The 57,671-nt window shown below is 48.9% G+C and carries 50 protein-coding genes (2 of these 50 cut by a window edge); 30 read left to right on the top strand and 20 right to left on the bottom strand.

Translation table 11 applies throughout. The features are described from left to right. The 10 genes from BLR73_RS12245 to BLR73_RS12200 form a co-directional block, all read left to right on the top strand. Window positions 1-98, top strand: the 3' end of a protein-coding gene (locus tag BLR73_RS12245; RefSeq protein WP_013063194.1) for an START-like domain-containing protein. 307 nt of this gene lie to the left of the window's left edge; 98 of the gene's 405 nt are visible here — the last part of the coding sequence; the start codon falls outside the window, past its left edge; the stop codon is at window positions 96-98. Window positions 99-185: 87 nt separating this feature from the next. Further along, window positions 186-2,174, top strand: coding sequence for an LptF/LptG family permease (locus tag BLR73_RS12240; RefSeq protein ID WP_013065150.1), 1,989 nt, complete (start codon window positions 186-188; stop codon window positions 2,172-2,174). Window positions 2,175-2,204: 30 nt separating this feature from the next. Next, entirely contained in the window at window positions 2,205-3,416 is a 1,212-nt protein-coding gene (locus BLR73_RS12235; RefSeq protein WP_091862382.1) for a bifunctional 3,4-dihydroxy-2-butanone-4-phosphate synthase/GTP cyclohydrolase II, read from the top strand. A 102-nt stretch (window positions 3,417-3,518) separates the two neighbouring features. Then, window positions 3,519-4,712 (top strand): pyridoxal phosphate-dependent aminotransferase, encoded by a 1,194-nt coding sequence (locus tag BLR73_RS12230; protein WP_013063435.1) that lies wholly within the window; start codon window positions 3,519-3,521, stop codon window positions 4,710-4,712. A gap of 117 nt (window positions 4,713-4,829) precedes the next feature. Continuing rightward, entirely contained in the window at window positions 4,830-5,660 is an 831-nt protein-coding gene (locus tag BLR73_RS12225; protein ID WP_033149615.1) for a MotA/TolQ/ExbB proton channel family protein, read from the top strand. A gap of 42 nt (window positions 5,661-5,702) precedes the next feature. Beyond that, complete coding sequence (locus BLR73_RS12220) at window positions 5,703-6,320, top strand: ExbD/TolR family protein (RefSeq protein WP_013065030.1); 618 nt, start codon at window positions 5,703-5,705, stop codon at window positions 6,318-6,320. Between the two features lie 7 nt (window positions 6,321-6,327). Next, window positions 6,328-6,993, top strand: coding sequence for an ExbD/TolR family protein (locus BLR73_RS12215; protein WP_013064302.1), 666 nt, complete (start codon window positions 6,328-6,330; stop codon window positions 6,991-6,993). A 22-nt stretch (window positions 6,994-7,015) separates the two neighbouring features. Then, a complete protein-coding gene (locus BLR73_RS12210) occupies window positions 7,016-7,849 on the top strand; it encodes an energy transducer TonB (protein ID WP_033149614.1) in 834 nt (277 codons plus the stop codon). A 20-nt stretch (window positions 7,850-7,869) separates the two neighbouring features. After that, window positions 7,870-8,829: a PstS family phosphate ABC transporter substrate-binding protein gene (locus tag BLR73_RS12205; protein ID WP_033149613.1), complete on the top strand. Its 960-nt coding sequence runs from the start codon at window positions 7,870-7,872 to the stop codon at window positions 8,827-8,829. A gap of 75 nt (window positions 8,830-8,904) precedes the next feature. Beyond that, on the top strand, window positions 8,905-10,329 hold the full coding sequence (locus tag BLR73_RS12200) for a tetratricopeptide repeat protein (protein WP_143010952.1): 1,425 nt from the start codon (window positions 8,905-8,907) through the stop codon (window positions 10,327-10,329). Between the two features lie 176 nt (window positions 10,330-10,505). Here BLR73_RS12200 and BLR73_RS12195 read toward each other — a convergent pair whose 3' ends face one another. Then, entirely contained in the window at window positions 10,506-10,673 is a 168-nt protein-coding gene (locus BLR73_RS12195; protein ID WP_013065171.1) for a 4Fe-4S binding protein, read from the bottom strand. A 171-nt stretch (window positions 10,674-10,844) separates the two neighbouring features. Here BLR73_RS12195 and BLR73_RS12190 point away from each other — a divergent pair, with 171 nt between their 5' ends. Next, on the top strand, window positions 10,845-11,552 hold the full coding sequence (locus tag BLR73_RS12190) for a type IX secretion/gliding motility protein PorT/SprT (protein ID WP_091862376.1): 708 nt from the start codon (window positions 10,845-10,847) through the stop codon (window positions 11,550-11,552). Between the two features lie 2 nt (window positions 11,553-11,554). On the opposite strand, the gene BLR73_RS12185 is transcribed toward BLR73_RS12190, so the two are convergent. Continuing rightward, a complete protein-coding gene (locus BLR73_RS12185) occupies window positions 11,555-12,397 on the bottom strand; it encodes a bifunctional metallophosphatase/5'-nucleotidase (protein ID WP_033149611.1) in 843 nt (280 codons plus the stop codon). 3 nt (window positions 12,398-12,400) lie between these two features. After that, on the bottom strand, window positions 12,401-13,165 hold the full coding sequence (locus BLR73_RS12180; protein WP_091862373.1) for a 5'-nucleotidase C-terminal domain-containing protein: 765 nt from the start codon (window positions 13,163-13,165) through the stop codon (window positions 12,401-12,403). Window positions 13,166-13,340: 175 nt separating this feature from the next. On the opposite strand from BLR73_RS12180, the gene rplS reads away from it, so the two are divergent. Beyond that, the gene (rplS, locus tag BLR73_RS12175) at window positions 13,341-13,700 is read left to right on the top strand and encodes a 50S ribosomal protein L19 (protein WP_013065233.1); all 360 of its coding nucleotides are present in this window, start codon (window positions 13,341-13,343) and stop codon (window positions 13,698-13,700) included. A gap of 42 nt (window positions 13,701-13,742) precedes the next feature. Here rplS and BLR73_RS14405 read toward each other — a convergent pair whose 3' ends face one another. Next, complete coding sequence (locus BLR73_RS14405; RefSeq protein WP_155267466.1) at window positions 13,743-13,895, bottom strand: hypothetical protein; 153 nt, start codon at window positions 13,893-13,895, stop codon at window positions 13,743-13,745. Window positions 13,896-13,965: 70 nt separating this feature from the next. Here BLR73_RS14405 and BLR73_RS12170 point away from each other — a divergent pair, with 70 nt between their 5' ends. The 3 genes from BLR73_RS12170 to BLR73_RS12160 are packed head-to-tail and all read left to right on the top strand — an operon-like array spanning window position 13,966 to window position 16,686. Beyond that, a complete protein-coding gene (locus tag BLR73_RS12170; RefSeq protein ID WP_255397378.1) occupies window positions 13,966-15,159 on the top strand; it encodes a phosphoribosylaminoimidazolecarboxamide formyltransferase in 1,194 nt (397 codons plus the stop codon). Window positions 15,160-15,201: 42 nt separating this feature from the next. Then, window positions 15,202-15,390 (top strand): hypothetical protein, encoded by a 189-nt coding sequence (locus BLR73_RS12165; protein WP_013064993.1) that lies wholly within the window; start codon window positions 15,202-15,204, stop codon window positions 15,388-15,390. Window positions 15,391-15,411: 21 nt separating this feature from the next. Continuing rightward, the gene (locus BLR73_RS12160; protein ID WP_091862370.1) at window positions 15,412-16,686 is read left to right on the top strand and encodes a glycosyl hydrolase 53 family protein; all 1,275 of its coding nucleotides are present in this window, start codon (window positions 15,412-15,414) and stop codon (window positions 16,684-16,686) included. 25 nt (window positions 16,687-16,711) lie between these two features. Here BLR73_RS12160 and BLR73_RS12155 read toward each other — a convergent pair whose 3' ends face one another. From BLR73_RS12155 to BLR73_RS12115, 9 genes are all read right to left on the bottom strand, one after another. Continuing rightward, window positions 16,712-18,043 (bottom strand): TolC family protein, encoded by a 1,332-nt coding sequence (locus tag BLR73_RS12155; RefSeq protein WP_091862367.1) that lies wholly within the window; start codon window positions 18,041-18,043, stop codon window positions 16,712-16,714. Between the two features lie 6 nt (window positions 18,044-18,049). Further along, window positions 18,050-19,162, bottom strand: a complete 1,113-nt coding sequence (locus tag BLR73_RS12150; protein ID WP_073047393.1) for an efflux RND transporter periplasmic adaptor subunit — start codon at window positions 19,160-19,162, stop codon at window positions 18,050-18,052. Window positions 19,163-19,206: 44 nt separating this feature from the next. After that, window positions 19,207-20,451, bottom strand: a complete 1,245-nt coding sequence (locus tag BLR73_RS12145; RefSeq protein WP_033149605.1) for an ABC transporter permease — start codon at window positions 20,449-20,451, stop codon at window positions 19,207-19,209. Window positions 20,452-20,453: 2 nt separating this feature from the next. Then, a complete protein-coding gene (locus tag BLR73_RS12140) occupies window positions 20,454-21,710 on the bottom strand; it encodes an ABC transporter permease (RefSeq protein ID WP_091862364.1) in 1,257 nt (418 codons plus the stop codon). An 82-nt stretch (window positions 21,711-21,792) separates the two neighbouring features. After that, window positions 21,793-22,512, bottom strand: a complete 720-nt coding sequence (locus tag BLR73_RS12135; RefSeq protein WP_013064621.1) for an ABC transporter ATP-binding protein — start codon at window positions 22,510-22,512, stop codon at window positions 21,793-21,795. A 41-nt stretch (window positions 22,513-22,553) separates the two neighbouring features. Further along, on the bottom strand, window positions 22,554-22,916 hold the full coding sequence (locus tag BLR73_RS12130) for a GntR family transcriptional regulator (RefSeq protein WP_091862361.1): 363 nt from the start codon (window positions 22,914-22,916) through the stop codon (window positions 22,554-22,556). Then, a complete protein-coding gene (locus tag BLR73_RS12125) occupies window positions 22,900-23,742 on the bottom strand; it encodes a hypothetical protein (RefSeq protein WP_143010951.1) in 843 nt (280 codons plus the stop codon). Before BLR73_RS12125 ends, BLR73_RS12130 begins: the two co-directional genes overlap by 17 nt. 5 nt (window positions 23,743-23,747) lie before the next feature. Further along, the gene (locus tag BLR73_RS12120; protein ID WP_143010950.1) at window positions 23,748-24,548 is read right to left on the bottom strand and encodes a hypothetical protein; all 801 of its coding nucleotides are present in this window, start codon (window positions 24,546-24,548) and stop codon (window positions 23,748-23,750) included. 33 nt (window positions 24,549-24,581) lie between these two features. Then, on the bottom strand, window positions 24,582-25,397 hold the full coding sequence (locus BLR73_RS12115) for an ABC transporter ATP-binding protein (RefSeq protein ID WP_073047408.1): 816 nt from the start codon (window positions 25,395-25,397) through the stop codon (window positions 24,582-24,584). 568 nt (window positions 25,398-25,965) lie between these two features. Between BLR73_RS12115 and BLR73_RS12110 the strand changes: the two genes are divergently transcribed. Next, window positions 25,966-27,378 (top strand): YfjI family protein, encoded by a 1,413-nt coding sequence (locus BLR73_RS12110; RefSeq protein WP_091862354.1) that lies wholly within the window; start codon window positions 25,966-25,968, stop codon window positions 27,376-27,378. Window positions 27,379-27,469: 91 nt separating this feature from the next. After that, entirely contained in the window at window positions 27,470-30,079 is a 2,610-nt protein-coding gene (locus BLR73_RS12105; protein WP_091862351.1) for a glycoside hydrolase family 3 C-terminal domain-containing protein, read from the top strand. On the opposite strand, the gene BLR73_RS12100 is transcribed toward BLR73_RS12105, so the two are convergent. After that, on the bottom strand, window positions 30,080-30,964 hold the full coding sequence (locus tag BLR73_RS12100) for an NAD kinase (RefSeq protein WP_091862348.1): 885 nt from the start codon (window positions 30,962-30,964) through the stop codon (window positions 30,080-30,082). A 106-nt stretch (window positions 30,965-31,070) separates the two neighbouring features. Here BLR73_RS12100 and BLR73_RS12095 point away from each other — a divergent pair, with 106 nt between their 5' ends. The 6 genes from BLR73_RS12095 to BLR73_RS12070 all read left to right on the top strand — a co-directional run bounded on the left by BLR73_RS12095 (window position 31,071) and on the right by BLR73_RS12070 (window position 37,802). Then, window positions 31,071-31,643: a DJ-1 family glyoxalase III gene (locus BLR73_RS12095; protein WP_091862345.1), complete on the top strand. Its 573-nt coding sequence runs from the start codon at window positions 31,071-31,073 to the stop codon at window positions 31,641-31,643. Then, window positions 31,643-32,305 (top strand): 2-C-methyl-D-erythritol 4-phosphate cytidylyltransferase, encoded by a 663-nt coding sequence (locus BLR73_RS12090; RefSeq protein ID WP_033149595.1) that lies wholly within the window; start codon window positions 31,643-31,645, stop codon window positions 32,303-32,305. Before BLR73_RS12095 ends, BLR73_RS12090 begins: the two co-directional genes overlap by 1 nt. Next, window positions 32,305-34,398, top strand: a complete 2,094-nt coding sequence (recG, locus tag BLR73_RS12085) for an ATP-dependent DNA helicase RecG (RefSeq protein ID WP_091862343.1) — start codon at window positions 32,305-32,307, stop codon at window positions 34,396-34,398. Before BLR73_RS12090 ends, recG begins: the two co-directional genes overlap by 1 nt. A gap of 89 nt (window positions 34,399-34,487) precedes the next feature. Then, a complete protein-coding gene (locus BLR73_RS12080) occupies window positions 34,488-35,036 on the top strand; it encodes a C40 family peptidase (RefSeq protein WP_013064209.1) in 549 nt (182 codons plus the stop codon). Between the two features lie 160 nt (window positions 35,037-35,196). Continuing rightward, on the top strand, window positions 35,197-36,132 hold the full coding sequence (locus tag BLR73_RS12075; protein ID WP_091862340.1) for a M23 family metallopeptidase: 936 nt from the start codon (window positions 35,197-35,199) through the stop codon (window positions 36,130-36,132). Between the two features lie 95 nt (window positions 36,133-36,227). Then, a complete protein-coding gene (locus BLR73_RS12070; RefSeq protein WP_176763687.1) occupies window positions 36,228-37,802 on the top strand; it encodes a helicase HerA-like domain-containing protein in 1,575 nt (524 codons plus the stop codon). On the opposite strand, the gene BLR73_RS12065 is transcribed toward BLR73_RS12070, so the two are convergent. Genes BLR73_RS12065 through rmuC form a run of 3 tightly spaced genes read right to left on the bottom strand, consistent with a single transcriptional unit; the run spans window position 37,803 to window position 39,859 of the window. After that, window positions 37,803-38,363 (bottom strand): 4'-phosphopantetheinyl transferase family protein, encoded by a 561-nt coding sequence (locus BLR73_RS12065; protein WP_176763686.1) that lies wholly within the window; start codon window positions 38,361-38,363, stop codon window positions 37,803-37,805. It lies immediately after the preceding gene. Between the two features lie 10 nt (window positions 38,364-38,373). Continuing rightward, on the bottom strand, window positions 38,374-38,523 hold the full coding sequence (locus BLR73_RS12060; RefSeq protein WP_080517198.1) for a GxxExxY protein: 150 nt from the start codon (window positions 38,521-38,523) through the stop codon (window positions 38,374-38,376). 34 nt (window positions 38,524-38,557) lie between these two features. Next, a complete protein-coding gene (gene rmuC, locus BLR73_RS12055; protein WP_091862332.1) occupies window positions 38,558-39,859 on the bottom strand; it encodes a DNA recombination protein RmuC in 1,302 nt (433 codons plus the stop codon). Window positions 39,860-40,513: 654 nt separating this feature from the next. Here rmuC and BLR73_RS12045 point away from each other — a divergent pair. From BLR73_RS12045 to BLR73_RS12015, 7 genes are read left to right on the top strand one after another with little or no spacing between them, the layout of a single operon-like run. Then, window positions 40,514-43,705: a SusC/RagA family TonB-linked outer membrane protein gene (locus BLR73_RS12045; protein ID WP_091862327.1), complete on the top strand. Its 3,192-nt coding sequence runs from the start codon at window positions 40,514-40,516 to the stop codon at window positions 43,703-43,705. A 44-nt stretch (window positions 43,706-43,749) separates the two neighbouring features. Next, on the top strand, window positions 43,750-45,282 hold the full coding sequence (locus tag BLR73_RS12040) for a RagB/SusD family nutrient uptake outer membrane protein (RefSeq protein ID WP_013065666.1): 1,533 nt from the start codon (window positions 43,750-43,752) through the stop codon (window positions 45,280-45,282). Window positions 45,283-45,316: 34 nt separating this feature from the next. Then, a complete protein-coding gene (locus BLR73_RS12035) occupies window positions 45,317-47,740 on the top strand; it encodes a hypothetical protein (protein ID WP_091862324.1) in 2,424 nt (807 codons plus the stop codon). Window positions 47,741-47,763: 23 nt separating this feature from the next. Beyond that, the gene (locus tag BLR73_RS12030; RefSeq protein ID WP_091862321.1) at window positions 47,764-48,858 is read left to right on the top strand and encodes a family 16 glycosylhydrolase; all 1,095 of its coding nucleotides are present in this window, start codon (window positions 47,764-47,766) and stop codon (window positions 48,856-48,858) included. After that, complete coding sequence (locus tag BLR73_RS12025) at window positions 48,859-50,235, top strand: CotH kinase family protein (RefSeq protein WP_091862318.1); 1,377 nt, start codon at window positions 48,859-48,861, stop codon at window positions 50,233-50,235. After that, window positions 50,232-51,497, top strand: a complete 1,266-nt coding sequence (locus BLR73_RS12020; RefSeq protein ID WP_091862314.1) for a glycoside hydrolase family 5 protein — start codon at window positions 50,232-50,234, stop codon at window positions 51,495-51,497. The genes BLR73_RS12025 and BLR73_RS12020 overlap by 4 nt, the downstream gene beginning before the upstream one ends. Before the next feature lie 20 nt (window positions 51,498-51,517). Then, window positions 51,518-53,764: a glycoside hydrolase family 3 C-terminal domain-containing protein gene (locus BLR73_RS12015; RefSeq protein ID WP_091862472.1), complete on the top strand. Its 2,247-nt coding sequence runs from the start codon at window positions 51,518-51,520 to the stop codon at window positions 53,762-53,764. A gap of 263 nt (window positions 53,765-54,027) precedes the next feature. Here the strand turns inward: BLR73_RS12015 and BLR73_RS12010 are convergent, their stop codons facing one another. From BLR73_RS12010 to BLR73_RS12000, 3 genes are all read right to left on the bottom strand, one after another. After that, window positions 54,028-56,241: a glutamine synthetase III family protein gene (locus BLR73_RS12010; protein WP_013063918.1), complete on the bottom strand. Its 2,214-nt coding sequence runs from the start codon at window positions 56,239-56,241 to the stop codon at window positions 54,028-54,030. Window positions 56,242-56,437: 196 nt separating this feature from the next. Next, window positions 56,438-57,241 carry a diaminopimelate epimerase gene (gene dapF, locus BLR73_RS12005; protein ID WP_091862311.1) on the bottom strand — a complete coding sequence of 268 codons (804 nt, stop codon included), beginning with the start codon at window positions 57,239-57,241 and terminating at the stop codon, window positions 56,438-56,440. A gap of 24 nt (window positions 57,242-57,265) precedes the next feature. Beyond that, window positions 57,266-57,671 carry the final stretch of a glutamate synthase subunit beta gene (locus tag BLR73_RS12000; RefSeq protein WP_091862308.1) on the bottom strand. 1,001 nt of this gene lie beyond the right edge of the window, so only the last 406 of its 1,407 coding nucleotides appear in the window; its start codon lies off the right edge, out of view; its stop codon occupies window positions 57,266-57,268.

Genomic DNA, 57,671 nt, shown 5'->3' with positions numbered 1-57,671 from the left:
TGGTGATTACAGATTTTGCCGACGATGATGATATCGATGGACTGAAAATTCTGTGGGAGAGCAGCCTCGACCGTCTGCACCGTGCCAGCGGACTGTGAAAAGGTGAAAAAGATAAAAATATTATAAATAAGGTGTGATTCTTAATTTTTATTTGTAATTTTGCAGCCAAAATTGCAAAATAGCAAATGTTTCGAATCAAGAAGCTAGATATATTTATAGCCAAGCAATTCGGCTTACTGTTCGTAGGAACGTTCTTCATCTGCCAGTTTGTGCTGATGATGCAGTTCCTGTGGCGCTACGTCGATGAGCTGATTGGTAAAGGTCTTTCGCTTGAGGTGATGGCCCAGTTCTTCTGGTACATGGGCTTGATGCTGATGCCTCAGGCATTCCCCCTGGCCATACTGTTGTCGTCGCTCATTGCCTTTGGTAACTTAGGTGAGAGCTCGGAGCTTACAGCCATCAAGGCTGCAGGCATATCACTTATGCAGGCATTCCGCTCGCTCATCATCATATCGGTGCTGATGGCAGGCATATCGTTCTACTTCCAGAACGTGGTAGGTCCGCGAGCCAATCAGGACTTCTACCGCTTGTTGCTGGGTATGAAGCAAAAGAGCCCTGAACTTGAAATCCCCGAGGGCGTGTTCTACGACGGTATCCCAGGCTCGAACATCTACGTACAGAAGAAAGACCTGAACACAGGTATGCTGTACGGCATTATGATTTACCGCATGACGGGCAGCTACGAGGATCAGGCCATCATCCTGGCCGACTCGGGTATGATGCAGAGTACAGCCGAAAAGAAGCACCTGCTGCTTACACTGTATAACGGCGTGTGGAACGAGAACATGCGCTCGCAGGACCTGGCAGGTACAGCCGATGTACCCTACCGCCGCGAGACTTTTGTTACCAAGCGCATTGTACTCGACTTTGACAACAACTTCAGCATGGCCGATATCAACGATATTGCCGGCGATGCGCGTGCAAAGAGCTTAGGAAAGATTATGCACGATAAGGATTCGCTGCAGGAGTTTAACGACAGCGTGGGCCGATCGTACTACATAGATGGTAAGCGGTTCTACTTCAGAACCAACGAGGTATCGGCCAGCGACTCTGTCAAGATATCAAAGCTGGTAGCCGAGAACAACGAATCGCTCGACTCGATGTTCACGAAGCTGAACGATGGCAAGAAAAAATCGGTTCTGCAGACAGCTCTCAACAGTGCCCAGTCGTGTGCTACCGATCTGGAGATGAAGGGCGCTTATGCCAACAGTCTGCATCGCTATTTCCGTACGCACCAGATTCAGGCCATCCTTAAGTTCACGCTGGCACTCACCTGTATCATCTTCTTCTTTATCGGAGCTCCATTGGGTGCTATCATCCGCAAAGGTGGATTGGGCGTACCAGTTATTATTTCGGTATTGGTATTCATTGTGTACTACATTCTGGACAGTACCGGACAGAAGATGGCACGCGACGACCAGTGGACCGTGTGGTACGGAATGACGATATCAACCGTGGTACTGGCCCCTATCGCCTGCTTCTTTACCTACAAGGCTAACAACGACTCGGTGGTATTCAACATCGATATGTACAAGCAGGTGTTTATGCGCATTCTGGGATTGCGCACCCATCGCCACATCTATCGCAAGGAGGTGATTATCGAGGATCCTATCTACGCACTCGACTCGTACCACCTGCTGCAGATCAGCGAGCAGATCAAGCAGTACAGCGAGGAGCACAAGCTGCTGCATCTGCCTAACCCCATCCACGTATTCTTCCGTCCTGGCGACGACCAGACCATCGAGAAGATTGTGGGTCAGCTGGAAGATGTTATCGACGACTTGGCCAACACCAAGGACGCACAGATACTGGGCTACCTGAACCACTACCCCGTAGTGGCCACCCATGCCCACACCCGTCCGTTCCGCCGCAAGTGGCTCAACATTATTTCGGGTTTGATTCTGCCATTAGGCATATTCTTCTACTGTCGCATGTGCCGTTTCCGCCTGCGTTTGCGCAAGGATCTGAACCGCATTCTCGAAACCAACCAGTGGGTACTTGAGCGCGTGGCCGTATATGCGGCACCCGCCCCCAAAACCATGGAAGATTTGGAGAACATGCCATTTATAGCCGAACTGGTGCGTGATTCTGAGACAAGAAAACATAAGGATTAACTACTATATATATAAATAAGGTGTAAGAAAATGGAAGAGATGAAGTTGAACAGCATAGAAGAGGCCGTAAAGGACTTCGAGCAGGGTGAGTTCGTAATTGTAGTGGATGATGAAGACCGCGAGAACGAGGGCGACCTGATTATCGCTGCCGAGAAGATTACAGCAGAGAAAGTGAACTTCATGTTGAAACATGCACGTGGTGTGCTCTGCGCTCCCATCACCATTGAGCGATGCAAGGAGCTCGACCTGCCACATCAGGTGCAGGACAACACCTCGGTTCTGGGTACACCCTTTACCGTTACAGTCGACAAACTGGAGGGTTGCACCACAGGTGTAAGTGCCCACGACCGTGCCGAAACCATCAAGGCACTGGCCGACCCAACATCAAAAGCCGAGACATTCGGACGCCCAGGACATGTAAATCCTCTTTACGCCCAGGACAACGGTGTGCTACGTCGTAGTGGACATACCGAAGCCGCCATCGATCTGTGTCGTATGGCAGGACTCTATCCTGCAGGTGCACTGATGGAGATTATGAACGAGGATGGTACCATGGCCCGTATGCCCGAGCTCATGGCCTTTGCCAAGGAGTGGAATCTGAAGATTATCAGCATTAAAGATATGATTGCCTACCGACTGAAGAAGGAATCGCTGATTGAGGTGGGCGAAGAGGTGGACATGCCAACCGACTACGGTCACTTCCGCCTGATCCCCTTCCGTCAGAAGAGCAACGGTCTGGAGCACATGGCGCTGATTAAGGGCGAATGGAAGGAGGACGAGCCCATCCTGGTACGCGTACACTCATCGTGTATGACTGGCGACATCCTGGGCAGCAAGCGCTGCGACTGTGGTGAGCAGCTGCACAAGGCCATGCAGGCCATCGAGAAAGAGGGCAAGGGCGTGGTGATCTACATGCAGCAGGAAGGTCGTGGTATCGGCTTGATGAACAAGATTGCCGCCTACAAGCTTCAGGAAGAGGGACTGGACACCGTGGATGCCAACGTGCACTTAGGCTTTAAGCCCGACGAGCGCGACTATGGTTGCGGTGCCCAGATGCTGCGCCACATCGGTGTCCACAAGATGCGCCTGCTTACCAACAACCCCGTGAAACGCGTGGGATTGGAGGCTTACGGCCTTGAGATTATCGAGAACGTACCCATCGAGGTTACTCCCAACAAGTACAATCTGCGTTATCTGGAGACCAAGAAGAACCGTATGGGACATACGCTCCACCTGAAATAACTCACAATTTGTCGCAAATTCACCTTAGGAAAGTGAAAAAGTGGCACATTTATTTCGTATTCAAAAATAAAATGCGTAATTTTGCACAAAATTTTTAATCATATGGCACAATTATCTAATCGTCTGCAGCGTCTGGCTCCATCGGCCACGCTGGCAATGTCTCAGAAAAGCTCCGAAATGAAGGCGCAAGGTATCGATGTTATTAACATGAGTGTTGGAGAACCCGACTTCAATACCCCCGACGCTATTAAGGAAGCTGCTAAGAAGGCAATAGACGACAATTTTTCACGTTACTCACCAGTACCAGGTTATCCCGATCTGCGCAAGGCCATCGTAGCTAAGCTCAAGAACGAGAACCAGCTCGACTATACTGTAAACGAGATTCTGGTAAGCAACGGTGCCAAACAGAGCGTGTGCAACGCCGTAATGGCTCTGGTTAACGACGGCGAAGAGGTGATCATCCCCACCCCATACTGGGTAAGCTATCCCCAGATGGTACTGCTGGCTGGTGGTACACCAAAGTTCGTAGAGGCAGGTTTCGACCAGAACTTCAAGATGACTCCCGAGCAGCTCGAGGCAGCCATCACCCCCAAAACACGCATGATTATCCTCTGCTCGCCCAGCAACCCTACAGGCAGCGTGTACAGCAAGGCTGAACTGAAGGCGCTGGCAGATGTAATCCTGAAGCACGACGACCTGTTTGTGCTGGCAGATGAGATCTACGAGCACATCAACTATATCGGCAAGCACGAGAGTATCGCCCAGTTCCCTGGCATGAAGGAGCGCGCCATCATCGTAAACGGTGTATCAAAGGCGTATGCTATGACAGGATGGCGTATTGGCTACATTGCCGCCCCAGAGTGGATTGTAAAGGGCTGTAACAAGCTGCAGGGCCAGTATACCAGTGGTCCATGCTCAGTAAGCCAGAAGGCCGCTGAGTTTGCTTACGTAGCCGACCAGCAGTGCGTAGAGGATATGCGCCAGGCATTTGAGCGCCGCCGTAACCTCATTGTCAAGCTGGCTAAGGACATCCCCGGACTGGAGGTAAACGTGCCCGAGGGCGCCTTCTATCTGTTCCCCAAGTGCAGCAGTTTCTTTGGCAAGAGCGATGGTGAGACAACCATCAATAACTCTACCGATTTTGCTATGTATTTGTTGGAAAAAGGTCACGTAGCAACCGTTGGTGGTGATGCGTTTGGCGACCCTGAATGCTTCAGAATGAGCTATGCTTTGAGCGATGAAAACATCGTAGAAGCAATGAAGCGCATCAAAGAAGTGGTAGCAAAACTAAAATAATTCGGAAATTCATAGTTAAAATGTATTAATTAGGCTTGTATTCCGCTTTATTTTGCTACTTTTGCGAGGTGAAACAAATCTTTATTTATTTATAATAACTAAAAAATTAATTATTTTATGGCAACAACAACAAAGGCTGCAGCCCCAGCCAAAAAGAATTCGGGCTTTGGTGGTATTAAGGCAGCATGGATTATCCTGGTAATTTGTGCATTAGCTGGTTATGGTGTATGGTACTTCGTAATGGGTAACCCCGACAACTTCGTTGGTGGCGATCGCAGCGGTCATCCTGCAAACCTGCTGGGTACTGTTTATAAGGGAGGTTTCGTAGTAGGTCTGATCCTGACTCTTCTCTTCACCGTTATCTGCCTGGGTATTGAGCGTTTCTTCGCTATCAAGACCGCTTCTGGTAAGATCAACCTCGCTAAGTTCACTGCACAGGTTAAGGAGCTCATCAAGGCTCAGAAGTTCGACGAGGCTGACAAGCTTTGCGACAAGATGCAGGGTTCTGTAGCTAACGTAGTTAAGGCTTCTATCGCCGCTTATAAGGACGTTGAGGGTAACGACACTCTGAAGAAGGCTGCTAAGGTTGCTAAGATCCAGCAGGCTCACGAGGAGGCAACTCAGCTTGAGATGCCTACTCTGCAGATGAACCTCCCAATGGTTGCTACCATCGTATCTCTGGGTACTCTGACCGCTCTGTTCGGTACCGTACTTGGTATGATCGGTTCGTTCCAGGCTCTGTCTGCTGGTGGTGGTGCTGACTCTATGGCTCTGTCTGCAGGTATTTCTGAGGCTCTGGTTAACACAGCTTCTGGTATCTTGACATCATGGGTAGCTACCGTAGTTTACAACTTCTTCTCAAACAAGATCGACAAGCTGACATACGCTCTCGATGAGATTGGTTACACAATCGCCGCTACATACGATTCTAACCACAACGAGGCTTAATTTTTTACCATTCATTTATTAACGCATTAAAGCAATTAGAGAATGGCAAAAATTAAGATACAGAAAAAAGACATCTGGATTGACATGACGCCAATGTCAGACGTGATGACGCTGCTTCTGTGTTTCTTTATGTTGACTTCAACATTCTTGACACCAGAACCAGTTCAAGTCACAGCGCCTAATTCTGTGTCTGAGGTTAAGATACCAGAGCAGGATGTGCTCAACATTCTGGTAACTCCAGAGGGACGCATCTTCTGTGGTACCGAAAACAAGAACAACATGCAGGCCATGTTGGAGACCATGACAGACAAGTTTGGTATCCAGCTGAACGCCAACCAGATCAAGCACTTCCGCGAGGATGCTATGGTTGGAGCTCCAATGGCTCAGCTTGGTAACTATCTGAACCTCGATACAGAAAAGATGGGTGAGGCAATCCAGAAGCTCGGTCTGCCGCTTGATAGTATCAACGGTGGTAAGAGCGAGTTCCAGGAGTGGGTTACAGCAGCCCGCGAGGCTAACCCCGACATCAAACTCGCCATCAAGTGCGATTCTAAGACTCCTTATGCTTCAATTAAGAAGTTGATGTCAGAGCTCCAGGATATGAGCGAGAACCGTTTCCAGCTGATCACGAATCTCGATGTTAAACGTTTAAACGACTAGTAGTATTATGGCAAAAAAGAATCTATCAAAGCAGAAAAAGATGGATACCCGCGTGAACTTCACGCCAATGGTAGACATGATGATGCTTCTTATCACCTTCTTCATGCTGTGTACTACACTGGCTAAGCCGCAGGCTATGCAGCTTACCATGCCGTCAAACGACGACACCAAGCAGATGAACGAAGAGGATAAGCAGGTAACAAAGGCTTCTCACACTATCACACTCTATCTGGGTGCTAACGATAAGGTTTGGTATGTAGCTGGTCTGCCCAACTACGACGATCCTTCATGCGTAAAGCCAACCAGCTATGGTAAGGATGGTATCGAGAAAGTTCTTAACGAGCACACTACTGAAGAGGGTGTTAACCCCGTAGCCAAGATTAAGATGGCTAAGAAGGAGCTCGATGCTAAGAAGAATGAGTATAACTCAAAGATGACCGACGAGCAGTATCAGGAGGCTCTGAAGAAGCTGAAGAAGGGTGAACTGCCCTCAGGCGAGAAGGTGCCTACTATGACCGTCATCATCCGTCCTCTCAACTCAGCTACCTATGAAAATATGGTTGCTGCGCTCGACGAGATGCTCATTAGCAATATTGATAAGTATGTGATTGACAATGTCGACAAGATGAGTGACGACGATAAGGCTCTCATCGAGAAGGCAGGCGTCAAGTAACCCCTAAAATGTAGAATAGACTATGGCAAAAATAGATCTTATTGACAACAGCTGGGTCGACCTCGTATTCGAAGGTAAGAACCAGGCATACGGAGCTTATCAATTGCGCAAGAGCACAGGTACACGTAACCTGAAGGCACTGATCACAATGTTCGTTGGTTTTGCTATCATCGCAGCCATCGTCATCGCTAAGGTGTCTATCGATAATTACATTGCCTCTCGTAACGCTGCTATCGAAACCGACGTAGAGCTCGCCAGTCTGGCTGAGAAGAAGGAGGCTAAGGTAGAGCGCAAAGATGAGCCCGAAGTTGAGAAAATTGAGGTAGAGAAGGTAAAGAGCTCAGTAGCCTTCACCGTTCCTGAGATTAAGAAAGACTCTGAGGTTAAGGAAGACCAGGAGATGAAGTCACAGGAAGAACTTCAGGAAACTAACACTGCAATCGGTGCATTCGATGTAAAGGGTGACGACGATGCAGCTGGTGAGGTACTGAAGGTTAAGGAAACTATCGCAGAACCCGAGCCACCAAAGGTTGAAGAGACCAAGGTATTCGACGTGGTAGAGGAGATGCCTCAGTTCCCTGGTGGTAGCTCAGCTCTGTTCGAGTATCTGTCTAAGAATATCAAGTATCCAGTAGTAGCCGAGGAGAACGGTGTACAGGGTCGTGTAGTTGTAACCTTCGTTGTAGAACGTGATGGTTCTATCACCGACGTTAAGGTTGTAAAGAGCGTTGACCCATCACTCGACAAGGAGGCACAGCGCGTTGTTAAGTCAATGCCACACTGGATTCCTGGTAAGCAGAACGGTAGCGCAGTACGTGTAAAGTACACCGTACCTGTAACATTCCGCCTGCAGTAATTGCTCAACAAAATTTTGAAATGAACGCATTCAACAAAATATATCATTTAGTTGGATTAACACTGATATTAGGCTTGTTCCCTGGATGTGGGAACAAGCCTAATCCTGAAAAGGAGCAAGCATATCAGAAGGCTGCCAGCATACTGACGGCCGACGAAAGTTTCTTCCCCATCATCGATGAGGAACTATATTATTTTACTAATCAGACCCTCGACTCTATCACACCCGTTTACATCAACGAGCAGGATGCAGTTAAGAAGCTGATGAAACAGGAAACATGGTTGGCATTCACCACACGCGACTTTACAAAGAAAGAGCGCCAGGACCTGATTGCCCAGAAGTTCCTGCCAAGAGCCATCCCCATCGCTTACGACGGACTGGCCATTATCGTAAACAACTCAAACCCCGACTCGTGCATTACCATCAAGGATTTTGCACGTATCCTGAAGGGCGAGATTACCAAGTGGGACGAGATTTACCCACAGAACAAGCTGGGAGTCATCGACGTGGTATTCGACAATCCACTCTCGAGCACCGTTCGCTGGTGTGTTGACTCTATCCTTGGTGGCAAACAGTTTAAGGCTCCAAACATTGGAGCTGCCAAAACAAGTGCTGCCGTTATCGACTATGTTGAGAACCACCCCAACTCACTGGGTATCATCGGTTCGAACTGGCTGAACGACAAGCGCGACACCACCAACGTTACCTTTAAGAAGAATATAACAGTGATGGGCGTTTCAAAGCTCGACTCGGCAACGAAGCATAACAGCTGGAAGCCCTATCAGTACTATTTATATAATGGCAACTATCCCCTGCGCCGCACTATCTACGCCCTGCTGAACGATACCCGCAACGGTGTACCAAGCAGCTTTACACACTTTGTGCAGCTACCCAAGGGACAAAAGATTATTCTTCGCTACGGATTACTGCCACGCACAGCCAATATGAACGTTAGAGATGTAATTGTAAACAATAAATAATTTAAACCAAATTCTAATCAAAACGTCATAAAAGAGAGAACAATAAACAGAATGTAGAACTTAAAAACAGAAATTATGAAAGCAATTAAATATCTAGTTATGGGTGCGTTGCTGACAGGTTTCAGCGCCACCGCTAATGCACAGGAAGCAGAGCTCAATGCAGCTCTCGACGGTATTAAGTCAAAGGCTCCCAATGTAGCCGAGTTAGCAAAAGCTGCCTACAAGAAGAACAAGAAGGACGCTGCTGCGCTGATTAAGATTGGTCAGGCCTTCTATGCTCAGAAGGACACAGCAAATGCCCGCTTGTTTGCCAACTATGCTAACGAAGCTGGTAAGCCTAAGTATCAGTTTGCTCCTGCCTATCTGCTGTTAGGCGACATCGAGTCGGCTTACGGAACAGATGGTGGTAAGGCTGCAGGTTACTACAACCAGGCTATCACTTTCGACCCAAAGAATCCTGAGGGTTACAAGAAGTGGGCTATGGTATATCGTAAGATCAGCCCAAGTCAGGCTGCCAAGAAGCTGCAGGAAATGAAGGCTCAGTGCCCCAACGAGGATGTTGACGCTATCACAGCTCACATCTACATGCTGGCAGGTGATGAGAAGCAGGCTTACGAGAACTATGCCAAGGCTAACATCGGCAAGCTGGATAAGCTGGGACTGAACGAGTTTGTACGCGCCAGCTACTTCACTGGTCACTTCCAGGATGCACTCCGTGCTGCCGAGGCAGGTATCAAGCTCGAGCCACGTAACCCAACATTCAACCGTTTGGCTATGTTCTCAAACTACGAGCTGAAGAACTACGAGGCTGCTAAGGCTTACATCCACAAGTACTTCTTCGAGACCGATAGTGCCAAGGTATCTGAGTACGACCACTTCTACACAGCTCTGATTTATCAGGCTCTGGAGGATAAGGCTAACATGTACACGCACTATGACAAGGCTCTTGAGCTGGTTAACGATCAGTCAATGATCAAGCGCTGGGCTATCCTGAAGAGCGTATCAGACTCTTACCTGAAGGACAAGGAGTTTGAAAACGCCATCAAGTACTACGATCAGTACCTGGCTTGCAAGCCCGATGTAAACTCTGACGATATGGAAGGTGTTGCTAAGATTTATTCTAAGTACGCAGACGAGGACGAGCCCAATAAGGCAAAGCATATCGCCAAGGCTATCGAGGCTTATCGCGCTATGGCCGAGAAGTTCCCTGTACAGAGCACATACGCTGCTTACCAGTGCGCTACAATGAACAACAAGCTGGATAAGAACGGTGAGAAGGGTCTTGCTAAGCCCGACTACCAGAAGGTTGTAGAGCTGCTCGCGTCTAAGGCTGATCGCACAAAGGGCGAGGATATCATGCTGAAGTACAGCTTGCACTACCTGATGTCGAATGCATTCCTGTATGGCAAGAACAAGGCTTTGGCTAAGGAGTATGCAAACAAAATTCTGGCTATCGACCCAGAGTATCCTGCTGCTAAGCAGATTCGTGATCTGAAGTAATTCAAGCATTACAATACAAAGAAAGAGGTGTTCAGCAATGAACATCTCTTTTTTTGTGATTATTTTCCAAGTTAGAAAATGGTGTTTTCTAAGTTAGAAAACATCGGTTTCCAATAAAGAAAACAGGTGTTTCCAATAAGGAAACACCTGCTATACTTTCAATATGTCCTATCTTATTAGGGAAGGCTGATAGCCTCAGAGGGACAAACAGAAGCACAAGTACCACACTCTGTGCAGAGATCGGGGTTGATAGAATACTTCTCACCCTCAGAAATAGCCTCTACTGGGCACTCACCCTGACATGTACCGCAAGCGATGCAGTCGTCACCAATTACATATGCCATAATTCTTAATCAATTAAATTGTTAATACTGTTAATACTTACTTTTAATGATGCAAAGGTACGATAAAATTTTGTTCATACCAAACTTTAGGTAGAAAATTTAAGTAATTTATACAATGTCGAAATAAGATTTTATATAATAAGATGACCATTTTTGCGTTATTATATATGTATGAGACTTAGAATTCTATCCATCATAGCAGCACTCTGCATCGCCACAAGCTGTGTAGCCCAACGACGATACGTGATACAGCACAAGCCATATATCGACTTGCGCCCTATGCACTTTGGTATTGCAGTAGGCATGAACCTGCAAGATATTGAGTTTGAAACCGAAGCTCCAATCGTGTCCGATGCCGACCGCTGGAATACCGGATTCTCGGTAGGTGTACTGGCCGACATGCGCCTATCCAACAATCTGAACCTGCGCATAGTACCCACCATGCATTTCGGTGCCAAGCACCTGACCTTGCACAAGTTGGACGAGACAGACACGCATGGTAACCCAAGAACTGAGACACAGGACCTGAAGAATACCTATCTTTCGGTACCCGTCGACCTGAAGTTCTCGGCCCAGCGATGGAACAATATCCGCCCTTACATGCTGGCAGGTGTTAACGGCATGGTGAATCTAACCAACAAGAGTCAAGAGATAGTACAATTGCAGCGTACCGACCTGATGCTGGAAGTTGGCTTGGGATGCGATCTGTATCTACCCTTCTTCAAACTGGCACCCGAATTGAAGTTCTGCTATGGATTAGGCAACAGGATTGATAAAAGTCACGTAGCCGATATCAAGGACGACTATAAAAAAACGTATGCCAACTCGATTAAGAGCGGGCATACGAAGATGATTGTATTAACGTTCTACTTTGAATAAGCTTACTTCTCGAACGTAAGCACCATTTTGCCGATAAACACGCCGTGCTTACCGTTCTGGTCGTCAGGAATCTGCTTGCCAGTCTTATCAGGTGCGTACTCCAGTGTGGGCATGTAAGTGTGGGTATGTCCACCCAGCACCAAGTCGAGTCCCTGCACCTCGCTCATAAACTTATGATCGGGATACTCAGAAATCGCCCAACCTAAGTGTGAGAGACAGATAACCACATCGCACTTCTCGCGACGGCGCAGGATATCGATATACTTCTTAGATGTCTCAATAGGATCGAGAAACTTTACGCCCTCGCAGTTCTTATTAGCCACCAGTCCCTTCATAGGAGCACCCAGGGCATAAACACCAATCCTCAAGCCATTACGCTTCAGGATGACATAATCCTTTACCAGACCTTCGCAAGGTGTACCTGTAAAGTCATAGTTCGAACAAACTACAGGGAAATTAGCCATACGGAACAGCTTGGCCATATTCTCCAATCCAAAATCAAACTCATGATTACCGATGGTAACAGCATCGTAGCCCATCTGATTCATCAAGCCAATCTCTACCTCGCCCTTGAAGAGGGTATAGAAACCAGAGCCCTGCGAGAAATCGCCTGAGTCGAAGAACAACAGATCTGGATTCTGACGGCGCTCTTCCTTAATCATATTAATACGACGTATAAAGCCACCGCGACCTGCCAGATCCTTATTATCAAGATTCTCGTTAAGCGGCATAATGCACGAGTGGGTATCGTTGGTGTGCAGCACTACAAGCTGCTTCTTGGTTTTAGCGCTGGCAGAAACGACAGCCAGGAGCGCAACCATTATAATAAGATGAAATTTACGCATAGCTTACTGGATTTTAATACGTCCTTCAACTTTAGAATCTACTTCAACACCGCGAGCCTCGTGATCCTTGAAATAGTTCATAATCAGGAATCGGGTGTTATTACTCTTTGCTTCGGGGGCGATAATATCCCTACCCTCTTTAAGTACAGGCATACCATCATTGCCCTCAATCAGGTAATTGATAGTAGCAATACGATAATCGGCCTTGGGGTCGATTTCCTTACCATGCAGCTTACCCGACAGCAGTTTGCCATCCTCAGTGGCCACAATCTCCACGCCACGACTTACACCCTCGCCACCACGAAGAGCAATCTGGGCATACAGCGTAAGAACCTGCTCGCCTGTAAGTGTAATAAAGCAAATCTTGTTCTCGAAAGGAGCCACATCAAGCACATCGCCATAGGTTACCTTACCCTTTGTCAGGTCGGCACGTATTCCACCCATATTGTAAATACCCAATACAGGATCCTCGCCATAATCCTTACCCGACCATACCAGAATATCGGCCAGGAGATTAGAGAGATCACTCTCAGGGCGCGCTGCATGCATGTTATGTGCCACTGTACCAACAACAGGCCCCATAATACTGTCGTTTACATGCTTGTAAGGCTCAAGAAACTTCACAGCAGCCTCATCAGGATTCTGATCGTAACGACTGTCTACAATCACGCGAGTGCGCTCAATACCAGTAAGTTGGAATTGTTTGGGTGCACACGAAACCAATAATAAAGAGGCTAATGAAGCATAAAAAATATGTCTTTTATCCATCTCAACTTAATTTAATGGTGCAAAAATACAAAAAATATCCGAAATATTTCTTTGATTCCAAAAAAAAGTTGTACCTTTGCACCCGCTTTTCGGCGTAATCGCTGGCAGGAAGTTTCGTGAGGCCTGTTATGTTGCGTTGGAACGATACAACAATTTAATTACATATTAAAGTACAATGGATTTAATTAAGATTGCTGAAGAAGCATTTGCAACCGGCAAGAAGTTCCCAGAGTTCAAGGCTGGTGACACAATCACTGTCGCTTACAAAATTATCGAGGGTTCAAAGGAGCGTATCCAGCTCTATCGTGGTGTAGTAATTAAGATTGCTGGTCACGGTGACAAGAAGCGCTTCACTGTACGTAAGATGTCAGGCACCGTTGGTGTAGAGCGTATCTTCCCAATCGAGTCTCCCAACATTGAGAGCATCGAGGTTAACAAGGTAGGTAAGGTTCGCCGCGCTAAGCTTTACTATCTGCGCAAGCTCACTGGTAAGGCTGCTCGTATTAAGGAGAAGCGCCACAACGTTGGTGAATAAAAAAGAAAAAGAGGCTGCACCTAAGTGTGCGAGCCTCTTTTTTTATTCCCCATGCAGGGCGTGCTGAAAATCATCCCAACTCTGAAATCCTGCCAACAGCGCCAAACGGTCGAGTGTTTTCTTATCAGGTTTCTTCAGAATCTCCTTCTCTACTGCCTCCAACAGCTTTCGAAGCGCCAATCGTTTCTTCTCCATGTTAATAATTTAAGTTTGGTGCAAAATTACAAAATTATTTTGTACCTTTGCACACAGAAATAAAAAAAATATCGCAAAAATGAAAGAATTAGCACTCAAGTACGGATGTAATCCCAATCAGAAGCCCTCGCGCATTTTCATGACCGAGGGTGAGCTACCTATCGAAGTCATCAACGGTCGTCCTGGATATATCAATTTCCTCGACGCTTTCAATGCCTGGCAGCTTGTTAAGGAGCTGAAGGCTGCTACCGGTCTGCCTGCAGCAGCTTCGTTCAAGCACGTTAGCCCTGCCGGTGCTGCAGTTGGTCTGCCTCTGAGCGACACACTGAAGAAGATCTACTTTGTAGATGACGTGAAGGACCTTGATGAGAGCCCCATCGCTTGTGCTTATGCACGTGCCCGTGGTGCCGACCGCATGTCGAGCTATGGCGACTTTGTAGCTCTGAGCGACACCTGCGATGCTACCACCGCCAAACTGCTGAAGCGTGAGGTGAGCGATGGCGTGATTGCTCCTGATTTTACACCTGAGGCTATCGAGATACTGAAAGATAAGCGTAAGGGTACCTACAACGTAATTAAGATTGATCCTAACTACGTACCCGAGCCTATCGAGCGTAAGCAGGTATTCGGCATCACCTTCGAGCAGGGTCGTAACGAGATTAAGCTCGACGACGATGCACTCTTCGAGAACATGCCTACACAGAACAAGACCTTTACTGCCGAGGCTAAGCGCGACCTGATTATCGCACTTATCACCCTGAAGTACACTCAGAGTAACTCTGTATGCTACGTAAAAGATGGTCAGGCCATTGGTATCGGAGCTGGTCAGCAGAGCCGTATCCACTGTACCCGTCTGGCTGGTAACAAGGCAGATATCTGGTGGCTGCGCCAGCATCCAAAAGTTATGAATCTGCCTTTCATCGACAACATCCGTCGTGCTGATCGCGATAACACCATCGACGTATATATCTCAGAGGACCACGATGATGTACTGCGTGATGGCACCTGGCAGCAGTTCTTCAAGGAGAAGCCTGAGGTGCTGACAATGGAAGAAAAGAAGGCATGGATAGCTCAGAACACCAAGGTGGCTTTGGGTAGCGACGCTTTCTTCCCCTTTGGCGACAATATCGAGCGTGCTCATAAGAGCGGCGTAGAGTTTATTGCTCAGGCTGGTGGCTCTGTTCGCGACGACAATGTTATTGAGACTTGCGATAAGTATGGTATCGCAATGGCGTTTACTGGCGTACGTCTGTTCCACCATTAATCTAGTTAATCTAGATTATCTAGACCCCCTAGTTAAATAATTATGGACGATTTTCAGAACATTCTTGAAAACGGCATCAACTTCGGACGTGGAGGTGACAAGCCGAAAGACGATGGCAAGGTAAAAACCAAGGCCAAAAAGAAAAAGTATATCACTGGTGCTCATGGTAGTGGCTCTGCAAGGCAGAAAGCCAAATACCGTGAGCAACGGGCAAACAGACATAAGAAATAACTTTCTCTAAATAAGGAACTAATGAAACTACTAAAACTACTATTCGCAGCAACCCTACCACTTCTGAGCACGAGCAATACTTTTGCTCAGAAGTATGTAGGTGGCGATATTTCAGTACTGAAAAGCTACGAAGATAACAACGTAGCTTATTACAACGAGCAAGGCGCCAAGATTGACGATGTGCTGAAGTATATGAAGAGCGAAACCGTTGGATGGAATGCCCAACGCGTACGCTTATTCGTAAATCCAACTAAAAAGGCTCCTGATGGTTCGACAGATGCACAAGTTTGTCAGGATCTTGACTATGTGATTGCCCTCTGCAAGCGCATCAAAGCCGAAGGATTTGCGCTGATGCTGGATTTCCACTATAGCGACACCTGGGCCGACCCATCAAACCAATGGACGCCTGCCGCATGGGCATCGCTATCTAACGATGAGCTGAAACAGAAGATTTACGACTATACCAAAGAGTGCCTACAAAAACTGGTTGAAGCAGAAGCTACACCAGACTTTATACAAACTGGAAACGAAATATCGTATGGAATGCTTTGGGGAAAATACAACAGTAAAACTTACGTTTGCTATTCAAACTCTTCAGAATCAAACTGGACACGTTTCAAGGATCTGCTTACCCAAGCCACTAAAGCCTGCAGAGAAGTTTGTCCTAAAGCACAGATTATCATTCACTCTGAACGCTCAGGCGATGGTAATGCGCTAAAAGACTATTTTACACGCTTAGCCAATATAGATTACGATGTAATTGGTCTGTCGTACTACCCCTTCTGGCATAACTCTCTATCTACACTTGCCAGCAACCTCACAATGTTGGCAAACAATTTCTCTGATAAGAAAGTACAGATTGTAGAAACAGCCTACTACTATCAGTGGCAGCCAAAGAAGGGCGAAGGTATTGATTACGATTTCCAGAGCACTTGGGCCATTTCGCCTGAAGGCCAGGCCGCTTACACCAAGGCACTCGTCGAGGAATTAAATAAGCACAGTAATGTTAACGGACTTTATTGGTGGTTCCCTGAAGAGAACGGCAATGGTCCTGACAGTAAGGTACTAACAAGATGGGTGAATCGTGGTTTATGGGATAACGAAACACACAAAGCCCTGCCTGCGCTCTACGAGCTGAAGAACTTTGCCAACAGCAGTACCGGCATACAAGGTGTTAAGAATGGTAGATGCGAGGATTGCGCATGGTATTCGATAGATGGGAGGCGATTAGCCAGCACGCCATCCAAAAACGGCATATACATCAAGAACAAACAAAAAGTAGCTTTTCGCAAATAGAAAAGCTACTTTCTGTTTTTATGCATTAGAAGTTCAAATCCTTGCCGCGGTAGAACTCTAACAGGGCCTGCTGGTAGAGATTCTCGTATCGGGCCTGAACCAGATCCGACTCTGATTTCATATAATTATTCTTAGCCTCGTTAAACTCTGTGATGGTGGCCTTACCATTCTCGTACTTAGCCTGTACCAGATCGAAAGCATCCTTCGAACTCTTAACAGCCTCAGCAGAGCTCTGAGTCTTGGTCTGCGCATTCAGAGCATTATAGTACACCTGCTGAATCTCCTTATACAGGGTTTTCTTGGTGTTGTCGAGCTGCAGCTGTTGATTAGCCTGATCTACACGTGCACTACGAATGCGATTCCGGGTAGAGAAACGATTGAAGATGGGCACACTCAGATTTAAGCCGATATACTGGCTGAAGTTGTTCTCCAACTGCTTACCCAAGCCATCCGACTTAAGGCCAGAAGTGGTGTAGTAGTTAGTGCCCAAACCGCCACTGAGCGAGAGTGTAGGATAGTAACCTGCCTGAGCAATCTTAATGCTATGAGCAGCACCCTTCAGTTTTAACTGCTGTGAGAGAATCTCTGGTTTGATACCAAGCGCCTCTGCATAAATTTCATCAGGGGTTGATAGATTATCTAGACTTACTAGATGTTCTAGTTCTGATGGAGAGGGGCGAACGATAGTAAAGTTCTCGGGGCTAGGCAACTCAAGCAGCTGGGTAAGTGTGAGCACGGCCAGACGCATATTGTTATCTGCCTGAGTAGCAGTCAGCTTACTGTTAGCCAGAGTAGCTTTCTGCTGAGAGAGTTCAACACCACTGGCCTTACCATTATCCACAAAAGCCTGAAGTCGAGCCACCTGAGCAGAGTCGATGGCTATCTGACGATGAGCCACATCAGCCATCTCCATATCGTACAGAATCTGCACATAAGCCTGAGCCACCTGCATACGGATATCGTTCTTAGCCTTCTCCAGGTCAGCTGTAGCTGCTTCGAGATTCAGCTGATTCAGCTTAATCTGGTTGGGGATCTCGAAACCTGTGAACAAAGGTACACTTGCGCCCAACTGCAGCGATGTGCTACTGGTATTCTTGTTGGTATAGGTATTATCCATTGTCAAACCACGTCCGAACGAGAAGTTCTGACTTACACTACCGCTCAAATCAGGCAAACGCGAGTTCTTGGCAGTAGAGAGTTGAATCTCCTGCTGTCGGCACTGGTTCTGCTGCTGCTTAATGCCGATGTTATGCTCCACAGCATATTCACAGCATTCACGCAAGCCCCATGCCTTCTGGGCACTAGCAGTACCAAGGCCCAGCGAACCAATCATCAATGCAAAAACATATCTTTTCATAATCGCTTATTTTTCATTATCGTCTGTAACAATCTCTGGGCCACGTACCTTATCCTTGGCAGTTATACCCTTCTTAATCTCAATGTTCACACCGTCAGAGAGACCTGTTTCAACAAAAGTGCGATCGTAGGTTTTATTTTTGCCTTTACCTTTGATCACGTAAACAAAGGTGCTGTCGCCACTAAACTCGATGGCGCTTTCTGGGATGCAGAGCACCTTGTCGGCCTTGTCCAACACGATTTCGGCATTAGCACTGTAGCCAGAACGGATTTTTCCACCCTCTACAAGTTTTACAGCGGCCTTAATCTCAAACTGGTTGGTTCCGTTGCTCTCGATAGCCTTTGGCGAGATGTATTCCAATGCAGCATCAAACTTCAGGTCCTGCAGGGCACCAATCGTAATTTTCATATTCATGCCGTTAACCAACTGTCCTACCTCAGTCTCATCGATATTACCACGGAAAATCAAATCCTTCATATTAGCCACTGTGGCAATCGTGGTACCATCGTTAAAGGTATTCGACAGGATAACCGAATTACCCACCTTAACAGGGATATCGAGAATAACACCGCTAATGGTAGAACGGATGAGAGTTGAAGAAGCTTTAGCATTCGACTTCGACACACCATCGCGCACCACTTCGAGAGCATCCTGTGCAGCCAGCTTTTCGTGCTTGGCCTGATTCAGGCTAATCTTAACCTTATCAAACTCATCAGCACTCACCAGTTTCTGGTTAAAGAGGTTCTGCTCGCGCTCGAAATCAGTCTGAGCCTGCTTCAGGTTGATTTCAGCCAGACGGACACGCATCTCAGCACTCGACAGCTGGGCCATATCAGGAATCACCTTAACCTTAGCTATCACATCGCCAGCGTTCACATAGTCGCCAGGCTCTTTCAACAATTCTGAGATGATACCAGAGATCTGGGGTTTGATATTCACCTCGTTACGGGGCTCAATCTTACCTGTAATAATGGTGGTTTTCTGGATGCTGTCGAGCTTTGGAGTAAACTCGTTGTAAACAACTTCCTTGGGCTGGCTCTTCTGCCACAGAAACACGAATGTTCCGATGAAAATCAACGCGATAATAGCGGCGATAATCAGTTTGCTGTACTTTTTCATACTTCTTATAGTTTTTATTATTTATATTCTATTTTTTGCTAATTTTACTCGTCTCTCATTGCGTCTACCGGTTTAATGCTCATGGCTCTGGCGGCAGGGGCTAATCCAGCTAACAAGCCAAGCGAGCTTACGATAAAGGCGCAGAATATAGCCGTCCAAAAGGTCACCTGGAAGTGAATACTCACGATGCCATCTTCTGTATTGGCCATTTCGAGCATCTGCAATATCATGACGGCAAACAGGATGCCGCTCATACCTGCCACAAGCGTTAGCACAATGCTCTCGCTGATAATCTGCGATAGGATCATCTTAGGGGTAGCACCGATGGCACGACGGATACCGATCTCTGTGGTACGTTCCTTAACCGTTACCATCATGATGTTCGACACGCCTATGGCACCAGCCAAAAGGGTTCCAAGACCAACCAACCAGATGAGGATATTCACACCCTTAAACAGATTATTAATCAACTGGAACATCAGTTCGGTATTAAATACAAACACCCCTTGCTCGTCAGTAGGATCCACATAGTGCGCTCTGGCCACCGTCTCACGGATACGTGGTGTGATTTTACTCATCAGCACACCTGGGCGACCAATAGCAGCAATGACGTCAACGGCGTTACCACGATTAAAGGCAGCCTTCATCATCGTGATGGGAATGGTGACTCTTTCTTCTGATCGACCACCAATAGAAATACCGCCTGCACTATAATCGACACCCACTACCTCGTAATAGGTGGAATCCACACGTATTTTCTTTCCGCAAGGGTCGCCACCTTCCTTAAACAAGTCCTTGTAGATTTTTTTACCAATCACACACACCTTGCGCTGTTCCTGTATGTCCATCTCGTTGATGAAACGACCGTAGTACATCTTTGGTGCGATGATTTTCACCATCTCAGGCACGGCACCCTGCATATTAGGTGTGGTCTTCTGGTCGCCATAGTAGGCCGTCGAGCCACGTCCCATCAGGATAGGAGCCACAGCTTCCAGTTCAGGAATCTGCTGTTTCAGGCGTTCCACATCCTTATAATCCATATACCAGCTACGCCCTTTACGGAACCCTTTATAGGGTTTCGAGGTCTGCTCGGCACCAACAATCACGGTATTCTGCGCAAAGCCTTCGAAATTGCTATACAACTTCTCCTTCACGCCCTTTCCGCCTCCCATCAGGGCAACAAGCATAAACACGCCCCAGAACACACCGAAACCGGTGAGGAACGAACGCGACTTGTTTCGCGTCAGCGTGTCGATGATTTCTCTGTATGAATCAATATCTATTCTCATAATCAGTCAGCTCTTAATGCCTCAATAGGGCGAATTCTACTTGCTTTATAGGCAGGAATAAGTCCTGCGATAGTACCTGCGATCACCATCACCAGTGTGGCCTCGATACAAACATCCAGTCCCACGGTAGGGTTAACAAACAGTGTAAGCTTCTCAACTCCCAGGTCGGTAACCTCATGCCCCAGCGTTGCGTCCATATACTCATTAGCAAGCACACCACACAACATGCCAACATAGCCAAACAGGGTGGTGATAATAACACTCTCGACAATAATCAGTCGCAGAATGTTCCACGGCTTTGCACCAATAGCCTTACGGATACCAAACTCGTGGGTGCGCTCCTTAACGGTGATGAGCATGATATTACTTACGCCCACGATACCAGAGAGCAGTGTGAAGAGTCCGATGACCCAAAGGAAAGTATGGATGATATCTATTCCTTTCTCCATCTGCTGGCTTTGAGCATAGTTATTCCATATCCAGATGCCGCGATCATCCTCAGGGTGAATCTGGTGCATACCATTCAGTCGGCGACGATAGTCCTTCTCAAAGGCCTCGTTGGCATCCTCAGAGGTCAATCCCTTAAACGTAAACTCGATGCTGCCCAGACTAGGTGTATCGGCGCCATAAATACTCTTGATCGCAGTGTAAGAAGAATAGGCTCTGCCATTACCTTCGCCACGGCTCTTGTAGATGCCAACAACCTTGAACGAGATATCGCCCACCTTGATATACTTGCCCAACAACGTTTTATAGTCCTTAGGTTCCAACTCCTTAGCCTGGTTATCACCGAGCACAATCACCTTACGGCGCTCCTTCAGGTCGATATCATTAATGAATCGGCCACACAGCATGTGCTCTTTGACAATCTTGGTATGAATAGGATGTACACCTGCGATGCGGATATTCATGTAGTTCTCGCCATAGCTGGCAGTGCCACTGGTGAAATAGTTGGCTCCCACCTCGTCAATATTCTCAGTAAACTCTGTCCGAGTGGCTTCCAGGTCCTTCACGTTCAACTGTATATCGCGCCCTTCCTTCAAGCCTTTATAGGGCATCGAAGTCCAACCGCCATCAACCTCCATCGAGTTGGTCAGGAAGTCGCCGTTCATCTTCATCGTGGCATTGATGAGACCGTTTCCGGCTCCCAACAGCACGATGATCATAAAGATGCCCCACGCCACAGCAAATCCTGTCAGCGTAGTACGAAGTTTATTCCTTCGCGCTGTCTGCCATATTTCAGTTATTATATCGTGCATAATCTTTATTCTTTTGCAACGGACTACAGGACTTTACGATTTTTCCTTAGTCATTAAGTCGTGTTGTCCGTTGCTAAAAATACTACTTCATTAAACCTCCGCTGCCAAAAGGACTAGCATTATGATCGAGATTCTCTTCTATCTGACCTATTACACCATCCTTAATGTGAACTATCTTGTTAGTCTCGTTAGCCACACCGCTCTCGTGAGTTACCACTACGATGGTCATGCCATCCTCCTGGTTCAGCTTCTTCAGCAACTGCATCACCTCCACAGATGTCTTCGAGTCGAGAGCTCCTGTAGGCTCATCGGCCAGGATAATCTGTGGACGGGTGATGAGTGCTCTGGCTATTGCCACACGCTGTTTCTGTCCTCCCGACAGTTCGTTGGGGTAATGTTCGGCCCAATCGGCCAAGCCCAGCTTATCCAGATATTCCATCGCCATCTGGTGACGCTTCTTTCTGGATACCCCCTGATAGAATAATGGCAACTCAACGTTTTCCACGGCGGTCTTGAAAGAGATGAGATTAAAGCTCTGGAAAATAAAACCTATCATCTTGTTGCGATACTCGGCAGCCTTGCGCTCCGAGAGGTTCCAGATGGGAGTTCCAGCGAGCTCGTAGCTCCCTGAGTCGTAGTTATCCAGAATACCTAAGATATTAAGCAGCGTACTCTTACCCGAGCCCGAAGCACCCATGATGCTGACGAACTCACCCTTTGCGATGTCGAGCGAGATACCCTTCAGCACGTGCAGTGGCTGGGCACCCTGATAGGTCTTGTTGATGTCTTTTAAATGTATCATTGTTATTTTTACCTTAGTTGATTTTTACAGTTTGACGTAGTTTACTCGCCAAAAGTTGCATTATATGCATTTTTAACATCTTCTAACGTGATGCCTAACAGCTGCATCTGGCGGAACAATTCTGGCAGTCGCTCTTTCATAAACTCCTGCTTGCGCGCCTTCAGGATCTGCTGTTTGGCACCTGGAGTAACAAAGTATCCCAGTCCACGCTTGTTGTAGATGATTTCCTCGCGTGCCAACTGTTCGTAGGCTTTTACAGCGGTATTAGTATTCACCTCGAGCAGCACGGCATACTCACGTACGCTGGGGATGCGATCATCGTCTTTATATACACCCGAGAGGATCTCGTCGCACAGGCGATCGGCCATCTGGATGTAAATCGGTTTATCATTTGTAAAAGTCATAATTCAACCACTTATTAGTTATTAATTCAAATCCTTTGAAGATACGGAACGATAACCAGTAATTTACAACAGAGAAGACAGCGAAGAATGCTGTAAGAATATAGGTCATGGTGCCTACCTTTTCTACTCGGCCAACACCTTCGATATAGAAGGTACTGAACATATAGATTCCGTGATACTTCGAAAACCAAATCAACATGGTAAAACCAGCTACCAGCACTAGACTGCTGATGACGAAAGCATACTTGCGGAACAGCGTGCCACCAAGGGTATAGAAAGAATGCAGCCATACGAGTCCACTCACCAGAAATGCCAGAGACATCAGGCGATAACCCAATGAATGATATGAACTTACAGCATCAAATGTCATCATCTTAACCACTTCCGGAAAAACAAACGAATTCCACGAATCACCATAGAACAGGGCACGGAACACTACACGCAGCGTATCGCCTACGATAAACGACAGGTGCATCATCACGAATCCTGATACGGTAGCAAAAACGGTTGCTGCCAAAAACTTCTCTAAGTTGGTAGCAGGCAGCATGAGGAATGCCTGGCGACGCGGTTTCTTATCCAACTCAACAAACAAATTACAAATACCTACCACTACACCTATTATGATGTAAACCACAAAGAATCCACCCAAAATGCCTGTAGTATGTGTCTCCTGTGGCGTGGTAGTTTGTATCATAGCGCGCACCATCAACTCGCCCATAGCAACACCCAGTGTGAGTCCCAAGGTCCACATCAGCAATGAGCGGAAGTTTACGCTAATCATCCAGCGCAAGGCCCTCCCAAATCTATTAATATCGAAACTATTCATAACCTTCAAATGTTTACAAATTTACCAATGTTCTGAGTTCTGCAGAAGATCTTGTACGACAGCCAGTAGTTAACGATGGCCCAAATGCCGTAAACGGCATCAGAGATATAAAGCAGCGTAATAGCATCACCGTGAATCATATCAAACTGATTTTCGTAAGAAATAGGGAACAACCATGTTTGTACCATCGACAAGAAGATGAGCACCAATAAGGTGAAAATCCACGAGTACTTGTGCGAACGGAAGAAGGTGGCACCAAGGGCGAAACACGACTGAAACCAAAGAAGCAAAATAATCAGGGCATTAATAACCGTAACCTTCTTTGAGCCAATGGCTTCCCAATTAACTGTGAAAGGATTTAAGCGACCGAACAGAGCGCCTGTTACAAACTGCGGATTGTTACCTATCAGCCAGTTAAAAACATACTGCACCAAGTCGGCACCAAAGAAAGCTACAACTATAATACCTATTACAAAAATCCAAGTGGCATAGCGCATCAGGTACTTCTCGAAATTCGAGGCTGGCAACAGCAACAAGGCCTGCCTGTCGTACTTGCCCTTCATACTGTTGAACATCATCGATGGTCCCACTGCTATCTGAAAGAAAAACAGCATCACCACAAGCACACAACAAGGCTTATAGCCTGTATCAGCACCTTTCAGCCAGTAAAAGCTGGTGGTAAAAAACAGGAACAGCAGCGTAAGCAGCACAAACATCTGGAGCAGCGAGCGCATGTAGTAGCTCTTGTCGTTAGTGAGCGACCAACGAGCCACCTTGGCAAACCTATGTATATTAAACTGTATCATAAGATTTAATGTTTAATCTTTAATGTTTAATCTCTAAATTTTACCCTCGTTTACAGCATTAAACAGCAACTCCAAATTAACCTGAGTTTCAGCACTATCCTCCTTGCGTGGTGCAATCACGGCATTACCCTGAAGCGAAGGCTCGGCATAAAGCACATCGTCCATCTCGGCAGGCGTACGATACTCAAAGGTAAACTTCTCCTGGATATCAGCCACACTGGCATTCAGCAACAGCTTCTGTGGACTCAAGATAAGGATATGATCCAGCAACGATTCAACATCGTGTACCTGATGGGTAGAGATGATAAGCGTACGATCGCCAGTCATATACTGGGTAACCACCTTACGGAACTGACTCTTCGAAGGGATATCCAGTCCGTTGGTAGGCTCGTCCATCAGCAGCACACGGGTGTTGGTAGCCAAGGCAAAAGCCATAAACACCTTTTTCTTCTGTCCCATCGAGAGGGCATTCAGCTTCAAGTCGCTACTCAACTCAAAATCCTTCAGACAGCCCTCCAGAACGGTTGTGCTGAACAAGGGATAGAAGGGACGGTTGATCTTTACATACTCATCGAGCGACATAGCAGGCAGGTCGAACTCCTCAGGAACAATAAAGATATCCTGCAGTGTTTCAGGGCGGCGCAGCTTGGTCTCAATACCATCAAAGCTTACAGTACCCTTCTTGGGGCGCAGCAGTCCAGCAATCAGGTAAAGCAGTGTACTCTTACCTGTACCGTTCTTACCCAGCAGACCATAAATATTATCCTGCTTCAGTTCCAGACTGAAATCATCGAATACCAGGTTCTTACCACCTGCGTACTTAAAACTGATGTTGTTTACCTCGATCATAATTCTATTTAATTTTAATGTTCAATGTTACGTGTTATAGTGTACCACTTTAATAGTACACTGCAAAAGTAGAATAAAAACAAATACGCTCCAAGTTTTTATGCAAAAAACTTTGAATTATTAACACTATTTAGCACTTCAACCCTCACGCGTACATAACTAATAAACAGGGAGATAGTACGGCACTATCTATGAGATACTCGTAACTTATCTGGTAGATATCCGGCACTTATCTGCCCACGAAGTTACGGCTACTATTAATGGTAGCGATTGCTATATTTAATGGTAGCAAAAATTCCCATTAATGGGAACAATGGCAGCACAATGTAACACTGTAACATACGACAGGAGAGAGAAAAAATATGGTCAAGATAGAACAAGTAATAGCTTATAAGATTATTTATATATTATAATATATAAATAATTAATATATAATATTATTATAATAATAGATATTATACAACCATGACCAAACTTTTTTTCGTTCCTGTCGTAAAATTAGCGTTAAACTCTTGGTAGATTAAAATATTTTTTGTACCTTTGCAGTGTAATCTTAAAAGACTGAATAATGACAAAAGAGACTAACTTAAATGACCGTTCAATCATCGAGCAGCAGATGCTGTTCGCAGGTAAAGAAATCGAGAAGCTGATGGATGTATATCCCTGCTTACGCGAGGTGTGCAAGGGACTTAAAACCGAGGCCTACCCTGCAGCCATGTTTGCATCGTCGGCCTTTCTGGGTACGCTGATGACACGTTGTACCTATCGTTTTTACCATCGCCCTCAGGAGCTACGTCGCCTCAACTATAGCGTGTTCATCATTGGCGACCCTGGTTCAGGAAAATCGTTTGTAACCAATCTCTACGAACTTTTAGCCGGTCCTATCCGCAAAGTATCGAAGGAGGGACAGAATGCCGAGAATCGCTATCGTCGCAAATACAAGGAGTGGCTGGACAACGGACAGAAAGGCGATGGTCCCAAGAAGCCCCAGGTAATTATCCGTACCCACCCCGCCCGTACATCCAACAAGGTGTTTATCGAAGACATGAAGCATGCCGTTGAGATGGTGGATGGTCAGGAGATGCACCTGCACATGCTCTCGTTCGACACAGAGCTCGACAATGCCATCAATCAGCAGGGCGAGGCATGGAGCAACAAGACCTATCTGGAATTGAAGGCTTTCCACAACGAGGAGGATGGACAGTTCTTCTCGAACTACGACTCAGAGCTTTGCAACTTCAATGTGTATTGGAACTTTGTTTATACAGGCACACCCCGCGCTCTGAAAAACAAGGTGAATGCCAACAACGTAGGCAATGGATTCTCAACCCGACTGGCAGCCATTCCCATGCCCTCAACCCACTTCGAGATGCTGAAACGTGAGGAGTTGGAAGATGCGAACGTAGAGCCTGAGGAGCACAAAACCCTGCGCATGTGGGCCGAGCGATTAGACTCTACCCATGGCGAACTGCCCATTGGCAAACTGGTAGAAAGCACCTACGAATGGGCCAAGGAGCACATGGAAGAAGCCGAGGAGGACCAGTCGAAAACCGACGAACTGCTGCTTAAGCGTGTACCCTACTATGGCATCGCCGTAAGCGTACCTTTCATTATGATGCGCCATTGGGATGAGTGGCAGCAGCACCACACCCTCACTCTCGACGACACCGACCTGTACTTGTGCCGTTTGGCCATGAACATCCAGTTTGCATGCCAGCGCCATTTCTTTGGCAAGTATTGGGATTACTACTTTATGCAGCAGGCTAACTGCATTAGCTATCCCACCCGCAAGCGCCACACCAAACTGATGCGTTCGCGTTACAGTGTTCTACCTGATGAATTCAGCGTGCCTTCCATGCAGATATTCCTGGGCGTGCCCCAGCGTACCGCCGAAAAGATGATAGAGCGCTGGCTCAACGATGGCTACATCAAGCGCATAGAACCCGGCAGGTATCAGAAATTATATCTCGAGTTAACATAATTGCTTATTGCAATTAAACTTTCTACCACTTACAACATCTAAGATTTACAGCATTATCTAACAATTACAACTATATCAAACAAACAGTGAAATGAAAAGGCTTTTAACTTTAACCATCGCGGCGATGATGGGGGCAAGTGTGTTTGCCCAGGTTAAGTATCCGTATCTGGATACAAAGTTATCAAACAAAGAGCGCGTTGAGAACTTGCTGAGTCTGCTCACGCCCGAGGAGAAGGTGGGACTGATGATGAACAAGTCGATCTCGATCGACCGTCTGGGCATCCCTAGCTACAACTGGTGGAGCGAGGCTTGTCATGGCGTGCGTCAGGATGGCTATACGGTTTATCCACAGCCCATCGGTATGGCTGCAGCCTTTAATGCACAGCTGTTCTACGATGTATTCTCGCAGGTATCAGACGAAGCACGCGCCAACTGGAACCGTACCGATCACAACGACCCTAAGCTTTTTAATGTGCCCATGGGCGTTACCTATTATCCTGGTAACCCTGAGCTTACGTTCTGGTGCCCGAATGTAAATATCTTCCGTGACCCTCGCTGGGGACGCGGACAGGAAACCTGCGGCGAGGACCCTTATCTGAATGCCGTATTAGGCGTACAGACTGTATTGGGTATGCAGGGTAACAACGACAAATACTTTAAAACCCACGCCTGCGCCAAGCACTATGCCGTACATAGCGGACCAGAGCCCCTGCGCCACTCTATGAACGTAGAGCCAACCAACCGCGACCTTTGGGAAACTTACCTGCCAGCCTTTAAGGCACTGGTAAAGAAGGGTAACGTGCGCGAGGTGATGTGCGCCTACCAGCGTTTCGAGGGTAAGCCCTGCTGCACCAGCGACCGTTTGCTGATTGATATTCTGCGCAACAAGTGGGGCTACGATGCTATCGTACTGACCGACTGCGACGCTATCAACAACTTTTTTAATCGCGGACAGCACGAAACCCATAAGGATGGCTTGTCGGCCTCGGTTGATGCTGTGCTGAACGGTACCGACCTGGAGTGCGGTAAGGTATTCATGAGCCTGGTTGAAGGCCTGAAGAAGGGTCTGATTAAGGAGAGTGACCTTGACAACCACCTGCGTAAAACCCTGATGGGCCGCTTTGAGTTGGGTATGTTCGACCCTGCCGACATGCTGCCTTGGGCCAAACTGGGTGCCGATGTGATTAGCAGCGAGAAGAACGATGCGATGGCTGTTCAGGCTGCACGCGAGAGTATGGTACTGCTGGAGAACAAGGGTGCCGTACTACCACTCTCGAAGAGCATCAAGACACTGGCTGTGCTTGGTCCTAATGCCGACGATGTGAACATGCTGAACGGTAACTATGGTGGTACACCTACCGCCGCCCACCAACACTCACTGCTCTCAGGTATCAAGGCTGCAGTACCTGGCGCTAAGATTATCTACAACAAGGCCTGTGAGCTGAACGACGAATATACCACCATCCACCATCTGCAGGACTTTAACGATGGCAAGGGTGTGAAGGTGGAGTTCTGGAACAATCGTGAACTCGAAGGTGAGCCCGCCAAGACTGATTACTACAACGAGCTTAACTTCTCGACCTTTGGCGCCTGGGGATTTGCCCAGGGCGTGAATCGCGATACCCTCAGTGTTCGCATCAGTGGACAGTACAAGTCAACCTTTACTGGCGAGATGAAGTACACACTGACTACTGACAACGGCTACGTGCTGAAGGTAAATGGCGAGGTAGTAGAAGAGGCTCAGGCAGGTGGCCGTCGTGGTTTCTTCGGATTTGGTCGCAAGCCCCAGTACAAGTCGTTCCCTGTTGAGGCAGGTAAGACCTACGACGTAGTAATCGAGTACAAGCATGGTAACGGACAGTTTGCTATGCTGCGTGGCGATATCTGCGAGCGCAACTTGGTTGACTTTACCGACCTGGCCAACCAGGTGAAGGAAGCTGATGCAATCGTGATCATCGGTGGCATCTCAGCCCAGATGGAAGGCGAAGGTGGCGACAAACAGGACATTGAGCTGCCAAAAGTTCAGCAGATGTTGGTAAAGGCTATGCACAAGACTGGCAAGCCTGTTATCTTTGTGAACTGCTCAGGTTCGGCCATTGCCTTTGGAAGTGTTGAGGGCGAGTACGATGCTCTGTTGCAGGCCTGGTATGCAGGTCAGGGTGGTGCCAAGGCTCTGGCCGAGGTACTGTTTGGTGATTACAACCCTGGTGGCAAACTGCCTGTAACCTTCTATCGTTCGAACAACGACCTGCCCGATTTCCTCGACTACTCGATGAAGAACCGTACCTATCGTTACTTTACAGGTGTGCCTCAGTATGCATTCGGCTACGGTCTGAGCTACACCACCTTTGCGCTCGGCGATGCCAAAATCTCCGCCAAGCAGATGAAGAAGAATGGCAAGGTAACCCTGACCGTACCTGTCACCAACACTGGCAAGCGCGAGGGAACCGAGACCGTTCAGGTATATGTAAAGCGTCTCGATGATGCAGGCGCACCTATCAAGGCCCTGAAGGGTTTCCAGAAGTTGAACCTGAAGGCAGGCGAGACACAGAAGGCCACCATCACACTGGATGGCGAGGCATTCGAGTACTACGACGAGATGATCGACGAACTGGCCACAAAGGCAGGTCGCTATCAGATTCTTTACGGTACCTCATCAATGGATAAGGACCTGAAAACCATCGATTTTGTTGTTAAGTAATCAGCGTGTATCAGCACCCCACATCATTTTTTCACGAAGGGTGTTGAAATAACGATGATCAGAACGCTTAACAACCTTGATGTCATAGGGGGCACGACGGAGCACAATCCTCGTGCCCTCTTTGCATTTCTCCGATCGACCGTCGATAGCCACCAGGAAGTTATGCGAGCGACTCTCTACATCGAGCTCAATCACCGACGAATCGGCCAACACTATGGGGCGCACATTCAACGAATGGGGCGCAACTGCCGTCATCGAGAACACCTTGGTGCCAGGCACAATGATTGGGCCGCCATTTGAGAGCGAGTAAGCCGTTGAACCAGTAGGTGTTGAAATCACCAGTCCATCAGCCTGATACGTATTCAGATACTGTCCGTTAACGCTGGCACGTATCGAAATCATCGATGCTGTATCACGTTTCAGGATGGCCACATCATTCAGTGCACAACTGCACTCTCCCAATGGTGCGCCATCAGCCTCCACCTGTATCAGCGCACGACTCTCTACCGCATAGTCGTCGTTATAGAGTGCACGCATACAATGCTCTATATCATCGGGACTGATATCGGCCAGGAAACCCAGTCGACCCATATTTACGCCTAAGATGGGGATATTCTTCTTGCCCACACGGCAAGCCGCCTTCAGGAATGTACCATCGCCACCCATCGAAATCACAAAGTCGGCATCAAAGTTATTGTCAGAGAAAACCTTAGTGGCCTTCACGTCCAAACGCTGATGATCCTTCAGGAAGTAATAGTACTCCATGTCTACGTAGAGCTCCGCGCCATAGTTGGCGATCGTTGAGAGCACCTTCTGGATACTGGCCGATTTGCGGGCCTGATAAATATTGCCCAACAGGGCAAACCTGAGTTTACGATGTTCCATTCTTGTATCTTTTGGGTGCAAAGATATAAAAATTCGTGCAATTCGTGTAATTCGTGCCAAAAAATTTGTATCTTTGCCGTCAGAATAACAAATTATCGAGAATATTATGGCAAAAGTTTATGTATTTTTGGCAGAAGGTTTCGAGGATGTAGAAGCCCTGATTCCTATCGATGTATTGCGCCGCGGAGGTGTTGATGTAACCACCGTTAGCATCTCTGAATTTCCTTTGGTAACGTCGGCCCACGGCGTGAATATCGAAGCTGATATTCTGTTTGAGCAGGGCGAGTTCGATAATGCCGACCTGCTGATGCTGCCAGGTGGTATGCCAGGCGCCAGCAACCTGTTCAACCATTCTGGTTTGTGCGAAGCCCTGAAGGCTCAGTACCAGGCAGGCAAGAAGATATCTGCCATCTGTGCTGCTCCAGGCGTAGTACTCGCCCCACTGGGTATTCTGGAGGGTAAGCAGGCCACTTGCTATCCCGGCTTTGAGAAAGCATTAGCCGAGAATGGTGCCCGCTATACAGGCGATTTGGTAACCGTAGATGGTAACATCACCACCGCCGAGGGTCCTGCAGCAGCTTTCCCCTACGCCTACGAACTGCTCAGTCAGTTGGTTGACAAGCAAACTGCCGACCAGATTGCCGAGGGTATGCGCTTTAAACATTTAATGCAGAAATAATGGATTATATTATCATAGTAGCAGGCGGTAAGGGCTTGCGCATGGGGTCGGACATCCCCAAGCAGTTTCTGCCCATTGGTGGCAAGCCTGTACTGATGCGCACACTGGAGCGATTCCGCGAGTACTCTAAGGACATCCAGATTATTCTGGTATTGCCCGAGGCTCAGCAGGCCTACTGGCATCAGCTGTGCCAGGAGTACCACTTTGACGTGGAGTACACCTTAGCCAATGGTGGACAAACGCGCTTTCACTCCGTACAGAACGGACTGGCCAAGGTACCCGATGATGCTATCGGCGTGGTAGGTGTACACGATGGTGTGCGCCCCTTCCCAAGTATCGAGGTAATTCGTAACTGCTATACGACAGCAAGAGAAAAAAAGGCCGTCATTCCAGTCATCCCCGTTGTTGAGACCGTACGCCATCTGGAAGGTGAACAATCCAAAACAGTGCCTCGCGATGCCTATCGACTGGTGCAGACACCCCAGACCTTCGACATCCAACTGCTGAAGGCAGCCAATCGTCAGCCCTACAACGACGGTTTTACTGATGACGCCTCGGTAGTTGAAGCATTCGGCTACAACATCACCTTGGTAGAAGGCAACCGCGAAAACATCAAGATTACCACTCCCTACGATTTAAAAATCGCAGAGGTTCTTATATAATGGACATACTCAATCAGGATATCAAATACTTACCCGGCGTGGGACCTAACCGTAAGAAGATGCTGAGCAACGAGCTTGGCATTGAGAGTTACGGCGACCTGCTGGAATACTACCCCTACAAATACGTCGACCGCTCGAAGGTGTACACCATCCACGAGCTTACGGGCGACATGCCGTTTGTACAGGTGGTAGGACATATCCTGAGTTTCGAGACCTTTCCGATGGGCCCGCGTAAGGAGCGCGTAGTGGCACACTTTACAGATGGCACCGGCATCTGTGACCTTACCTGGTTTAATGGTGGCAAATACGCCAAACAGAATTATAAGATAGGTACCGAGTATCTGGTGTTTGGCAAACCCACTGTGTTTAACAACCGCATCAACTTCACCCATCCCGACCTGGATGATGCGTCGAAACTCGACCTCACCACCATGGGACTTCAGCCCTATTACAACACCACCGAGAAGATGAAGAAGAGCGGATTGAACTCGCGTGCCATCGAACGACTCACCAAGACGCTCATCGAGAAACTTCCGCCACAACCCGAAACCATCCCCGATTTTATCTACCAGCCCTTGCATCTGGTAGGTCGTGACTTCGCCCTGCGCACGGTACACTATCCACAGAACGCCAAGGACCTGGAGCGTGCCCGATTGCGTTTGAAGTTCGAGGAACTGTTTTTTATACAGCTTAATATATTAAGGTACGCGAGCGATCAGCGTCGCAAGTTCCGTGGGTATGTATTCTCTACGGTAGGCGATGTATTCAACACTTTCTATAGTCAGTATCTGCCCTTCCCACTCACAGGTGCCCAGAAGCGTGTGATTAAGGAGATTCGCAAGGATATGGGTTCTGGCCGCCAGATGAACCGATTGTTGCAAGGTGATGTGGGTAGCGGTAAAACACTTGTGGCACTGATGTCAATGCTGATTGCCATCGATAACGGCTATCAGGCCTGTATCATGGCCCCAACCGAAATCCTGGCCGAACAGCATCTGCAAACCATCATGGGATTCCTCAAGGATATGAACCTGCGCGTAGCCCTGCTTACCGGTATGGTAAAGGGGAAACGTCGCGAAGAGGTGCTCGAAGGTCTGTTGGATGGTACCATCAACATTCTGGTGGGCACCCACGCTGTCATCGAGGATACTGTGCAGTTTGCCCGATTAGGCTTTGTGGTGGTCGATGAGCAGCACCGCTTTGGTGTGGCCCAGCGCGCCAAGCTTTGGAGTAAGAGCACTAACCCACCCCACGTATTAGTGATGACTGCCACGCCTATCCCACGCACCTTAGCCATGACCCTATATGGTGATCTCGACGTGAGTGTTATCGACGAGTTGCCTCCAGGCCGTAAGCCCGTACAAACCACACATGTTTTCGATTCGCGTATGACGTCGCTATACGATGGCATCCGTCGTCAGATTAACGAGGGTCGTCAGGTTTACATCGTATTCCCCCTGATTGAAGAGAGTGCTAAGAGCGACCTAAAGAACCTTGAAGATGGCTTTGAGGTACTGCGCGAGGCCTTCCCCGAGTTCAGACTCAGCAAGGTTCATGGACGCATGAAACCTAAGGACAAAGAGGAAGAGATGCAACGCTTTGTACGTGGTGAGACACAGATACTTGTGGCAACAACGGTGATCGAGGTAGGTGTGAATGTTCCTAACGCCTCAGTCATGGTTATTCTCGAGGCCCAGCGCTTCGGACTGGCCCAGTTGCACCAGCTCCGAGGTCGTGTAGGTCGAGGTGCCGACCAGTCGTATTGCATTCTCGTCACCCCCTTCAAACTGAGCGAGGACACCCGCAAGCGTATCGACATTATGTGCGATACCAACGACGGTTTCCGTATAGCCGAGGCCGACCTGAAACTCCGTGGTCCTGGCGACCTGGAAGGCACCCAGCAGAGTGGTATGGCTTTCGATTTAAAGATTGCTGACATAGCCCGTGATGGACAGATTGTGCAGATGGCCCGCGACGAGGCACAAAAGATTATTGACGAGGACCCAGAATGTAACTCTGAGAAATTCAGCATGTTATGGAACCGACTGCGCCAATTACGTAAAACAAATATTAATTGGGCGGCTATATCCTAAAACTATGTTAACTTGTGCTGTTATCGCGCACGTAGTTTAAAAAAAATTACTACCTTTGCAGCAGAAATCTTTTTCTATTGCAAACCATTATGAAGAAATTGTTTATATTTGCCCTGATGTTGATGCTTTCTATGAGCGACCTCGCTCTTGGAAAGGTTAACCCTGACCAGGCTCCAGACGAGGAGGAGATTGGCAACTTCGACTTCATTTATGGAACACAAGACGATTTGAACGAGGCATTCGAGAAGACCGAGATGATTATGAGCGAGGCTTTCTCACACATGGGTGCCCGCTACCGCTCAGGTGGTAAAGGTCCAAGCGCTTTCGACTGCTCTGGCTTTACCAGCTATGTTTACAAGCAGCAAACCGATTTGTTTATCGGTGCTTCATCAAGAGATCAGTATGCACGCAATATCCCCATCACCCGCGATGAGTTGCAGAGTGGCGACCTGGTATTTTTTACCAGTCCACGTTCTGGTCGAGGTGTTGGCCATGTAGGTATCGTGGTTGATGTAGATCCCATCAACAATACATTCACCTTCATTCACGCCAGTACCAATAACGGTATTACTATCAACAGTTCTACCGACTCGGGTTATGCCCGTCGTTACATTGGTGCACGTAGAGTGCAGCAGTAAACGGAAATCGACACATTTTGCCATATTAACCTGAAAAAACGAGAAAATATCGGCGAAAGTGTTAAAAGTGAACAAAAAACACCAATATATTTCCGTTTTTCATGCAATATTAGTACCTTTGCAGCGGATTTTTTAATTTGATATTAACTCAACTAAGTATATGAACATTAAAAGCTTAAAGAAAATAGCTGTTTTGGCATTCTCAGTTTTTGTTGCAGCCCCCGCGTCTGCACAGGATCTGTTGGCTAAGCAGGCACCAGTCGATCGCAAGATGAAGGCAGTCGACTCGATGGTTCTCAAGCGAATCATTGAGCAGGAGGAGAAGTACAACCCCTCAGCCGACCTCTACGAAGACTGGAATAATGTATATGCCCACCGCGAAACAGTACTCCCCGACTCATTCCGTATCGACCTGAGAGGTTTCCACATGCCTACCGATAGCCGTGTGCTCACCTCAAACTTCGGCGCACGTTGGGGACGTCAGCACAAGGGCCTCGACATCAAAGTATATATTGGTGATACCATCCGCGCCGCCTTCAGCGGTAAGATCCGTATCGTAAAATATGAGCCTAAGGGTTATGGTAAGTACGTAGTTATCCGCCACCACAATGGTCTGGAGACTATCTATGGTCACATGTCAAAGCACCTGGTAGTTGAGAATCAGGAGGTTAAGGCTGGTGATCCTATCGGATTGGGTGGTAACACTGGTCGTAGTACTGGTTCACACCTTCACTTCGAGACACGTCTTTGCGGTGTAGCCCTGAACCCAGCTCTGCTGTTCGACTTCCGCAATCAGGATGTTGTAGGCGATTTCTACATGTTCCGTCGCAGCAAGTACGCTGCTGAGTCGGCTATGGCCACTCGTCTGCGTGGTGTTGGTGGTGTAACCGCTGGCGATAACGATCAGGACGACGAGCTCGAGATTGCAACTGCCCCACGTACATCATCTAATGTACACTTCCACAAGGTTAAGAAGGGCGACACTCTGCAGGCCATTGCCCGCAAGCATCACACCACGATTGCTAAGCTCTGCGAGCTGAACCACATCGGCAAGAACATACGCTTGCGCCCAGGACAAATTTTGAAATACAACTAAAAAAATATCAGGAATCCCGTCAAGTTGACGGGATTTTTTTTGGTATATTGCTCACTTATTTGTATATTTGCGCCATAAACTTAAAACAAAAGCGTATGTACGACAAGGAAAGAGGGCTTTACATAGCCCACTGCTCTAACGGAGCACTGAGTATTACAGGTAAGATGGCCAACCGTCATGGTTTGATTGCTGGTGCCACAGGTACAGGTAAAACCGTTACCCTGCAGGTGATGGCCGAGACCTTCTGCCAGGCAGGTGTACCCTGCTTCATGGCCGATATGAAGGGCGACCTCTCGGGTATCTCGCAGACTGGTAAGCTGAGCGGCTTTATCGAGAAGCGCATGCCCGAATTTGGCATCGAGAATCCTGAGTTCCAAAGTTGTCCTGTACGCTTCTTCGATGTATTTGGCGAACAAGGACATCCCATGCGTGCCACCATCTCACAGATGGGTCCACAGCTTCTCAGTCGTTTGCTCGACCTGAACGAGACACAGGATGGCGTACTGAACATCGTGTTCCGCATTGCCGACGAGCGCGGACTGCTGATTCTCGACCTGAAAGACCTGCGCGCCATGCTCGACTATGTATCGCAGCATGCCAAGGAGTACACCACTAAATACGGTAATATCTCAACGGCCTCGGTTGGTGCCATCCAGCGCGCCCTGTTGCAGTTGGAGAACCAAGGCGCCAACCAGTTCTTTGGCGAACCCTCGTTCGACATCTTCGACCTGATGCAGACCGAAGGTGGCAAGGGTATCATGAATGTGCTGGCTGCCGATAAGTTGATGATGCAGCCCAAGTTGTACTCTACATTCCTGTTGTGGCTTTTGAGCGAGCTCTACTCTACCCTCCCCGAGGTAGGCGACATGCCGCTGCCTAAGTTGGTATTCTTCTTCGACGAGGCGCACATGCTGTTCGACGGCACATCAAAAGCATTGCTCGATAAGATTGAGCAGGTTATCCGTTTGATTCGTTCAAAGGGCGTGGGTATCTACTTTATTACCCAGAGTCCTACCGATATCCCCGAAAACATCCTCGGACAGTTAGGCAACCGTGTGCAGCATGCCCTGCGTGCTTACACACCAAAGGATCAGAAGGCTGTTAAGACCGCTGCCGACACGTTCCGTCCTAACCCTGACTTCAAGACCGACGAAGCCATCATGAACCTGGAGACAGGCGAGGCGCTTGTTAGTTTCCTCGACGAGAAGGGTGCACCCAATATCGTAGAGCGTGCCAAGATTCTGTTCCCGCTCTCGCAGATTGGTGCCATCACCGAGGGCCAGCGTCTCGACATCATCAAGCAGAGTCGTATCTATGGTAAGTACGACACACCAGTGGATCGCGAGAGTGCCTTCGAGGTACTGATGGCCGAAGCCGATCGCGCCCTGCAGGAACAGGAGCAGACCGAAGTTGAGGTTCCACAGCCTGAAGCTAAGGCCGAGAAAAAGAAGTCGGGTATACTGGCAAAGGTAGGAAAGGCCATTCTGACTGCCATCACCTCTACCCTGGCAGCTATGTTAGGCACCTACGTAAGCGATAAGGTAACGGGTAAGAAGACCAAGAGTCGCACCTCGGCAAAAGGTCGCGTAGTGAAAAACGCCACCAGTGCCGCTACCCGAACCATTACCAAGGAACTTACAAGAGACATCCTTGGTAACCTGATTAAGTAATTAAAGATATTCACAAACAGTATAAATATACCGCTGTCGCTCGACGGTGGTATATTTATATTTGGTGGGGTTGATCAGGGATTTCACATCGTGAGTGATGCCAGTGCCGACAAGCTTGGCAGTGGCCTCTTTCATCGTCCAAAAGCGGATAAAAGTGGCTTCTGGGGTGGCAGATGCGGCGATTTCTGTTCTCTCCTCATCGTTCATTGTGTAGTTAATCAGACTATCCTTGAACTCACGGATACACTCCACATCTACGCCAACGGGCTTATCGCTGATGACACAGATGGCAGCCTCCTTGCAATGACTCAGATTAAAATATATCTTCGGATGGCCCACAATGCTGGGTTTGCCGTGCTCGTTATAGTCGAAAATGGGGTTATAGGTGATGCCATACTCCTGGCGCAAGCCCTCCTTCAACAGCTGGTAGGCCAACACGCACAAACGCTGCCCCTGTTCGTGTTTAAACTTCAGGGCCTGCTCGCGGCGCTGCTCCGAAATCTCACCCAGCGCCGCCTGCAAATCAAAATCCCATATCTTCTCGCTTATATATACTCCCATTTTCTTTTTTTTAGCAATGTCTTTCATACGAAACACCCAATTCGTCAAGTTCTATACATAGAGCATTTTCATATACAGACTCTAAGAAACCTGTCCCTAAAGTACTTAAGACTGTAAAATATGCCTTTAGTATCTTCCCTGATAGTTCTTCGTATAACATAAATCCTAAAATCCTGTAGTCCGTTGCTAAAAAATCATTCAATACCAATCTCAGGTGTGGGGATTTTGCGGTTGGGATTCTCCTTGGCACCTAAAGTGATTAGTTCTTGCGCCTTTTGGGTGACGCTTTGACGACCAGTTATCAACTTGTTATTGGTGTTGTCGTAAGCCTTCTGCACAGCCTCAATCTTACTACCCAGGTCGTTATAGCGCTGCACAAAGTCGCCTAAGCGATCCAACAACTGCTCAGCCAAGCCAAATACTTTCTCCTGATTCTCGGCCTGCTGGTTCTGCACCCAGGCAATGTGTATCATGTGCAGAATGCCCAACAGGTTCTGCTCGCCCGTTACAAACACCTTCTTTTCGAATGCCTCGCGCCACAACGTAGGATCATTGGCCAATGCCAACTGCAGCGACGACTCGAAGGGTACGAACATAATCACGAAATCAACCACATCGCGACCATTCTTCACGTATTTCGAATAGTCCTTACGTGCTAACTCGTTTACATGCTGGCGCACACTCTTGATGTGGTCCTGCAGGTAACGCTCCTTATCCTCGGGTGTCTCGGCATTCACGTATTTCTCGTAGGCCACCAGCGACACCTTCGAGTCGATGATAGCATCCTGCCCCTGTGGGTAATGCAGAATCACGTCGGGCTGCATCTCGCGACCAGTCTCATCATGTTTCATGGGACGTCCGAGTTCATCGCGCAAACGGGCCTGCACCTCGTAGTGGATGCCCTCCGTCAGACCCTGACTATTCAGCAGGTCGCCCAGAATAATCTCGCCCATGTTACCACTCACCTTGTTATCGCGTCGCAGCACATTCGTCAAGTTTTCAGCCTTCTCACCCAGTTGCTGCGTTTGTTGCATCATCAGCAGCATCTGCTCACGAAACGAAGCCGAATGGGCTGCGCTCTCCTTTTGGTTTTCACTGATAGCCTTCTGCATGTTGGCGATAGCATCCTTCAATGGTTGCGTGATGCCAGATATTGTTTCGGTATTCGACTGCTTCAGTTTCTGGGCACTCTGCTCCAGCAGTTGCTGAGCCATATTCTTAAAGCGCTCCTCATGGCGCTGCGACTCTTCAGCCATCTGCTGATGCAGCAACTGCAACTCTCGCATCTGAGCTTCGGCACGTGCATGCAACTCACGGTTCTCACCCTCCAAGTGGCGCACTCTGCTGGTGCTCTCTGCCAACTGCTCATTCTTCAGTTTCAGCTCCATGCCAGTTTTGCCACCCTCTATACGGAGGTGATCCATTTTACGATCCATCAGCAGGTAAAGCGCTACAGCACCCACTACGATACCTATTATAATATAAAGTACAATCATAAGTCGTATTGTTTTTATTTTGCTGCAAAATTAAGCAATTTCTTCGTAATAAGGACCAAATGAACCTATAATTTTGCACAAAAAAAATGTGCATTCATTCGTTTTTCGAAATCACGCACATTTTCACTCGTTCCGTATATTACTTCATGTCAGATTAAAGGTAAACTAGATCAGATTGTTCAATAAAACTTAAAAAACTGTTGTACGAGTGCAAAAGTACGCATTTTAACCTACCAAGCCAAATATTTTCTCCATTTTCTTTGCTTTGTTAACTCTATTTAACTTTAAAAAGAGGTTGTGTTCGTCCACACAACACGAAAAACACACTAACTATGACTTTTTCTTTGCTTGGAACGTATAACCATGATTGACGACCAATGCAGTGAAAGACGTTTTTGACTAATTAAAGCGAATTTTTGGTTAAAGAATCTGTAAAATGTACGTTTTACACCTCTATATTTCGTCCACTCTTTTTAGATTTTTTAAAAATCTTATCACACTGTTTATCAGCGCTTTAGACATTTTAAGCGTATCATTTCGTCCACTTTTCGCTCTGTGCTGCCAAATGCGAGCATTAAAATTAATTATCTTTGCAGCAGAAAATCCTAATAGGGTATATTCTAACTTAACATTAACATTTAATAAAACCAAAGTATGAAGAAAAGCAGGTTAGTAATGATGTTTCTGGCACTTATGGTGACCATGACATCTTGGGCCCAGGGAATCGTGGGCACTGTGATTGACGACCAGGGCGAGACCGTTATCGGTGCTTCGGTCGTTGAAAAAGGTAATCCTCAGAATGGTACTATTACCGACTTTAATGGTAACTTCACCATTAAGGTTAACGAGGGCGCTACTATCGTAGTAAGTTACATTGGTTATGTAACCCAAGAACTAAAAGCAACCCGCAACATGCGTGTGGTGCTGAAAGAAGATGCACAGACTCTGCAGGACGTAGTTGTTATCGGCTACGGTGTGCAGAAGAAGAGCGTGGTAACAGCCTCAATCGCCAAGGTTAGCTCGGATGACCTGGAGGGTAAGACACGTCTGCGTGCCGATGATGCCCTGAAAGGTCTGGCTGCTGGTGTAAACGTTACATCTGCCAACGGACAGCCTGGTTCACAGTCGATGATTCGCGTGCGCGGTACAGGTACTATTAATGATACCAACCCGCTGTACATTATCGATGGCATGCCTACCGACCAGTACGGTCTGGAGAGTGTTAACCCTTACGATATCGAGAGTATCGAGGTTCTGAAGGATGCTGCATCAGGTGCCATCTACGGTGCACGCGCAGCCAACGGTGTTATCCTGGTTACCACCAAGAAGGGTAAGATGGGTAAGGCTCAGATCAACTATAACTTCAGCTACGGTTGGCAGAGCGCCTGGAAGCATCGCGACGTGACCAGTGCTACCGACTATGCCATCCTGCAGAACGAAAAATACGTGAACGGCGGACAGGCTCCTTTGTATGCCGACCCTTATAACCTGACCGATGCCAACGGTAACAAGATTACCGGTTTTGGTACCGATTGGCAGGAACTGCTGTTTAACGATAACGCCCCTGTAGTACAGCACGACGTATCGGTTAGCGGTGCTACCGAAAAGGTAAACTACTACCTGTCGCTGGGTTACTACACTCAGGATGGTATCGTGGGTGGTAACTACGGCCGCTCTAACTACGACCGTTTGACCATCAACTCAAACAACCAGTTCAACCTGTTCGACGACTCAAAGGAGCGCAACTTCCTGAACAAACTGGACATCAGCGCAAACCTCTCTTATATGCGCACACATAGCACAGGTATCGACACCAACTCTACATGGGGTTCGCCCCTGGGTTCGGCCCTGTACCTGGCTCCCACACTGCCCGTAACACTCACTGGTGCTGTGGCTCAGGATATGATTGACCGTTACAGCGCTTACGACCTTTATCGCGACGAGAACGGCAATCCTTATACTATTCCCAACTACGTAGGTAGCTATCAGGAGCAGAACAACCCCATCGCCATGATGCAGGGTAACCCCAGCCGCGGCTGGAGTCATAAGTTCAGACCTAAGTTTGCTATCGACCTGCAGATCTGGGACAACCTGAAGTACCACTTCACCTGGAGTGCCGAGCAGAGTTTCTGGGGCAGCGAGGGTGCTACCGTATCAAAGTACTACCTCTCTGGTAACAACAACAGCGACCACACATCGGCTTCAGCCGAGAAGGCCGACGCTACACAGTGGCAGGTTGAGAACACGCTGACTTACGACAAAGAGTTTGGCAAGCACTCTATCGGTGTAGTACTGGGTCAGAGCGCCCTGAAGTACAAGGGTAGCTACGTAGGTGCATCGCACTGGAACCTGATTAACGTAAACAAGCCTTATGTTGACTACACCACTGGTGGTAGCATTGAGACCACTACCGATGCCGACGGCCACATTACAGGTGTTAAGAGTCTGGTTAGCGGTTGGGCAGGTCCTAACGTAGAGCATCACCTGGCTTCGCTCTTTGCCCGTTTGAGCTACAACTACGACGAGAAGTACATGTTCCAGGGCACCATCCGCCGCGATGGTTCAAGCCGCTTCGGATCAAACAACAAATATGGTGTGTTCCCCTCATTCTCTATCGGTTGGAACATCATGAACGAGGACTTCATGAAGAACACCAGCGACTGGCTCAGCAACCTGAAGTTCCGCGCCAGCTGGGGTAAGAACGGTAACGAGAACATCGGTGACTTCCGCTACACCGTGCTCACCACCACTGGTGGCACAAGCAACTACTACTTTGGCCGTCAGGGCGTGATGAATTACGGTTCGAAGGCCAACGGACTGGCTAACGAGAACCTGAAGTGGGAGGAGAGTGAGCAGACCGACCTGGGTATCGACCTGGGCCTGTGGAACAACAAGCTTACATTTACTGTTGACTACTATATCAAGAAGACCAATGGTATGCTGATGACCATGCCTATCCCAAGCTACGTAGGTGAAACCAAGCCTATCGGTAACGTGGGCGACATGGAGAATAAGGGTATCGAGTTTGAGCTGGGTTACAAGTTCAACATTGCCGATGCACACTTTGCCATTAAGGCCAACGCATCGCACCTGAAGAACACCCTGAAGAACCTGGGTAACGACACTGGCTTCCTGAACTACGGTATCAGTCAGTTCAGCGATGGTGGCACACGTGCCGAGAACGGTCAGCCTTTCCCATACTTCTATGGTTACAAGACTGCAGGTGTACTGCAGAACCAGGCAGAGGCCGATGCTTACAATGCAAAGAATCACGCTTCGTCGGTTCCTGGCGACCTGATCTTCGTGGATGTAAACGGCGATGGCTACATTACCAGCGACGACCGTACCAAGATTGGTAAGCCAACACCCGACTGGACTTACGGTTTGAACCTGAATGCCGATTGGAAGGGCTTCGACTTCAACATCTTCTTCCAGGGCGTTTATGGTGCCGATATCTTCGACGCTACCTGGCGCCAGGATATCGCATCGGGTAACTACCCAACTTGGGTGCTGCAGCGCTGGACCGGCGAGGGAACCTCGAACAAGATTCCGATGCTGAAGCTGGGCGACTCGAAGAACTGGGTTGTTAGCGACATCTACGTACAGGACGGCAGCTACCTGCGCCTGAAGAACATCTCATTGGGCTACACACTGCCACGCCACATCACCAAGCGTGTAAACATCGAGCGATTCCGCGTGTATGTACGTGCCGAGAACCTGTTTACCTGGACTAAGTACTGGGGATTCGATCCTGAAATCGGTACCAGCAGCACATCGATGGGTGTAGATTACGGCGTATATCCACAGGCACGCATCTTTACTGTAGGTTGCAACCTCTCGCTGTAAAATGTAATAATGTAATAATGTAAAAATTAAAGAATTGAAGTATTATGAATACGAAGATATATAAAACACTGTTCGCTGGAGTAGTAGCCGTATCGCTGACTGCTTGTAACGACAGCTTCCTGGAGGTAGAGAATCCAACCGGTGAGCCTCTGGAGGAATATTACATGACCGACGAGCACCTGAGCGAGGCTTGCACTTCGGCCTATGCCCCACTGCACTGGCCCGACTGGGACGGAACAGCCTATAACGACCTGACTTGCGACGCCGAGATTATGGGCGACGACTTCTGGGTTGGTGGTTCGAGCATCAGCGACAACCAGCACTGGCACAAGCTGTTCAACTTTGAGGGCGACGGCAACAACACCCTGGGTACTCTTTGGGGCGACTTCTACAGCGGTATCAAGCGTTGTAACGACGTGATTAAGTACTGCTCATGGGGTGGCGGCAACGAAAAGAACCGCACATCGTACGAGATGCAGGCCCGTCTGCTCCGCGTGTACTATTATAATATTCTGTGGCACTACTACGGCAACGTTCCTTTCTATCTGGAGAACCTGAGCGAGCCTTACACAGCCCCACAGATTACTGCTGATGAGATTTATGCACAGCTGCTGCCTGAGCTCGAGGCCATCATCGCTTCGAACGTGCTGCCTATGCGTTGGGATGCAGCCAACGAGGGTCGCGTATCACAGGCTATGGCCTACATGCTGTATGCCGAGATGGTGATGTACCAGAACGACGCAGCCCGCTATCCTACTGCTCTTACTTACATGAAGCAGATTATCGGCGACAGCAACTACTCGCTGAATCCCGACTTCAAGGATCTGTTCTCAGAGAACGGTGAGATGTGCTCAGAGAGCATTTTTGAGATTACTTACGACGACGATAACGCCCAGCGCGACTGGGGCACACCACTGCATGCAGGTGGTACCGTATTCCCTACACTCTGCTCGCCTAACGGTTGGGCTGGTGGCGAAGGCTGGGACAGCGGTAACGACGGTTGGGGATTCCTGCCCATGCGCTTAGAGGCCTACAATATGTATGCCGATAACGACAAGCGTCGCGATGTTACCTGCTGGGACGTTCGTGGCTACACCTATACCGAGCGTTATCAGGACACTCACATCTGGCACGGTAAGTATCGTCCACAGAGTGCCAACAATCAGGACTGTCCTACATCAAAGAACCTGAACTACAATAACAACAAGCGCATCTACCGCTATGCCGAGACCCTGCTGAATGCAGCCGAGCTGCTGTTGCAGACAGGTGGCAGCGCAACCGAGGCCACTGGTTATGTTAACGAGGTTCGTACACGTGCAGGTCTTGCTAACCTGAGCAGCGTTACTATCGACGACGTACTGAATGAGCGTCACCTGGAGTTCTGCGGTGAGGGCAAGCGTTACTTCGACCTGGTTCGTGCCGAGGGTATCAGCGGTGCCACCGAAAAGGCTACCCTGAAGCTGGTTCCCGACACCTACGGCTATCGTACTAACACCTGGAGTGCCAGCAAGAAGCACATTCCTCTGTCACAGAGCGAGCTTGATGCCGACCCAACACTGGTGCAGAACAACTATTAATATTAAACATTAATGATTAAACATTAAAAAGATTATGAAGAATCTGATTAAATATACAATGGGTGCGCTGGCAGCAGGTGTGATGATGACCGCCTGCTCGCCCGAAAAATTCGACGGCGCCGACCCCAATGGTATTCCATCGGTAAGCGGTGTTGACTTCAACATCAGCGTCGATCAGGAAACCAACCAGATGATTGCCAACTACACCCCACAGCCAGGTACATACCCCATCTGGATTATCAACGGCAACACCTACTCTACACTGCAGGAGGTGGGATTCCAGAATCCTGAGGCCGGCACCTATACTATCGACATGAAATTGGGCAACCGCAATGGTTTCAGTCAGGGTGTCATCAGCAAGACATTCACTTTCAACGAAACTAAGATTGACTACTCTGCCGATTTCCGTCGTATCTGCGACAAGGAGTGGCGTATAGCCAACAAGGAGCAGGGACACCTGGGCTGCGGCCCTGCCGGAACAGCTGCCACCGAATGGTGGAGTGCTGCTCCCAACGATAAGAAGGACTTTGGTGTTTACGACGACCGCATCACCTTTACAGCCACCACACGCAAGGGCGGTAGCTATACCTACAATGCTGGTGCCGACGGTAACACCTATGTGAATAAGGGCGTAACCAAATGGAACACCCAGAACGACAATGCCGACGTAGATGTAGCTGTGGGCAACCAGACATCAAGCTGGAGCTTCGAGATCTACGACTGGGAGGATGCCGAGGGCAACGTGACCAAGCAGACCTACATCCAGCTGGCCGACAACACCGCATTCCCCTACATCTCGAGCGACGCTCAGTACGAGAATCCTAAGTTCCGTATCGAGACCCTCACAGCCACCAAGCTGGTGCTGGTTTACGACGCTCCTGATCGCGGTATTGCATGGCGCTACATCCTGACAAGCGCTCCTGATGAGCGCCTCGTTGAGGAGCAGGGATTCGATGCCAACAGCGACTTCAACCTCTGGAAGGGCATCACTCCTAACGCCACATTCTACTTCAACCCAGGTTGGGGCACAGAGCGCACTGGCGAGATGGAAGCTGGCTACACTGGTGGAAACAACGACTACACCGTGACAGTTCCCGATGCTTGCTCAGACCGCTGGCAGGCTCAGTTCCACCTCCACACCGACCTGAATCTGAAGGCTGGAACCAACTACGACTTCTCTGTTATCTTCAATGCTGATAAGGATATCGACGGTGTGACTGTTAAGCTCACCGACGAGGCAGATGCCGATGCTATCATCGACGTAGCCGACGTGAACCTCAAGGCTGGTCAGGATATCGTATTCTGGCAGAGCGACATAGCAGGTAAGGACCTTTCTAAGGTGAAGTTGGTATTCGACTTCGGTCATGCTACCGGTGCTACCAAGATCAACGTAAGCAACGTGGTTATCAAGGATCACGCTAACGACGATGGTACCATCGTTTCAGGTGGTGGCGAAGAGGGCGAGAAGCCTGTGATGGATTGGAACTATGAGAGCGGCGCCAACCTTTGGAAGGCTGTTGACGATGGTACAGTAGCCAGCGAGTTCGCTTACTGGTTTGCTGATGACAGCTGGACACAGATTACAAGCCCAGTATGTACACACAGCGGCGACACTTACGAGCTCACCATGCCTGATGGTATCGGTGGCAGCCAGTGGCAGGGCCAGTTCCATATCGACACCAAGCTTACAGCAAGTGCATCAAAGGCCTATAATTTCTACTGTGTATTAGAGGCCGACAACGACTGCGCTGGTGTTACCTTCAAGCTCACCGACGGTGGCGACAGCAACTTCCTGCTCGAAGAGCGCATCCCTGTTAAGGCCGACGAGCCACTCATCGTGAAGCGCGAGGGCCTGACACTGAAGGATGGTGCTGATGCCGACCAGCTGCGCATGTTCTTCGACTTTGGTGGTACACCTGCTGGCACTCACGTGAAGATCAGCAAGATCTATCTCGAAGAAGCTGTAGTTCTGAACTACGACGATGCCAGCAACCTGTGGAAGGGTGTTGACGATGGTTCAGTAAAGAGCACATTCGCCTACTGGTTCGCCAACGACGCTTGGACAGAGCTGGCCAACCAGCCTGTAGCTACTCGCAACGGCGACACTGTTGAGCTCACTCTTCCAGAAGGAATGGGTGGCAGCCAGTGGCAGGGTCAGTTCCACATTGATACTGAGCTGACAGCTAAGGCCAACAAGGAGTATCACTTCCAGGTGGTAGTAACTGCTGATGCCAACTGCCCAGGCGTGACCATCAAGCTCACCGACAGTGGCGATAGCAACTTCTTCTGCGAGGGTCGTCACGACATCAAGGCCGACGAGCCATACACATTCACACTGAAGAATGCAACACTGAAGGAGGGTACTGATGCATCGGCTATCCGTCTGTTCTTCGACTTCGGAGGATCTACACCTGGCACAAAGGTGAAGATTAGTAAGATTGTCTTTAAAGAGGCATAATAAATAAAAAAATTGAATAATTAATGAAACGTTACATGTTTAACACTCTATTGCTCGCGCTCACCGCAGTCTTTACTGGCTGCGGTGGGGGCAGCGATGACCCACAGCCCGCTGCTCCAACGATCACCGTATCGCAGGAGAGCATCAATGCACCTGCCGAAGGAGGCAGCTACACAATTAACGTTACCACCACTGGAAAAGAGTGGGGTGTTTATGCCGATGGCGACTTCGTGAAGGCCACGGCTCAGTATGCTAACAATGCGGTGGCTGTGACCATCGACGAGAACCCTAATACCACGGAGCGTACAGGTAACGTCATCATTATGTCGGGTACTGCCCGTAAGAACATCACAGTGACTCAGGCCGCTGCTGCAAAGCCTGCCTACAATGCCCCCGAAGGTTACACACTGGTATGGCAGGACGAGTTCGAGACAGGCTCGGAACTGAATGCCAACGACTGGAAACACGAGGTGCAGAACGCCGGATGGGTGAACCACGAGTTGCAGAACTACGTGAACCACAAAACACCCGATGGCGCGCTGGTAACCCAGGTTAAGAACGGCACCCTGCGCATTACAGCCCTGAAGGAGAACGGCAAGATATACTCTGGTCGTGTGTATGCCAAGGTAAAAGAGGGCTGGACCTACGGCTATATCGAGGCCAGCATCAAACTGCCAAAGGGCAAGGGCACATGGCCTGCCTTCTGGATGATGCCAGTGAACTTCAAGTCGTGGCCTGCTGATGGCGAGATTGATATCATGGAAGAGGTGGGCTATCACCCCAACTACGTATCATCAAGTCTGCATGCCAATGCACACGTACACTCTAACAACACACAGGTAACCCACGAGATGAAGTGCGATGGTGCCGAGGGCGAGTTCCACACCTACGCCATCCTGTGGACAGCCAAGAACATCACCACCTATGTGGATGGTAAGGTTCAGCTGAGCTACGACAACCGTGGACTGGGTCGCGACGACTGGCCCTACGATGATCCGTTCTACGTGATCCTCAACCTGGCTTGGGGTGGCGACTGGGGTGGCGCTCAAGGCGTTGACGAGAGTGCATTGCCAGCCACTATGGAAGTAGATTACGTGCGTGTATTCCAAAAGAAATAAATGAAACCAAAATTAATACTCTCTATTTTGTTGACGATTGCCTGGGCTGGCCCTGTGCTGGCCCAGCAATATCAACAACTCACCGATGTACCCACGGTGTATATCGAGACGGAGAACGGTCAGAACATCACCAGTAAGGAAGAGTACATCATGTGTACTTTTACGATGGTGGATGGCGACAACACGCTCCGACTCGAGAACACACAGATAAGAGGACGAGGCAACTCATCGTGGTGGAACTCTGACAAGAAACCCTACCGAGTTAAGTTCGACAAAAAGCAAACACTGTTAGGTGAGGACTTTGCGAAAGCCAAAAGTTGGACCTTGCTGGCCAATCACGGCGACAAGACCATGATTCGCAATGCCCTGACTTATCAACTCGGACGTTTCATCGGCATGAAGTTCTGTCCAGCTGCCAAGTTCATCGATCTTTATCTTAATGGCAAATACCGCGGAACCTACCAGATTAGCGACCAGGTGCAGGTGCACAAAAAGCGCGTTGAAGTAGATGAGGACAACGGTTGGCTGCTGGAGGTGGCCAACGAGAACTCACGCGAGGAGCCCTACATCACATCCACCCGCTACGGCATCATGTACAACATCAAGAATCCTGATGACGAGCTGCTCACCATGGATAAGCGCATCGCCATCGGACAGTGGCTGGAGGCATTCGAGAAAGCAGTGGCCAGCGACGACTACCGCGACCCCGAGAAAGGTTATCGCGCCTATATCGATGAGACCGATTTTATTAACTGGTACGTAGGCGCTGAGCTCACGGGCAACATCGATGCACTTTACAGTATCTACATGTACAAGGAGGCCGACGAACAGAAGATGCACTTCGGACCGCTGTGGGACCTTGACTTGGGCTACGACAATAGTTCGGAAAAGAGTCTGCTGCGACAGATGGAGGCCTACTTAGGCTTGTGGAACCGTCCATTCGAAAAAATTCTGCAGCGCCTGTGGCTCGACCCTTGGTTTGCCAAGGCTTGCAACGACCGCCTGAACGCGCTGGTAGAAGCCGGACTGCAGCAGCACCTGATAGCATCTATCGACAGTTTGCGTGGTGCCATCTGGCAGACACAGGCTCAGAATTTCAAGGTGTGGCCCATCAACCAGCAGGTGTACGACTGGGAGAAGCACAAGTACCACAACGACTACGACAGCTACATCAGCGATCTGAAGGCGTTTGTGAACACTCATATCCCATATCTGCAGGAGGCCTTCGCCCAGAAGTTGAGTGCCACCGGTATTACACCTGCCAAGACAACAGAAAAGAACAGCAGCACCCTCTACGACCTGCAGGGCCGAAAGGTGCAGCAACCCAATAAAAAAGGAATATACATCCAGAACAGACAAATCATAACAAAACAATGAAGAAAGCATTCGTTTATCTCTTTGCGCTCCTGCTGATGGCCTGCAACGTGGGCAAGCAGAACAATGCCAATGGGTTCGTCACCATCAACGGCCACGACCTCATCAAGCCCAACGGTGAGAAACTCCTGATTCAGGGCACAAACCTGGGCAACTGGTTGAACCCCGAGGGTTACATGTTCGGTTTCGGACGTACCAACTCGGCGTGGATGATCGACCTGATGATGAAGGAGGCCGTGGGTCCCGATGCCACTGCCGAGTTCTGGCAGCAGTTCAAGGATAACTACGTGACACGTAAGGATATCGACTTCATTGCCAATCAGGGTGCCAACACCATTCGTCTGCCTTTCAACTACAAGCTGTTCTGCGACGAGGATTACATGGGACAGACAGGCAAGAAGGATGGCTACGCACGCATCGACTCGGTCATCACCTGGTGCAAGGCCAACAACCTGTATCTGATTCTGGATATGCACGACTGTCCAGGCGGACAGACGGGCGATAACATCGACGACGGACACGGTTACCCCTGGTTGTTCGAAAGTGAGAAGTGCCAACAGCAGTTCTGCAATATCTGGCGCGAGATAGCCTATCGCTATCGCAGCGAGACCACCATCCTGGGCTACGAACTGATGAACGAGCCCATCGCTCACTATTTTGCCAACAAGGACTCGCTCTACCAATTGTTGCAGCCGGTATATAAAAAGGCGGTAGAGGCCATCCGACAGGTAGATAAAAACCACATCATCCTGCTGGGCGGTGCCCACTGGAACAGCTTTTTCTGGATGCTGAACGACAGCACCTACGACGATAAGCTGATGTACACCTGCCACCGTTACGGCGGTCCTGCCACCAAAGAAGCCATCACCCACTACATCAATTTCCGCGACTCCATCAACCGTCCGATGTATATGGGCGAGTTCGGTCACAACACCATGGAGTGGCAGCGCGACTTTGTGAAGGTGCTGAAGGAGAACAACATCGGTTACACCTTCTGGCCTTATAAAAAGGTAGATGAGTCGTGCATGATGGGCATCAAGCGCCCCGAGGGTTGGGATAGCATCGTGGTGAAATATGCCGAGACATCACGCAACACCTATCAAGAATGGCGCGAGGCACGCCCCAATCAGGCTCAGTTCCGCCAGCTGCTCAAGCAGTTTGCCGAGAACTGTCGCATCGAGAACTGCAAACCACAGGCGGAGTATATCCAAAGCATGGGGATGGGGAAATTGAAAAAACAAAAAGGTGAGAAGGTGAGAAAATGAACAATAAAACTAATTATAGAATGAAGAAATTTATCATGTCAGCACTACTGATTGGCACTACTGCAGCGGCACAGGCTCAAAGCACACCTGTGTATCTCGACGAAAGTAAACCCATCGAGCAGCGCATCGACGACGCACTCAGTCGAATGACACTCGAGGAGAAGATTGCCGTGATTCACGCGCAGTCAAAGTTTTCAAGCCCTGGTGTAAAACGTCTGGGATTCCCCGACCTGTGGACCGACGACGGCCCTCACGGTGTGCGCCCCGATGTACTGTGGGACGAGTGGGAACAGGCCGGTCAGACCAACGACTCATGCGTGGCCTTCCCTGCCCTCACCTGTCTGGCTGCCACCTGGAATCCCCAGTTGGCCCGCATGTATGGCGAGAATCTGGCCGAAGAAGCACTCTATCGCAACAAGAACGTGATGCTGGGTCCTGGCGTGAACATCTATCGCACCCCACTGGGCGGTCGTAACTTCGAATATATGGGCGAAGACCCCTGGTTGGCCTCACGCATGGTGGTGCCCTACGTACAGGGACTGCAGTCGAAAGGTGTAGCAGCCTGCGTGAAGCACTATGCCCTGAACAACGACGAGGAGTATCGTCATCAGGTGAACGTGATTGTGAGCGACCGTGCACTGCACGAGATTTATCTGCCTGCCTTCAAGGCGGCTGTGCAGGAGGGTGGTGCCTGGAGCATCATGGGTGCCTACAACCTGTATCAGAACCAGCACAACTGTCACAACGCCACCATGCTGAACAAGATTCTGAAGAAGGACTGGGGTTTCGACGGCGTGGTGATTAGCGACTGGGGCGGCTGCCATGACACCGAGGAGGCCATCAACAACGGACTCGACCTGGAGTTCGGCTCATGGACCAACGGTCTGAGCGAGGGCACCTCAAACGCCTATGACAACTACTATCTGGCAGTGCCATACAAGAAGCTCATCCAGGAGGGAAAATATACCACCAAGGAGCTCGACGAGAAAGTTCGCCGCGTGCTGCGCTTGTTCTATCGCACCACGATGAACCGCCACAAGCCCTATGGATTCCTGTGCAGCGAGAGTCACTATCAGACTGCGCTCAAGATTGCTCAGGAGGGTATTGTACTACTGAAAAATGATAAAATTAAAGAATTAAAAAATGAACCCCTTTTGCCGCTCAACCTGCAGAAGATGAAGCGCATCCTCGTAGTGGGCGAGAACGCCATCAAGATGATGACTGTGGGCGGTGGTTCGTCGTCGCTCAAGGCCCAGAAGGAGATTCTGCCTCTCGACGGCATCAAGGCCCGTTTTGCTGATGCCGAGGTGGATTATGTTCGCGGTTACGTGGGCGATACCGTTCAGAGTTACAACGGCGTAACCGTAGGTCGCTCGCTGTACGAAACCCGTACACAGGCCGAGCTCACTGCCGAGGCTGTTGAGAAAGCCAAGCAGGCCGATGCCGTGATTTTTATTGGTGGACTGAACAAGAGCGACTATCAGGATTGCGAGGGTCACGACCGCAAGAGTTACGATCTGCCTTACGCCCAGAACGAGGTGATTGAGGCCATCCTGAAGGTAAACCCACGCTTGGTTTATGTAAACATCTCGGGTAACGCTGCTGCCCTGCCCTGGATTAACAAGGTGCCCGCTGTGGTACAGGCCTGGTTTATCGGCTCCGAGGCTGGCGAGGCCATCGCCTCGGTACTGGCTGGCGACGTAAACCCATCGGGCAAGCTGCCATTCACCTGGTACGCATCGCTCGGTCAGTGCGGCGCCCATGCCACAGGCAGCTACCCCGGCAATTGGCGCGAGGATTATAAGATTATCGACGAGGAGTACAAAGAGGGTATCTACGTAGGCTACCGCTATACCGATGCCAATAAGCTCAAGCCCCTCTTCGCATTCGGTCACGGTTTAAGCTACACCACCTTTAAGTTAGGCAAGGTAACCACTAACACCCAACACCTAACACCCAGCACCAAGCTCACCTTCACCGTGCCCGTAACCAATACCGGCAAGGTGGCTGGTAGCGAAACAGTTCAGCTGTACATCGCCGCCAAGCAGAGCAAGGTTGATCGCCCAGTAAAGGAGCTCAAGGCTTTCCAGAAGGTGTATCTGCAGCCAGGCGAAACCCGTAACGTAACACTTACCATCGGTGCCGATGCCGTAAGCTATTACGATGAGACTGCCAACAGCTGGTGCGCCGAGCCAGGCACTTACGAGGCCCTGATTGGAACAGCCTCGGATAAGCTCCCAACCAAGTACACATTCAAACTGAAGTAGATTCATGCGTTATTTTAAATATTTAGGTACACATATAGTTGATATTAGTTAGTAATTAGTAGTTCCAAAATGATTGTTTTACCAGGATTAACACAAAAAGGAGCCGGCAGCAATGCTGGCTCCTTTGCTAATTAACTAACACAAAAATATCAAATAAAAGAGGGATTCAATACTCTCACAGTATCAAATCCCCCACGCAAACTTCAATAAATCGCTTTTTGCGATTTTCAAACAACCAAAAAAAGAATTGTTTGATTTAACGATTATCGGATGAACAGCAGTTCTCTGTACTTAGGCAGTGGCCACAGTGCATCGTCGACAATCAGTTCGAGCTTATCGATCTGATAGCGAATCTCATCGAGCTTTGGCTCTACCTTATCATGATAAGCGATAGCCTTCTCATGCTCGTCCTCGATCTTGTTGGCCAGCTTGCGAGCGTTAACCAACTCCTCAACACCCTTCTCGATGGCAGATGTGCGCTCGGCAATCTCCTCGATAATCTTCAGGTTACGGGCATTCAGCTTCTCCGCTTTGTCAACGGGGAATACAGCCACCATATTTTCTACATTCTTCAGCAGCTGGCTCTGATAGCTGGTAGCCACTGGAATGATGTGGTTCATGCTCAGGTCGCCCAGTACGCGAGCCTCAATCTGAATCTTCTTGGTGTAGGTCTCCCACTTCACCTCGTTACGTGCCTCAAGCTCCTTCTTGGTCATTACACCCAGGCTCTCAAACATCTTAACGCTGGCGTCGTCGAGGTAACGCTCAAAGATTTTTGGACAGCTCTTCTCAACATCCAGACCGCGTTTCTCGGCCTCGATAACCCACTCGTCTGAGTAGCCGTTACCATCAAAGCGGATAGGCTTACAGGTCTTGATATCCTCGCGGAGCACGTCGATGATAGCGTGGAACTTAGCGCTGTGCTCAGTACCAGCCAACTTCTTCTCGAACTCAGGAATGCGAGCATCAACACGCTTCTTGAAGTCAACCAGAGCCTCGGCTACGGCACTGTTCAGGGCAATCATAGCGCTGGCACAGTTAGCCTCACTACCTACGGCACGGAACTCAAAGCGGTTACCGGTAAAGGCGAATGGTGATGTACGGTTACGGTCGGTGTTATCGATGAGCAGCTCAGGAATCTCGGGGATATCCATCTTCAGTCCCTGCTTGCCAGCCATAGCGAGGAAGTCCTTATCGGCAGTCTCGATGTGGTCGAGCAGCTCAGAAACCTGCTTACCGAGGAACGAAGATACGATGGCTGGGGGAGCCTCGTTAGCACCCAGACGGTGAGCGTTGGTAGCACTCATGATGCTGGCCTTCAGCAGTCCGTTGTGCTTGTAAACACCCATCAGGGTCTCAACAATAAAGGTAGCAAAGCGCAGGTTGGCCTCGGGAGTCTTACCAGGAGCGTGCAGCAGTACACCATTGTCGGTGCTCAAGCTCCAGTTGTTGTGCTTACCCGAACCGTTGATGCCAGCGAATGGCTTTTCGTGCAGCAGCACGCGGAAACCGTGCTTACGGGCTACACGCTTCATCACCGACATCAGCAGCATATTGTGGTCAACAGCCAGGTTAGTTTCTTCAAAGATTGGTGCCAGCTCAAACTGGTTAGGTGCCACCTCGTTATGACGGGTCTTGCAAGGAACACCGAGTTCCAAAGCCTGAATCTCAAGGTCGCGCATGAAAGCAGCCACACGCTCGGGGATTGAACCAAAGTAGTGGTCGTCCATCTGCTGGTTCTTGGCACTATCGTGTCCCATCAGGGTACGACCGGTAAGCAGCAGGTCGGGGCGTGCAGCATACAGTCCCTCATCTACCAGGAAGTACTCCTGTTCCCATCCGAGGTTTGAGGTTACTTTCTTTACTGCGGGATCAAAGTAATGGCAAACATCAGTAGCAGCCACGTTGACTGCATGAAGAGCGCGCAGCAGAGGAGCCTTATAGTCAAGGGCCTCACCGCTATAACTGATAAATACTGTGGGGATACAAAGTGTATCGTCTATAATAAATACTGGAGATGTGGGATCCCATGCAGAATAACCACGTGCCTCGAATGTAGAACGGATGCCACCAGAGGGGAATGAAGAAGCATCAGGCTCCTGCTGAACGAGCAGCTTTCCGCTGAACTCTTCAACCATACCGCCCTTGCCATCATGCTCGATAAACGAGTCGTGCTTCTCGGCAGTACCTTCGGTCAGGGGTTGGAACCAGTGAGTATAGTGAGTTACGCCATTCTCGGTAGCCCACTGCTTGATACCAGCAGCTACAGCGTCGGCAACAGTACGATCCAAACGTGCGCCATTATCAATTACGTCGACCATTTTCTCGTACACGTCCTTTGGCAGGTACTTGTACATTTTCTCACGATTAAAGACCTTCTTGCCAAAATACTCGCAAGGTCTCTCACTTGGTGCTTTTACGTCGAGTGGCTTCTTCTTAAAAGCCTCGCCGACAACCTGAAATCTTAATGCTTCCATAATTACTGTTTATGTTGTTATACAATTTGCTTACACTTTGCTATGATTTCGATGCAAAGGTACTACAAATTGAAAGTAAATTACCTATTTTATCGACACTTTTTATCTTGTTTTTATTTCAAAATTACAAATTGTAAGTTCTGTATATGTATTTTCTTACAGATTGTAATCAAAATACGGGATTTAGCTAATACCTTTATAAAGCTATTTCGCCATCACACACAAACTCGGCCGGACCAGTCATGTACACGTGGTTGTCCTGTTCGCTCCACTCGATGGTAAGTGTGCCGCCATCCATCACAATCTGCGATGTGCGATTGGCCTTACCTGTAAGTGCGGCGGCCACAGCGGTGGCGCAGGCGCCTGTACCGCAAGCCTGGGTGATACCACTGCCACGCTCCCACACACGGGTACGGATGCCGCCGTCAGCCTCTACACGGGCAAACTCGATGTTACATCTTTGTGGGAATGCAGGGTGATATTCGAGTGCGGGGCCTGCTTCGCCTACCTGATCCACATCATCGGTAAATATCACGTAGTGGGGATTGCCCATCGATACGAATGTGCCGTGACCAGGGTTACGCGATGACAGGAACTGCGACTCGTTTTCAAGTACAGGCTCGCCCATATCTACGGTAACACTCTCTACAATACCATCGGTTACATGCAGACTGAGCACCTTTACACCCGAAAGGGTGAGCAGACGGATCTCGGTCAGGTCGGTCATACCGCGCTCGTAAAGGTACTTACCTATACAGCGACTGGCATTACCGCACATCATGGCCTCGCTACCGTCGGCATTAAAAATGCGCATGGTAAAATCAGCCTCAGGAACGGTAGATTTGCCAATGAGTACCAGTCCGTCGGAACCGATGCCCTTGTGGCGGTGGCTCCACTTAATGGAGGCCGCCTCAGGGTCGGGTATATTGTACTGCGTGGTGTCAACGTAGATGTAGTCGTTACCACAGCCGTGCATCTTGGTGAAATGGATCTTGCTCATGCTAATTTTTACATTTTTGCATTTTTACATTTTTGCACTTAAAAAGCTGTTCACCTTCTGGGCTGTCTGGCGGCCGCTGGCCATAGCGCGCACTACGAGAGAGGCGCCATTGGCCGCATCGCCACAAACAAACACATTATTACCATAAGCGGGATGCTCTGGCTTCAAGAATCCCATGGCCAACAATACCAGTTCAGCTTTTATAATCTCGGGCTTGCCCTTCTCAACCATGATGGGGCGACCGCCTTCGGGATTTGGTTTCCAATCTATCTCCTGTACCTTTACGCCGGTAAGCTTACCGTCCTTACCCAAGAATTCAAGGGTGTTGATGTTCCAACGGCGGGTGCAGCCCTCCTCATGACTTGATGTAGTCTTCAGGGTGCGAGGCCATTCGGGCCAAGGGTTCTGTGGGTCTTCGGGACCCTCAACG

It is taken from the genome of Prevotella sp. khp1, from assembly GCF_900102205.1.
Taxonomy (GTDB): Bacteria; Bacteroidota; Bacteroidia; order Bacteroidales; family Bacteroidaceae; genus Prevotella; species Prevotella ruminicola.
The sequence above is the reverse complement of the archived record's forward strand: the minus strand, read 5'-3'. Positions and strand labels throughout refer to the sequence as shown.

Excerpts from the sequence above, each read along its gene's own strand:
- BLR73_RS12010 (WP_013063918.1), bottom strand. The coding sequence starts at position 56,241 with ATGGAAGCATTAAGATTTCAGGTTGTCGGCGAGGCTTTTAAGAAGAAG.
- BLR73_RS12115 (WP_073047408.1), bottom strand. The coding sequence starts at position 25,397 with ATGATCGAGGTAAACAACATCAGTTTTAAGTACGCAGGTGGTAAGAAC.
- BLR73_RS12160 (WP_091862370.1), top strand. The coding sequence starts at position 15,412 with ATGAAACTACTAAAACTACTATTCGCAGCAACCCTACCACTTCTGAGC.
- rmuC (WP_091862332.1), bottom strand. The coding sequence starts at position 39,859 with ATGATTGTACTTTATATTATAATAGGTATCGTAGTGGGTGCTGTAGCG.
- rplS (WP_013065233.1), top strand. The coding sequence starts at position 13,341 with ATGGATTTAATTAAGATTGCTGAAGAAGCATTTGCAACCGGCAAGAAG.
- BLR73_RS12225 (WP_033149615.1), top strand. The coding sequence starts at position 4,830 with ATGGCAACAACAACAAAGGCTGCAGCCCCAGCCAAAAAGAATTCGGGC.
- BLR73_RS12025 (WP_091862318.1), top strand. The coding sequence starts at position 48,859 with ATGAAACCAAAATTAATACTCTCTATTTTGTTGACGATTGCCTGGGCT.
- BLR73_RS12070 (WP_176763687.1), top strand. The coding sequence starts at position 36,228 with ATGTACGACAAGGAAAGAGGGCTTTACATAGCCCACTGCTCTAACGGA.
- BLR73_RS12195 (WP_013065171.1), bottom strand. The coding sequence starts at position 10,673 with ATGGCATATGTAATTGGTGACGACTGCATCGCTTGCGGTACATGTCAG.
- BLR73_RS12150 (WP_073047393.1), bottom strand. The coding sequence starts at position 19,162 with ATGAAAAAGTACAGCAAACTGATTATCGCCGCTATTATCGCGTTGATT.
- BLR73_RS12090 (WP_033149595.1), top strand. The coding sequence starts at position 31,643 with ATGGATTATATTATCATAGTAGCAGGCGGTAAGGGCTTGCGCATGGGG.
- BLR73_RS12095 (WP_091862345.1), top strand. The coding sequence starts at position 31,071 with ATGGCAAAAGTTTATGTATTTTTGGCAGAAGGTTTCGAGGATGTAGAA.
- BLR73_RS12140 (WP_091862364.1), bottom strand. The coding sequence starts at position 21,710 with ATGCACGATATAATAACTGAAATATGGCAGACAGCGCGAAGGAATAAA.
- BLR73_RS12155 (WP_091862367.1), bottom strand. The coding sequence starts at position 18,043 with ATGAAAAGATATGTTTTTGCATTGATGATTGGTTCGCTGGGCCTTGGT.
- BLR73_RS12205 (WP_033149613.1), top strand. The coding sequence starts at position 7,870 with ATGAACGCATTCAACAAAATATATCATTTAGTTGGATTAACACTGATA.
- BLR73_RS12125 (WP_143010951.1), bottom strand. The coding sequence starts at position 23,742 with ATGAATAGTTTCGATATTAATAGATTTGGGAGGGCCTTGCGCTGGATG.
- BLR73_RS12210 (WP_033149614.1), top strand. The coding sequence starts at position 7,016 with ATGGCAAAAATAGATCTTATTGACAACAGCTGGGTCGACCTCGTATTC.
- BLR73_RS12100 (WP_091862348.1), bottom strand. The coding sequence starts at position 30,964 with ATGGAACATCGTAAACTCAGGTTTGCCCTGTTGGGCAATATTTATCAG.
- dapF (WP_091862311.1), bottom strand. The coding sequence starts at position 57,241 with ATGAGCAAGATCCATTTCACCAAGATGCACGGCTGTGGTAACGACTAC.
- BLR73_RS12120 (WP_143010950.1), bottom strand. The coding sequence starts at position 24,548 with ATGATACAGTTTAATATACATAGGTTTGCCAAGGTGGCTCGTTGGTCG.
- BLR73_RS12220 (WP_013065030.1), top strand. The coding sequence starts at position 5,703 with ATGGCAAAAATTAAGATACAGAAAAAAGACATCTGGATTGACATGACG.
- BLR73_RS12145 (WP_033149605.1), bottom strand. The coding sequence starts at position 20,451 with ATGAGAATAGATATTGATTCATACAGAGAAATCATCGACACGCTGACG.
- BLR73_RS12230 (WP_013063435.1), top strand. The coding sequence starts at position 3,519 with ATGGCACAATTATCTAATCGTCTGCAGCGTCTGGCTCCATCGGCCACG.
- BLR73_RS12190 (WP_091862376.1), top strand. The coding sequence starts at position 10,845 with ATGAGACTTAGAATTCTATCCATCATAGCAGCACTCTGCATCGCCACA.
- BLR73_RS12240 (WP_013065150.1), top strand. The coding sequence starts at position 186 with ATGTTTCGAATCAAGAAGCTAGATATATTTATAGCCAAGCAATTCGGC.
- BLR73_RS12215 (WP_013064302.1), top strand. The coding sequence starts at position 6,328 with ATGGCAAAAAAGAATCTATCAAAGCAGAAAAAGATGGATACCCGCGTG.
- BLR73_RS12165 (WP_013064993.1), top strand. The coding sequence starts at position 15,202 with ATGGACGATTTTCAGAACATTCTTGAAAACGGCATCAACTTCGGACGT.
- recG (WP_091862343.1), top strand. The coding sequence starts at position 32,305 with ATGGACATACTCAATCAGGATATCAAATACTTACCCGGCGTGGGACCT.
- BLR73_RS12020 (WP_091862314.1), top strand. The coding sequence starts at position 50,232 with ATGAAGAAAGCATTCGTTTATCTCTTTGCGCTCCTGCTGATGGCCTGC.
- BLR73_RS12110 (WP_091862354.1), top strand. The coding sequence starts at position 25,966 with ATGACAAAAGAGACTAACTTAAATGACCGTTCAATCATCGAGCAGCAG.
- BLR73_RS12080 (WP_013064209.1), top strand. The coding sequence starts at position 34,488 with ATGAAGAAATTGTTTATATTTGCCCTGATGTTGATGCTTTCTATGAGC.
- BLR73_RS12135 (WP_013064621.1), bottom strand. The coding sequence starts at position 22,512 with ATGATACATTTAAAAGACATCAACAAGACCTATCAGGGTGCCCAGCCA.
- BLR73_RS12235 (WP_091862382.1), top strand. The coding sequence starts at position 2,205 with ATGGAAGAGATGAAGTTGAACAGCATAGAAGAGGCCGTAAAGGACTTC.
- BLR73_RS12200 (WP_143010952.1), top strand. The coding sequence starts at position 8,905 with ATGAAAGCAATTAAATATCTAGTTATGGGTGCGTTGCTGACAGGTTTC.
- BLR73_RS12030 (WP_091862321.1), top strand. The coding sequence starts at position 47,764 with ATGAAACGTTACATGTTTAACACTCTATTGCTCGCGCTCACCGCAGTC.
- BLR73_RS12075 (WP_091862340.1), top strand. The coding sequence starts at position 35,197 with ATGAACATTAAAAGCTTAAAGAAAATAGCTGTTTTGGCATTCTCAGTT.
- BLR73_RS12060 (WP_080517198.1), bottom strand. The coding sequence starts at position 38,523 with ATGTTATACGAAGAACTATCAGGGAAGATACTAAAGGCATATTTTACA.
- BLR73_RS12130 (WP_091862361.1), bottom strand. The coding sequence starts at position 22,916 with ATGACTTTTACAAATGATAAACCGATTTACATCCAGATGGCCGATCGC.
- BLR73_RS12065 (WP_176763686.1), bottom strand. The coding sequence starts at position 38,363 with ATGGGAGTATATATAAGCGAGAAGATATGGGATTTTGATTTGCAGGCG.
- BLR73_RS14405 (WP_155267466.1), bottom strand. The coding sequence starts at position 13,895 with ATGGAGAAGAAACGATTGGCGCTTCGAAAGCTGTTGGAGGCAGTAGAG.
- BLR73_RS12040 (WP_013065666.1), top strand. The coding sequence starts at position 43,750 with ATGAATACGAAGATATATAAAACACTGTTCGCTGGAGTAGTAGCCGTA.
- BLR73_RS12035 (WP_091862324.1), top strand. The coding sequence starts at position 45,317 with ATGAAGAATCTGATTAAATATACAATGGGTGCGCTGGCAGCAGGTGTG.
- BLR73_RS12180 (WP_091862373.1), bottom strand. The coding sequence starts at position 13,165 with ATGGATAAAAGACATATTTTTTATGCTTCATTAGCCTCTTTATTATTG.
- BLR73_RS12185 (WP_033149611.1), bottom strand. The coding sequence starts at position 12,397 with ATGCGTAAATTTCATCTTATTATAATGGTTGCGCTCCTGGCTGTCGTT.
- BLR73_RS12105 (WP_091862351.1), top strand. The coding sequence starts at position 27,470 with ATGAAAAGGCTTTTAACTTTAACCATCGCGGCGATGATGGGGGCAAGT.
- BLR73_RS12045 (WP_091862327.1), top strand. The coding sequence starts at position 40,514 with ATGAAGAAAAGCAGGTTAGTAATGATGTTTCTGGCACTTATGGTGACC.
- BLR73_RS12015 (WP_091862472.1), top strand. The coding sequence starts at position 51,518 with ATGAAGAAATTTATCATGTCAGCACTACTGATTGGCACTACTGCAGCG.